At 37.6% G+C, this 57671-nt stretch carries 57 protein-coding genes and 1 pseudogene (1 of these 58 running past the window's edge); 39 read left to right on the top strand and 19 right to left on the bottom strand.

The window, feature by feature from the left end:
• The 5 genes in view from J4051_RS14865 to rodA are tightly spaced (at most 9 nt apart) and all read left to right on the top strand, a layout consistent with a single transcriptional unit that may run on beyond the window.
• A protein-coding gene (locus J4051_RS14865; protein WP_163517934.1) for a rod shape-determining protein crosses the window boundary here: on the top strand, nt 1-148 show its 3' end. Its footprint begins 881 nt before the window's first position; the window shows 148 of its 1029 coding nt (coding positions 882-1029); its start codon lies beyond the left edge, outside the window; its stop codon occupies nt 146-148.
• A gap of 9 nt (nt 149-157) precedes the next feature.
• Nucleotides 158-982 carry a rod shape-determining protein MreC gene (mreC, locus tag J4051_RS14860; protein WP_208234670.1) on the top strand — a complete coding sequence of 275 codons (825 nt, stop codon included), beginning with the start codon at nt 158-160 and terminating at the stop codon, nt 980-982.
• The gene (locus J4051_RS14855; protein ID WP_208234669.1) at nt 975-1481 is read left to right on the top strand and encodes a rod shape-determining protein MreD; all 507 of its coding nucleotides are present in this window, start codon (nt 975-977) and stop codon (nt 1479-1481) included. The genes mreC and J4051_RS14855 overlap by 8 nt, the downstream gene beginning before the upstream one ends.
• Nucleotides 1478-3424, top strand: a complete 1947-nt coding sequence (gene mrdA, locus J4051_RS14850) for a penicillin-binding protein 2 (protein ID WP_208234668.1) — start codon at nt 1478-1480, stop codon at nt 3422-3424. The genes J4051_RS14855 and mrdA overlap by 4 nt, the downstream gene beginning before the upstream one ends.
• Nucleotides 3425-4702, top strand: a complete 1278-nt coding sequence (rodA, locus tag J4051_RS14845) for a rod shape-determining protein RodA (protein ID WP_208234667.1) — start codon at nt 3425-3427, stop codon at nt 4700-4702.
• A 461-nt stretch (nt 4703-5163) separates the two neighbouring features.
• On the opposite strand, the gene J4051_RS14840 is transcribed toward rodA, so the two are convergent.
• Entirely contained in the window at nt 5164-7794 is a 2631-nt protein-coding gene (locus J4051_RS14840; RefSeq protein ID WP_208234703.1) for a valine--tRNA ligase, read from the bottom strand.
• Between the two features lie 190 nt (nt 7795-7984).
• On the opposite strand from J4051_RS14840, the gene J4051_RS14835 reads away from it, so the two are divergent.
• Nucleotides 7985-8410, top strand: coding sequence for a DUF1573 domain-containing protein (locus J4051_RS14835; protein WP_208234666.1), 426 nt, complete (start codon nt 7985-7987; stop codon nt 8408-8410).
• Between the two features lie 50 nt (nt 8411-8460).
• Here the strand turns inward: J4051_RS14835 and J4051_RS14830 are convergent, their stop codons facing one another.
• The gene (locus J4051_RS14830) at nt 8461-9753 is read right to left on the bottom strand and encodes a PDZ domain-containing protein (protein WP_236027485.1); all 1293 of its coding nucleotides are present in this window, start codon (nt 9751-9753) and stop codon (nt 8461-8463) included.
• Nucleotides 9754-9911: 158 nt separating this feature from the next.
• Between J4051_RS14830 and J4051_RS14825 the strand changes: the two genes are divergently transcribed.
• From J4051_RS14825 to J4051_RS14810, 4 genes are all read left to right on the top strand, one after another.
• Nucleotides 9912-11102 carry a pyridoxal phosphate-dependent aminotransferase gene (locus J4051_RS14825; RefSeq protein ID WP_208234664.1) on the top strand — a complete coding sequence of 397 codons (1191 nt, stop codon included), beginning with the start codon at nt 9912-9914 and terminating at the stop codon, nt 11100-11102.
• Nucleotides 11102-12115: a UDP-N-acetylmuramate dehydrogenase gene (gene murB, locus J4051_RS14820; protein ID WP_208234663.1), complete on the top strand. Its 1014-nt coding sequence runs from the start codon at nt 11102-11104 to the stop codon at nt 12113-12115. Before J4051_RS14825 ends, murB begins: the two co-directional genes overlap by 1 nt.
• Nucleotides 12116-12341: 226 nt before the next feature.
• The gene (locus tag J4051_RS14815) at nt 12342-12869 is read left to right on the top strand and encodes an RNA polymerase sigma factor (protein WP_208234662.1); all 528 of its coding nucleotides are present in this window, start codon (nt 12342-12344) and stop codon (nt 12867-12869) included.
• 24 nt (nt 12870-12893) lie between these two features.
• A complete protein-coding gene (locus J4051_RS14810) occupies nt 12894-13697 on the top strand; it encodes an anti-sigma factor (RefSeq protein WP_208234661.1) in 804 nt (267 codons plus the stop codon).
• A gap of 98 nt (nt 13698-13795) precedes the next feature.
• Here the strand turns inward: J4051_RS14810 and aqpZ are convergent.
• Nucleotides 13796-14476: pseudogene (aqpZ, locus tag J4051_RS19280) on the bottom strand (aquaporin Z).
• Between the two features lie 173 nt (nt 14477-14649).
• On the opposite strand from aqpZ, the gene J4051_RS14800 reads away from it, so the two are divergent.
• From J4051_RS14800 to J4051_RS14770, 7 genes are all read left to right on the top strand, one after another.
• Nucleotides 14650-14853, top strand: coding sequence for a membrane or secreted protein (locus J4051_RS14800; RefSeq protein ID WP_208234660.1), 204 nt, complete (start codon nt 14650-14652; stop codon nt 14851-14853).
• A gap of 6 nt (nt 14854-14859) precedes the next feature.
• Nucleotides 14860-15972 (top strand): glycosyltransferase, encoded by a 1113-nt coding sequence (locus J4051_RS14795; protein ID WP_208234659.1) that lies wholly within the window; start codon nt 14860-14862, stop codon nt 15970-15972.
• The gene (locus J4051_RS14790) at nt 15963-16508 is read left to right on the top strand and encodes an RNA polymerase sigma factor (protein ID WP_208234658.1); all 546 of its coding nucleotides are present in this window, start codon (nt 15963-15965) and stop codon (nt 16506-16508) included. The genes J4051_RS14795 and J4051_RS14790 overlap by 10 nt, the downstream gene beginning before the upstream one ends.
• Before the next feature lie 2 nt (nt 16509-16510).
• Nucleotides 16511-17725: an Nramp family divalent metal transporter gene (locus J4051_RS14785; protein ID WP_208234657.1), complete on the top strand. Its 1215-nt coding sequence runs from the start codon at nt 16511-16513 to the stop codon at nt 17723-17725.
• A gap of 52 nt (nt 17726-17777) precedes the next feature.
• Nucleotides 17778-18656, top strand: coding sequence for a lipoyl synthase (gene lipA, locus J4051_RS14780; protein ID WP_208234656.1), 879 nt, complete (start codon nt 17778-17780; stop codon nt 18654-18656).
• On the top strand, nt 18656-19651 hold the full coding sequence (gene gap, locus J4051_RS14775; protein WP_208234655.1) for a type I glyceraldehyde-3-phosphate dehydrogenase: 996 nt from the start codon (nt 18656-18658) through the stop codon (nt 19649-19651). The genes lipA and gap overlap by 1 nt, the downstream gene beginning before the upstream one ends.
• A 98-nt stretch (nt 19652-19749) precedes the next feature.
• Nucleotides 19750-21933 carry an ATP-binding protein gene (locus tag J4051_RS14770; RefSeq protein WP_236027484.1) on the top strand — a complete coding sequence of 728 codons (2184 nt, stop codon included), beginning with the start codon at nt 19750-19752 and terminating at the stop codon, nt 21931-21933.
• Here J4051_RS14770 and lpxK read toward each other — a convergent pair.
• Together lpxK and J4051_RS14760 are read right to left on the bottom strand one after the other, a co-directional pair.
• The gene (gene lpxK, locus J4051_RS14765) at nt 21926-22933 is read right to left on the bottom strand and encodes a tetraacyldisaccharide 4'-kinase (protein ID WP_317192721.1); all 1008 of its coding nucleotides are present in this window, start codon (nt 22931-22933) and stop codon (nt 21926-21928) included. The genes J4051_RS14770 and lpxK overlap by 8 nt on opposite strands.
• Nucleotides 22934-23001: 68 nt before the next feature.
• The gene (locus J4051_RS14760) at nt 23002-23523 is read right to left on the bottom strand and encodes a hypothetical protein (protein ID WP_208234653.1); all 522 of its coding nucleotides are present in this window, start codon (nt 23521-23523) and stop codon (nt 23002-23004) included.
• 74 nt (nt 23524-23597) lie between these two features.
• Here J4051_RS14760 and J4051_RS14755 point away from each other — a divergent pair, with 74 nt between their 5' ends.
• From J4051_RS14755 to msrA, 3 genes are all read left to right on the top strand, one after another.
• Nucleotides 23598-24692 carry a Nif3-like dinuclear metal center hexameric protein gene (locus J4051_RS14755; RefSeq protein ID WP_208234652.1) on the top strand — a complete coding sequence of 365 codons (1095 nt, stop codon included), beginning with the start codon at nt 23598-23600 and terminating at the stop codon, nt 24690-24692.
• Nucleotides 24693-24694: 2 nt separating this feature from the next.
• Nucleotides 24695-25477, top strand: coding sequence for a zinc ribbon domain-containing protein (locus tag J4051_RS14750; RefSeq protein WP_208234651.1), 783 nt, complete (start codon nt 24695-24697; stop codon nt 25475-25477).
• 126 nt (nt 25478-25603) lie between these two features.
• Nucleotides 25604-26254, top strand: coding sequence for a peptide-methionine (S)-S-oxide reductase MsrA (gene msrA, locus J4051_RS14745; protein ID WP_208234650.1), 651 nt, complete (start codon nt 25604-25606; stop codon nt 26252-26254).
• 46 nt (nt 26255-26300) lie between these two features.
• On the opposite strand, the gene J4051_RS14740 is transcribed toward msrA, so the two are convergent.
• The gene (locus J4051_RS14740; protein WP_208234649.1) at nt 26301-27104 is read right to left on the bottom strand and encodes a class I SAM-dependent methyltransferase; all 804 of its coding nucleotides are present in this window, start codon (nt 27102-27104) and stop codon (nt 26301-26303) included.
• Nucleotides 27105-27174: 70 nt separating this feature from the next.
• Here J4051_RS14740 and J4051_RS14735 point away from each other — a divergent pair, with 70 nt between their 5' ends.
• From J4051_RS14735 to J4051_RS14690, 10 genes are all read left to right on the top strand, one after another.
• Nucleotides 27175-27840 (top strand): hypothetical protein, encoded by a 666-nt coding sequence (locus J4051_RS14735; RefSeq protein WP_208234648.1) that lies wholly within the window; start codon nt 27175-27177, stop codon nt 27838-27840.
• A 275-nt stretch (nt 27841-28115) separates the two neighbouring features.
• Nucleotides 28116-29405 (top strand): kynureninase, encoded by a 1290-nt coding sequence (kynU, locus tag J4051_RS14730; RefSeq protein WP_208234647.1) that lies wholly within the window; start codon nt 28116-28118, stop codon nt 29403-29405.
• A 25-nt stretch (nt 29406-29430) separates the two neighbouring features.
• Nucleotides 29431-30879: an FAD-dependent oxidoreductase gene (locus J4051_RS14725; RefSeq protein ID WP_208234646.1), complete on the top strand. Its 1449-nt coding sequence runs from the start codon at nt 29431-29433 to the stop codon at nt 30877-30879.
• 55 nt (nt 30880-30934) lie between these two features.
• Nucleotides 30935-31384 (top strand): RidA family protein, encoded by a 450-nt coding sequence (locus tag J4051_RS14720; RefSeq protein ID WP_208234645.1) that lies wholly within the window; start codon nt 30935-30937, stop codon nt 31382-31384.
• Nucleotides 31385-31693: 309 nt separating this feature from the next.
• On the top strand, nt 31694-33127 hold the full coding sequence (locus J4051_RS14715) for an aldehyde dehydrogenase (protein WP_394368927.1): 1434 nt from the start codon (nt 31694-31696) through the stop codon (nt 33125-33127).
• Nucleotides 33128-33252: 125 nt separating this feature from the next.
• Nucleotides 33253-34035 carry an SDR family oxidoreductase gene (locus J4051_RS14710; protein WP_208234643.1) on the top strand — a complete coding sequence of 261 codons (783 nt, stop codon included), beginning with the start codon at nt 33253-33255 and terminating at the stop codon, nt 34033-34035.
• Nucleotides 34036-34206: 171 nt separating this feature from the next.
• Nucleotides 34207-34737, top strand: coding sequence for a 3-hydroxyanthranilate 3,4-dioxygenase (locus J4051_RS14705; RefSeq protein WP_208234642.1), 531 nt, complete (start codon nt 34207-34209; stop codon nt 34735-34737).
• Nucleotides 34738-34872: 135 nt separating this feature from the next.
• Nucleotides 34873-35958: an amidohydrolase family protein gene (locus tag J4051_RS14700; protein WP_208234641.1), complete on the top strand. Its 1086-nt coding sequence runs from the start codon at nt 34873-34875 to the stop codon at nt 35956-35958.
• A 196-nt stretch (nt 35959-36154) separates the two neighbouring features.
• On the top strand, nt 36155-36796 hold the full coding sequence (locus J4051_RS14695) for an O-methyltransferase (protein WP_208234640.1): 642 nt from the start codon (nt 36155-36157) through the stop codon (nt 36794-36796).
• 60 nt (nt 36797-36856) lie between these two features.
• Nucleotides 36857-37963 (top strand): transporter substrate-binding domain-containing protein, encoded by a 1107-nt coding sequence (locus J4051_RS14690; protein WP_208234639.1) that lies wholly within the window; start codon nt 36857-36859, stop codon nt 37961-37963.
• Nucleotides 37964-38273: 310 nt separating this feature from the next.
• Here J4051_RS14690 and J4051_RS14685 read toward each other — a convergent pair whose 3' ends face one another.
• From J4051_RS14685 to J4051_RS14655, 7 genes are all read right to left on the bottom strand, one after another.
• The gene (locus J4051_RS14685; protein ID WP_208234638.1) at nt 38274-38564 is read right to left on the bottom strand and encodes a Sec-independent protein translocase subunit TatA/TatB; all 291 of its coding nucleotides are present in this window, start codon (nt 38562-38564) and stop codon (nt 38274-38276) included.
• A 79-nt stretch (nt 38565-38643) separates the two neighbouring features.
• A complete protein-coding gene (locus J4051_RS14680) occupies nt 38644-40950 on the bottom strand; it encodes a M1 family metallopeptidase (RefSeq protein WP_208234637.1) in 2307 nt (768 codons plus the stop codon).
• Nucleotides 40951-41017: 67 nt separating this feature from the next.
• Nucleotides 41018-41518, bottom strand: coding sequence for a DUF6702 family protein (locus J4051_RS14675; RefSeq protein ID WP_208234636.1), 501 nt, complete (start codon nt 41516-41518; stop codon nt 41018-41020).
• A gap of 62 nt (nt 41519-41580) precedes the next feature.
• Nucleotides 41581-42351, bottom strand: coding sequence for a hypothetical protein (locus J4051_RS14670; protein WP_208234635.1), 771 nt, complete (start codon nt 42349-42351; stop codon nt 41581-41583).
• Nucleotides 42348-43154, bottom strand: coding sequence for a hypothetical protein (locus tag J4051_RS14665; protein ID WP_236027480.1), 807 nt, complete (start codon nt 43152-43154; stop codon nt 42348-42350). The genes J4051_RS14670 and J4051_RS14665 overlap by 4 nt, the downstream gene beginning before the upstream one ends.
• Complete coding sequence (locus J4051_RS14660) at nt 43151-43954, bottom strand: peptidase associated/transthyretin-like domain-containing protein (protein ID WP_208234634.1); 804 nt, start codon at nt 43952-43954, stop codon at nt 43151-43153. The genes J4051_RS14665 and J4051_RS14660 overlap by 4 nt, the downstream gene beginning before the upstream one ends.
• Entirely contained in the window at nt 43941-44753 is an 813-nt protein-coding gene (locus J4051_RS14655) for a carboxypeptidase-like regulatory domain-containing protein (protein ID WP_208234633.1), read from the bottom strand. Before J4051_RS14655 ends, J4051_RS14660 begins: the two co-directional genes overlap by 14 nt.
• Nucleotides 44754-44956: 203 nt before the next feature.
• Here J4051_RS14655 and pepE point away from each other — a divergent pair, with 203 nt between their 5' ends.
• Entirely contained in the window at nt 44957-45664 is a 708-nt protein-coding gene (pepE, locus tag J4051_RS14650) for a dipeptidase PepE (RefSeq protein WP_208234632.1), read from the top strand.
• A 457-nt stretch (nt 45665-46121) separates the two neighbouring features.
• Here the strand turns inward: pepE and J4051_RS14645 are convergent, their stop codons facing one another.
• On the bottom strand, nt 46122-46547 hold the full coding sequence (locus J4051_RS14645) for a GNAT family N-acetyltransferase (RefSeq protein WP_208234631.1): 426 nt from the start codon (nt 46545-46547) through the stop codon (nt 46122-46124).
• A gap of 77 nt (nt 46548-46624) precedes the next feature.
• Between J4051_RS14645 and J4051_RS14640 the strand changes: the two genes are divergently transcribed.
• Nucleotides 46625-47353, top strand: a complete 729-nt coding sequence (locus J4051_RS14640) for a M15 family metallopeptidase (RefSeq protein WP_208234630.1) — start codon at nt 46625-46627, stop codon at nt 47351-47353.
• A gap of 24 nt (nt 47354-47377) precedes the next feature.
• Nucleotides 47378-48154, top strand: coding sequence for a M48 family metalloprotease (locus J4051_RS14635; protein WP_208234629.1), 777 nt, complete (start codon nt 47378-47380; stop codon nt 48152-48154).
• A gap of 39 nt (nt 48155-48193) precedes the next feature.
• On the opposite strand, the gene J4051_RS14630 is transcribed toward J4051_RS14635, so the two are convergent.
• A complete protein-coding gene (locus tag J4051_RS14630) occupies nt 48194-48577 on the bottom strand; it encodes an ankyrin repeat domain-containing protein (RefSeq protein WP_208234628.1) in 384 nt (127 codons plus the stop codon).
• 301 nt (nt 48578-48878) lie between these two features.
• Between J4051_RS14630 and gpmI the strand changes: the two genes are divergently transcribed.
• Nucleotides 48879-50396 carry a 2,3-bisphosphoglycerate-independent phosphoglycerate mutase gene (gene gpmI / locus J4051_RS14625; RefSeq protein WP_208234627.1) on the top strand — a complete coding sequence of 506 codons (1518 nt, stop codon included), beginning with the start codon at nt 48879-48881 and terminating at the stop codon, nt 50394-50396.
• Nucleotides 50397-50452: 56 nt separating this feature from the next.
• Nucleotides 50453-50857 carry a BT0820 family HAD-type phosphatase gene (locus J4051_RS14620; RefSeq protein ID WP_208234626.1) on the top strand — a complete coding sequence of 135 codons (405 nt, stop codon included), beginning with the start codon at nt 50453-50455 and terminating at the stop codon, nt 50855-50857.
• 3 nt (nt 50858-50860) lie between these two features.
• Here J4051_RS14620 and J4051_RS14615 read toward each other — a convergent pair whose 3' ends face one another.
• Entirely contained in the window at nt 50861-52132 is a 1272-nt protein-coding gene (locus tag J4051_RS14615) for an acetyl-CoA hydrolase/transferase family protein (RefSeq protein WP_208234625.1), read from the bottom strand.
• A 122-nt stretch (nt 52133-52254) separates the two neighbouring features.
• Between J4051_RS14615 and map the strand changes: the two genes are divergently transcribed.
• The 3 genes from map to J4051_RS14600 are packed head-to-tail and all read left to right on the top strand — an operon-like array spanning nt 52255 to nt 54311.
• A complete protein-coding gene (map, locus tag J4051_RS14610) occupies nt 52255-53073 on the top strand; it encodes a type I methionyl aminopeptidase (protein ID WP_208234624.1) in 819 nt (272 codons plus the stop codon).
• Nucleotides 53074-53121: 48 nt separating this feature from the next.
• On the top strand, nt 53122-53499 hold the full coding sequence (locus J4051_RS14605; RefSeq protein WP_208234623.1) for a GxxExxY protein: 378 nt from the start codon (nt 53122-53124) through the stop codon (nt 53497-53499).
• Nucleotides 53500-53546: 47 nt separating this feature from the next.
• On the top strand, nt 53547-54311 hold the full coding sequence (locus J4051_RS14600; RefSeq protein WP_208234622.1) for a class I SAM-dependent methyltransferase: 765 nt from the start codon (nt 53547-53549) through the stop codon (nt 54309-54311).
• A gap of 231 nt (nt 54312-54542) precedes the next feature.
• Here J4051_RS14600 and J4051_RS14595 read toward each other — a convergent pair whose 3' ends face one another.
• The 3 genes from J4051_RS14595 to J4051_RS14585 are packed head-to-tail and all read right to left on the bottom strand — an operon-like array spanning nt 54543 to nt 56933.
• Complete coding sequence (locus tag J4051_RS14595; protein WP_208234621.1) at nt 54543-55604, bottom strand: FAD:protein FMN transferase; 1062 nt, start codon at nt 55602-55604, stop codon at nt 54543-54545.
• 9 nt (nt 55605-55613) lie between these two features.
• Nucleotides 55614-55991, bottom strand: a complete 378-nt coding sequence (locus J4051_RS14590; protein WP_208234620.1) for a Na(+)-translocating NADH-quinone reductase subunit F — start codon at nt 55989-55991, stop codon at nt 55614-55616.
• A 51-nt stretch (nt 55992-56042) separates the two neighbouring features.
• Entirely contained in the window at nt 56043-56933 is an 891-nt protein-coding gene (locus J4051_RS14585; RefSeq protein WP_208234619.1) for a DUF4846 domain-containing protein, read from the bottom strand.
• A gap of 136 nt (nt 56934-57069) precedes the next feature.
• Between J4051_RS14585 and J4051_RS14580 the strand changes: the two genes are divergently transcribed.
• A complete protein-coding gene (locus J4051_RS14580; protein WP_208234618.1) occupies nt 57070-57531 on the top strand; it encodes a Na(+)-translocating NADH-quinone reductase subunit F in 462 nt (153 codons plus the stop codon).
• Nucleotides 57532-57671: the final 140 nt, after the last annotated feature.

Here is a 57671-nt window from a genome sequence, read left to right as displayed (position 1 = left end):
CTCTATGCTCCGAGGCTTAGACAAACGTTTGTCCCAAAAGACAGATTTGCCTGTGTATATTGCTGAAGATCCTTTAAGAGCAGTGGTTAGAGGAACGGGAATTGTATTAAAAAACCTCCCTAAATTCAAAAGTATATTGATAAAATAGTAAGTCAGAATGCAACAAATCATAAACTTTGTACTTAGGAACAAAACTTTTCTTGTGTTTTTGTTGCTTTTTGGCTTGTCTTTGTTTTTCACAATCCAATCGCATTCCTATCACAAAAGTAAATTCATAAACTCTTCGAACGTAGTTACCGGTACTGTATACAAAACAGCAAACAGTGTTGGCCAATATTTCAATTTGGCCAAGGAAAACAAAGCCCTGTTGGAAGAAAACCGGATGTTAAAATCCATAGTTCACAATTTGGATGTAGATACTATGAAACCTGCCTTCAAAGACAGTCTTAAATTGGATACACATTATAAGTTCAGGACTGCAAGTGTTTATAAGAACAGTTACTCACAATCCACTAACTATTTGACCATAAACAAAGGAAAAAAAGATAGTATCAAAGTTGATTATGGCGTGATAACCTCTCAGGGTATTGTTGGTATTGTTGAAAACACCTCTCAAAATTTTTCTTCCGTATTATCAATTTTAAACACCCGAAGCCGAATCAATGCCCAACTTAAAAAGACCAATCATATTGGATCTTTAGTATGGAATACAGAATCCCCAGAATATGCACAACTCATTGATATTTCAAAATTCGCACCCGTAGCCATCGGTGACACGATTATTACGGGAGGCCAATCGACTATTTTTCCGAAAGGTATTTTAATTGGTACGGTTAACTCGTATAAAATTGACAGTGGTGGTGACTCGTATGTTGTAAATGTCAAATTGTTTAATGACATGACCAATATTGGACATGTTTTTGTGATTGAAAATCTGCAGGCTTCTGAAATAAAATCTCTACAAAAACCAAAAGATGACTAAGGTGACCTTAAATTTAGCCGTTAGGTTTATCGTATTGGTTTTGGTTCAAGTATTAATCTTTATCCATATCAATTTTCTGGGGTACATTAATCCGTATATTTATATCCTATTTATCATTTTATTTCCGGCAAACAATAACCGAACACTATTTGTATTCTTAGCATTTTTACTCGGTTTTAGTGTGGATATTTTTTCAGATTCAGGAGGCGTCCATGCTGCTGCCTGTGTGACTTTAGCTTATATAAGACCCATTTTCCTAAAGTTTTCCTTTGGAACGGTTTATGACTACCAATCCATAAAATTCAACCAAACAGATTTTAGCAGCAAATTTACCTATTTTTCAGCCTTGACATTTATCCATCACCTGATTATGTATTCATTAGAAATATTTAACATTTCTAAAATAATTTTAATACTTCAAAAAACGTTATTCTCAGGGATTTTCACTATAATACTTTGTTTGATTATCACAATACTTTTTAGCCAAAAACGTAAATGAGAAAACTGCTACTCCTTTCAATTATAACTGTTGTAGGTTTGGTTTTTATTGCACGCTTATTTTACCTACAAGTGTACAATGAAGATCCTTACAGTCTACTTGATGATAATGCCATCAGAAAGGTACGCGACTATCCAAAACGAGGATACATCTATGACAGAAATGGCAAATTACTGGTGGCCAACCAACCGTCCTATGATGTGATGTTCATTCCGCGGGAAGTGAAATCCTTAGACACATTAGAGTTTTGTAATCTTTTGAAGATTACCAAGGAAGATTTTATCAATTTTTATAATAAGGCATACCGCTATTCGCCTCGATTACCTTCTGTTTTTATTCCTCAACTTTCGAGAATGGAATATGCTGTTCTACAAGAAAAAATCAGGAAATACGAAGGGTTTTATATTCAAAAACGATCGTTAAGAGATTATCAAACAACTATTGGCGCTAACGTTTTGGGAGATATTGGAGAAGTCAACAATTATATTATTGAAAACGACCCTTACTACAAAAGTGGTGATTTAATTGGTAAACAAGGTGTCGAATTATCTTATGAGGAAGAGTTACGAGGTGTAAAAGGAATAAAATTTATCCAAAAAGACCGATTCAATAGAGATATTGGCGCCTATAAAGATGGTATTTATGATACTTTGCCCGAACCCGGAAAGGATATTACGATCACTATCGATTCTAAACTTCAGGAATATGGTGAGCTTTTAATGCGACATAAACATGGTGGCATCATTGCTATAGAACCGAGTTCAGGTGAAATCCTCGCTATGGTTTCTGCCCCTTCCTACAATCCAAATTTATTGGTTGGCAGACAGCGTTCTCGAAATTTCACTAAACTTTACAACGATACCATTGCAAAACCATTATTTGATAGAAGTCTAAAAGCACAATATCCTCCAGGGTCACCATTTAAGGTGATAAGCGCCTTGATAGGCCTCCAAGAGAAAGTTGTGACGACTCAGGATCAATTCTCATGTAGGCATGGCTATTATTTAGGTAGCCGACGATTGACAGGCTGCCATAGCCATGTTAGTCCACTTTCTATGAACCAAGGTATTGCACAGTCTTGTAATGCTTATTTTGTGAATGTCTACAGACGAATTATCGATAAGTATGATAAACCGGCTGAAGGGATGGATGTTTGGAGCAACCACGTCAAAAGTTTTGGACTTGGTGACTATTTAGGATATGATCTTAAGATTGGAAACAAAGGTCGTGTACCGGACGGCGCATTCTATGATAAATGGTATGGTAAAAACCGCTGGTCTTCTACCTATAATATTTCTAATTCCATTGGACAAGGTGAGGTGGAGACTACGCCTATCCAATTGGCTAATATGGTGGCCGCCATTAGCAATAGAGGTTTTTATTATACACCGCACATCATTAAAAACATTGAAGGAGCTGAAATAGACGAAAAATACACCACCCCCAATTATACCACCATTGATAAGGAGCATTTTGAACCCGTGGTGCAGGGCATGTTTGATGTTTATAACGGCGGAACGGCTTACAGCCTTCGCGTGCCTGGGATTGATATCTGTGGTAAAACAGGGACGGCCGAAAACTTTATGAGAATAGATGGTAAGCGTACACAATTGACAGATCACTCTATTTTTGTGGCTTTTGCTCCGAAGGACAACCCGAAAATTGCGATTGCTGTTTTTGTTGAAAATGGCTATTGGGGCAGTCGCTTTGCAGGTCGTATTGCAAGTTTAATGATTGAAAAATATATTAGAGGAGAAATCACAATGACCGCTATGGAAAATTGGATTCTCACACACAGCTTGGAGAACGAATATGCAAAACCATATTCAGGAAAAGAATTTGGCATCAACAGGCAATCTGCATTGCAAGTTATTGAAAAAATAACCAGAGACACCATTGTAAACCCTGAGAGCACACGGACATCATCGTTTAATTTACAATAAATGCAAAGAGATTTTAGAGGATTAAACTTTGACTGGATCACCATTGCATTATTCTTATTGCTGGTGGGTTTTGGGTGGCTTAACATTATGTCAGCCTCTCACACCGGGGAGATTGTGAGCTATTTTGACATGAACCATCCTTACGGAAAGCAATCCGTGTTTATTATTTTCACATTTGTATTAATCATTCTAATTCTCGCCTTAGACGCTAAGTTTTACGAACGTTTTACCAGTGTTATCTATTTTTTATCTATTGTCTCTTTATTGGGTTTGTTTCTTTTCGGGAAAAATGTCAATGGTGCCCTAGGTTGGTATGGTATAGGCGGAATGACATTACAACCGAGTGAATTCGCAAAATTTGCAACCTCGTTAGCCGTGGCAAAATATATCAGCGACCTTCAAACCAATATGAAAACGTTTAAAGATCAGGTTAAGGCGGCGGGTATCATTGTACTTCCTGCAATTATAATCGTGTTGCAAAACGATACAGGGAGCGCCCTCGTTTATGTTGCTTTCTTTTTTGTTTTTTATAGAGAGGGATTGCAGCAAATATACCTTGTCGTTGCCGTTTTTCTTGTTTTATTGGCCGTATTGGCACTTAAATTTAATGTCGTTGTTGCTGTACTTGTAGCTGGGCTATTAATTTTCGGACATCACTTTTTTGGACAGAAGAAAAGACCACAAATCATACAGCCTATCGCCATTCTTTTAGTCTGTATGGCCGTATCCTTTGGCATCAAATATTTTTATAATAATATCTTGCAGTTTCACCAAAAAGACAGAATTAGCTTATGGTTGCGCTTGGAAAACGACCCCCAAAAGCTTCATGAATTGAAACAAACTATTCTATATAATCTGCACGAATCTGAAAAAGCAATCAGTTCTGGAGGATTGACAGGAAAAGGCTTCATGCAAGGTACGAGAACTACTGGTAAGTTTGTACCTGAACAGCATACCGATTATATCTTTAGTACCGTTGGAGAAGAATGGGGATTTCTGGGAAGCGCTCTCGTTGTACTTCTTTTTGTGGCGCTGCTGCTTCGAATATTATATTTAGCCGAATTACAAAAATCCCAGTTCAGCAGAGTTTATGGGTATTGCGTAGCCTCTATCCTGTTTTTCCATTTCTTGATTAATATTGGCATGGTGATGGGCTTGATCCCAACCATAGGGATACCACTTCCGTTCTTCAGTTATGGTGGTTCTGCACTTTGGGCATTTACTATTTTACTGTTTATTTTTGTAAAATTAGACTCGAATAGGATTAATGAATGGTAGACTACTGCAATTCTAAGTTTTAAATTCAAAGTTCAAAACTACACAGCCCAAAATCAAAGTACCAAATTCCAAATCATAAAATCCACAAGTTATTACACGGAGATTCACAGAGATGAGAGTTTCACAGAGAGTTTTTGAAAACAATCTTAGATATTTCGTTTTAAAGAAACTTCAGGTATAGAAAACTAAATATCCATGACTACCCACTAATCTCTACCGACTAATCACTGATAAGCTGTTACAAAGAGTTTCACAAAAGAGCACAAAGTTTCGCAGAGCATTAGTTTATAGCTTTCAGATCTTATCTAATAAATAAGGTAGCGCAAGCTAACAGTCCAAATCATTATGATTATTACTAACTTAAAGCGTAAACTCTGAATGAACAATTCATGCTAATTAGTACAACCCGCCTGAAAGGACTGGCAGGTTCGTATCTAAAAGAAGGATCTGCCAATTCACATCTACTTCAAATTCGCCAAACTCGATTTAATCGTCTCTATTTTAGCCAAAGCGTCTCCTTCCTTATTGCGTTCGTTTTGCAAAACCTGTGCAGGTGCGTTGTTAACGAAACGCTCATTGGATAGTTTAGTTTGTACGGATTTTAGAAAACCCTCGGTATATTTTAATTCGTCATTTAATTTTTTAATTTCTTCTTCCACGTTAATGGCTCCGGAAATAGGAATAAAATACTCGTTGGAATGTACTCTAAAACTTAAGGCGCCATCAACGGCATCTGCAACTGATTCCATTTTAGAAATATTTCCCATCTTTTCAATAACGGAGTTATATCGTTCTGATAATTTCTCATTATTGATGACTGATAGCTCAATACTATCCTTAAACGAAATGTTTTTGTTTTTTCTAATGGTTCTAATTCCTGAAACCACCTCTTTGACCATTTCAAAATCTGAAATTAATTGAGTATCAAAAGATTCAAGTTTTGGGTATTCTGCAACGATCAGAGCTCCTTCAGCACTTCGCTCTGCAATGAAATGCCAGATTTCTTCGGTCAAAAATGGCATAAAAGGGTGTAATATCTTTAAATTCGATTCAAAGATGTCAATCACACTTTTAAATGTTTTCGAATCGATAGGCTGTTGATATTCTGGTTTGATCATTTCCAAGAGCCATGAGCAGAAATCATCCCAAATCAGCTTGTATATGCCCATTAAAGCATCAGACAGGCGATACTTGCTATAATGATCTTCTATTTCGACCAAGGCTTGTTGAAACTTCGATTGATACCACTCTATTGCAATTTTAGAGGCCTCGGGTTGTTCTATTTCGGCGACTTCCCAACCTGTGACCAACCTGAAGGCATTCCATATTTTATTGGCAAAACCTTTTCCTTGGTTGCACAATTCTTCATCAAACATCAAATCATTTCCAGCAGCGGAGCTCAACAACAATCCAACGCGCACGCCATCCGCACCATAATCGTCAATCAATTGTAGAGCATCGGGAGAGTTCCCTAAGGACTTACTCATTTTTCGACGTTGTTTATCCCGCACTAATCCTGTGAGATAGACATTTTCAAAAGGTTTTTGATCTCTGTATTCGTAGCCTGCAACAATCATACGTGCTACCCAAAAAAACAGGATATCCGGACCTGTCACCAAATCATTGGTTGGATAATAATATTCAATTTCAGGGTTATTCGGATTCCGAATTCCATCAAAAACACTTATAGGCCATAACCAAGATGAAAACCAAGTGTCTAAAGCGTCTTTATCTTGAGTTAAATCTGCTATTGTGAGTTGAGAATTATTCGATTTTTGTTGGGCCAACTTCAGGGCTTCCTCGCGACTTTCAGCCACTACAAAATCGTCTTTTCCGTCGCCATAGAAATAGGCAGGGATTTGTTGTCCCCAAAGTAACTGACGCGAAATATTCCAATCGCGGATATTTTCCATCCAATGGCGGTACGTATTATTAAAACGTTTTGGGAACAACTTCACTTCCTCATCTTCCAAGACCGCTTTAATAGCTGGTTTTGCAAGTTCTTCCATTTTCAAAAACCATTGATCAGAAAGTCTCGGTTCTATCACTGCTTTGGTGCGTTCACTTGTCCCAACCTTATGTGTAATATCTTCAGTTTTATCTAGAATTCCCAAATCCTTCAGTTCTTGGGTCACATCTTTTCTTGCTACTTCCCTATCTTTCCCTTGATGATGAAGACCAAAACTATTTAAAGTCGCATCATCATTAAGGATATCGACCACTTGTAATTGATGTCTGTCCCCAATTTCCTTATCATTGACATCATGTGCAGGAGTGATTTTCAAACAGCCCGTACCAAATTCCATATCAACATAATCATCAGCAATTATCGGTACGATTCTATTACATATTGGCACAATAACGTTTTTGCCGATAAGGTGCTGAAAGCGTTCATCCTTAGAATTTACGCAGACGGCAGTATCACCCAAAATAGTTTCAGGACGTGTGGTGGCAATGGTTACAAAATCATCTTGGTTTTCAATTTGATACTTTACATAGTACAATTTGTCAGTGCGTTCTACATGGATCACTTCTTCATCAGACAACGTAGTTTTAGCTTCTGGATCCCAATTGACCATCCGATAACCGCGATAAATTAAGCCTTTGTTGTAAAGATCCACAAAAACTTTAATGACGGACTCACTCATCTCATCATCCATGGTAAACTTCGTTCGATCCCAATCGCAGGAACAACCCAATTTCTTTAACTGCTCCAAGATGACCCCACCATATTCATGGGTCCAATCCCACGCGTGGCTTAAGAATTCTTCCCTGGTTAATTTATTCTTATCGATGCCTTGTTCTTTCAACTTAGCCACAACTTTAGCTTCAGTAGCAATTGACGCATGATCGGTACCCGGAACCCAACAGGCGTTTTTACCCTGTAAACGAGCGCGACGAATGAGCACATCTTGAATGGTATTGTTCAACATATGTCCCATGTGCAAAACCCCAGTAACGTTGGGAGGTGGAATGACAATGGTATAGGGCTCTCGCCCATCAGGAATGGACTTGAAATACTTGTGTTCCATCCAATAGGAATACCACTTATCTTCTACATTGTTAGCGGAATATTTTGCTGGGATCTGCATACTTTGGTACTGTTTTTGTATCATAACAGGCAAAGTTACTTATAATTCTGTTTTTGTGAAATTATAAAATCAAATATTAACCCAAATAAAGACTTCTATTTAAACAGTTTTTTACCGTTCAACTAATATATTTTGTGAAATGGTGGAAAGTAAGTAATTTTGACCCTATCAATTTTAAAAAATTAAAATGATGAAAAATTTAATAGCAATTTTATTTGTAGGAATGTTAAGCATTTCTGCTTTTGCGCAAGACAAAGTAGCCAAGATCGAATTTAAGACTGACGTCATTGATTACGGTACCATTGAGAAAGGCGCGGACGGCGTTCGTGTTTTTGAATTTACAAACACGGGTAATGCCCCATTAATTATTACTAGAGTAACCTCAACTTGTGGATGTACAGTACCAAAGCGACCTGAGGGACCAATCCTACCAGGACAAACAGGCGAAATACAAGTGAAATATGATACCCAACGTGTCAACCCTATTAGAAAGACCATTACGGTCTTATCAAATGCGGACACACCTACTGTTGCCCTTAAAATTAAAGGCGAGGTTGTTGACCCAAGTAAAACAAGTGTTTTAGATAAAAGAGAGAGAAGCATAATGGAACAATAGTTTCTCCGCTTTTTACAGTTTAAAAGCTCTCATTTTTTGAGGGCTTTTTTTTACAATAAACTTTTCAATTTAAATTGAAAACTCATAATCACACCATCCCTCTCAATTTTAAGCCTTATGAGTTTTCCATCTTGAGCCCTAAAAAACGTATTGACCTCTTGAAGTTTTAAGTTATGGACTTCCTTATTATTAATTTTAAGAATAATATCTCCGAACATCAAACCTGCTCTTTCTGCGGGTGAATCGAGTCTCAGTTCTACAATTCTAAAAGCCGGTTTTAGAGTATATTTATAAGCTTCGATAACTGAAAGCCTGGACAGCTCTTCATTTGACTGATCATTTTTATATGGAGAACCCTGATCTCTTTCCTTAACGATCCTAACGCCATCCTGTTCCAAGACGATGCCGCTTTTATTATATTCAAAGGAATCATTAAAATGTTTGTTCTTTTTAAAAGTAACTTTTGAACCCTCATAATCCATAATGATGTTAAAACGTTTCATTAATTCCCCACCCATACTACCGCTCCGGGCCTTAAACTTTCTAGCAAAACTAACTGCTGCAGAATCAGGATAGGCAACGTTCAAATCGTTGATATGGAAATCATTTATGGAAAACCGCTTTAATTTTGCTCGTTTTCCATGTACACTTCCACTTAATCCTTTACCTAAAAAATCGATAAAGAAGTTATCATCTTCCGGGACCAATCCCAATGAATCATTTTCAAACAACCACAAAGCATCACTTCCTCCCGAGTCCATCAATAATTTTACAGGAATACTTTCTCCTTTCACTTCAATTATGGCATCAATAAATGGCTTGTTGTTATACAAAGTCAGTTTTAAAGTTTCACAACTTCTACATGTCTTATATCTATAAGTTTGAGGATTATTCAACCGAATAAACTTTGAACCATAATTTATTTCCACAATAAAATCCTTAAATATGTCATAGCCAATAATTCCATGGACAGGAATGCCCAATCTAGGTGTGAAATTTATAGTCTCATCAGAAATTATAAACACATCCTGATTGACATTTATAGCGTCGCCAATTTTAAAAACATTTTTTCTTGATTTTAAAGCTTCAGTGGACTCTCCATCTCCCAAGCCCCTTAAATAAATACTTTCTATGTTCTTGAACTTCAACGAATCTGAAGAATTTATAATATTGAACAAAATTGGTTTACTAACTCCTGAATCTAAAATAAAAGAAAACTTCCCTCCGTTTATTTCCACAGGAATAATAATAAGATTGTCAATATGTTGAAATTTAATCTTTGTACGTTCCGTTTGAACCAAATGAAAACCACTCTGCGAAAACGACGGTCCGCAAATGAACATAATGCAAAAAAAAGTAAAAAATCTCCTAATCATCCTAAACGAAGCTAGAGTAATAACAATTTACAAATCTTTAAGTCTACTTTCCTTTTTTTTAGATGACGATTTTCAAAAATCTTTGAGATAATTTTCAGAACTTTACCCTCTTAAACATTAAGCTCATGCCAAAAATTTCAAAAAAGGGACAGATGATGCCATCATCTCCAATTAGAAAGTTAGTTCCGTACGCGGAACAAGCCTACAAAGAAGGAAAAACCGTCTATCATTTAAACATTGGACAACCTGACATCAAAACTCCAGAAATTGCTCTAGATGCCGTTAGAGTACATTCTTTGGATATTTTAGCATATACGCGATCTGAAGGTTCTGAAGGGTATAGAAAAAAAATAGCGCAATACTACGCCAAAAACAATATCAATGTTGACCATAGTGATATTATTGTCACCACGGGCGGCAGTGAAGCTTTATTGTTCGCATTTGGAAGTGTAATGGATTCTGATGATGAAATTATAATCCCGGAACCATTTTACGCGAATTATAACGGTTTTTCCACAGCTTCTGATATTAAAGTGGTTCCGGTCATTTCAAAAATTGACGATAATTTTGCTTTGCCGGCCATTGAAGAATTTGAAAAACTGATTACAGATAAAACGAAAGCGATTTTAATTTGTAACCCAGGAAATCCCACTGGATACCTTTATTCCAAGGAAGAAATCAGACAACTGGCTGCTGTTGTAAAGAAACACGACCTATTCTTGATAGCGGATGAAGTTTATAGAGAATTTGTATATGATGGCAATGAGTTTTATTCCATTATGCAAGAAGAAGGACTCGAAGACCATGCTATAATTATCGACTCAGTGTCAAAACGCTATAGTATGTGTGGTGCACGAATTGGTTATTTGGTCTCTAAAAACAAGGAAGTTATCTCAACCGCTTTAAAATTCGCACAGGCACGATTGAGTCCTCCTACATTGGCACAAATTGCTAGTGAGGCTGCATTGGATACGCCCCAAAGTTATTTTGATGACGTAATTAAAGAGTATGGAAAAAGGAGAAATATCCTCATCAGGGAATTGAAAAAAATTGATGGTCTGAAGATTGCTGAGCCAAAAGGTGCGTTCTATTGCATTGTGGAATTACCAGTTAAAAGTGCTGACCATTTTGCACAATGGTTATTGGAAAGCTACGACTACAATAAGGAAACAGTCATGGTAGCTCCGGCCGCAGGTTTTTATTCGACTCCAAATGTCGGATTAAATCAAATTAGAATAGCCTATGTACTTAATGAAGAAAGCTTGATCAGAGCCGTTTATATTTTAAAAGAAGCCTTAAAAGTTTACCCAAATTAGTGCATATTCAAGAAAATATATCATTAAAGCCTTATAATACTTTTGGGCTGGAGGCCCGTGCAAGATATTTTGTGAAGGTTGAAACTATCCAAGACTTAAAAGAGGCCTTAAGTTTGGATGCCTATCCCGAAAAATTTATTCTGGGTGGCGGCAGTAATATGCTGCTCACAAAAGATTTGGATTGTTTAGTAATTCATTTGGTTCTTAAAGGCATCGAAATTACTGACCAAGACGAAGACGTAGTCTTTGTCAAGGCCTATGCTGGTGAAAATTGGCATCAGTTTGTTTTATGGTGTTTGGAACATAACTTTGGAGGTATAGAAAATTTGTCGCTAATTCCAGGTAATGTTGGGACTGCTCCCATTCAAAATATTGGTGCTTATGGAGTAGAACTAAAAGATGTTTTCGAATCTTGTGATGCGCTGAATATAAAAACTAAAGTGATTGAAACGTTTACGAAAGACGCATGTCAATTTGGATATCGGGAATCCGTGTTTAAACAAGACAAAAAGCACCACTATGTTATCGTAAGCACCACTTTGAGATTGAGCAAGCATCAGCATCAATTGCATACAGAATACGGTGCTATAACTAAAGAATTAGAAACCATGGGCGTGATAGACCCGACGATTCAGGACATTTCGAAAGCGGTGATCTCAATCAGGGAAAGCAAACTTCCTAATCCTAAAGAGATTGGCAATAGTGGCAGTTTTTTTAAAAATCCCGTAATTTCTAACATTCTCTTCGAAGAACTTAAAATCAACTTTCCTGATATACCAAGTTATATTGTATCTCCAAATGAAGTGAAAGTACCCGCAGGCTGGCTGATTGAAAAATCAGGCTTCAAAGGCAAGACCTTTAACAATTACGGTGTACATAAAAAACAAGCCTTGGTATTGGTCAATTATGGAAATGCCAAAGGGTCGGATATACTTGGTTTAGCGAAACTAATTCAAAAAACTATAAAGCAGATTTTTGGAATTACCATAGAAACTGAAGTAAATATTATATAAAAAGGCTCCAACAAATATGAAGGAGCCTTGAAGTAATTACTGCAGTGTCAAATGAAAAAGCTATTAATCAATTTTCTTAAAAAGAAGAAATTTCGACACTACCGATATAAAAGCAATATTTTAATAATAAAGTAGTTTATTTGTAATTTCACTATCTTAATATGATATACGTCCAAAAAACATATTTGGACTTTTTAAACCTTACATTAAATTAAATTTTAACTTTTTGAGCTATTCATTAGAAGAACATATAGTCCAACTTCTTGAAAAAGGAGACAAAGCTGCCATAAATTTGCTTTATGAAAATTATTCTGATAGCCTCTATGGCGTTATTTTAAAAATAACCAGGAACGAAGAACTCGCGCAGGACGCCTTGCAGGAAAGTTTTGTGAAGATCTGGAAAAACTCGAAAAAATACGATTCAAAAAAAGCAAAACTTTTTACTTGGCTCTATAGAATTGCACGCAATACTGCCATTGATAAACTTAGAAGTTTCAATAATCGTTTTAATAAAGAAGTCCAAATTGACAAATCAGACGTATATATTCTACCAACCTCAAGTTTAAATCAAGATGTCATCGATTTAAAAGAGCACGTTGCCAAACTAGAAGAGAAGTATCAAATCGTTTTAAATGCCTTATTTTTTGAAGGCATGACACAACAAGAAGCTAGTGACGAATTAGACATTCCTTTAGGTACTATAAAATCTAGGTTGAAAATTGGTTTGAGAGATTTACGAAAACTCTTCAACTAAAGTATAGTATAAAGCATATAAAAAATGGAAAAAAATTTACAAATTTTTATGGATTCGGGCCTATTGGATAGCTATATCTTAGGCACCACAACTCCTAATGAAAATTTAGAAGTTGAAAGCTACATTGCTGAATTTCCTGAAGTAAAAGCTGAGTATGAGAGACTTCAAGATAATTTAGAAATTCTAGCGAAAGCTAATGCGGTAGAAGCTCCAAAATATATTTTGAATGCCGTTATTAAAGATATTACTGAGGATGCACCTGTCATACAAATGCACTCATCTCCTACTCATAGACGAACGCCATGGTTTAGCATTGCAGCAAGTATCGCTGCCTTTATTTTTGCTGGTACGGCATTTTTACTTTACGAACAAAATGTATCACTAAGTCATGAAAACCAAGTGGTTGTAGAAGAGATTTTTGATCTTAGAAGTGATATAGAGGACAACAATAAGAGACTTGAGAACGTAATGCTTCAGTTTATGAAATTAAACAACCCAGAAACTGAAAAGTATGTTTTAAGAGGAAATGCAAGAGCTAAAGACCTTAAGACAGTGGCATATATAAATGCAGTCGATAAAACATCTATGATTGATGTCGTCTCACTACCTAAACTTCCTGAAAATCAGACCTATCAAATTTGGGCCGAATTACAAGACAGGATGGTAAATCTTGGTATTTTAGATGAGTCAGAGCGCAATTTAAAGACCATACCTTATATGGAGGACGCACTTGGTTTGAGTATTACAATTGAACAAAAAGTAGGCTCTAAAATCAACAAGGCACATGCTGAGAACTCAGTAGCGGAAATCACACTGAAGAACAATTAACTTTATAGATAGGTTACAACGGAAATAACCTGATGTGTTAATCTATTATAAATTACAAAGAGGCTACCTGAAAAGGCAGCCTCTTTTTTTATCACGCTTTAATGTTTACTGAAAAATATTTTGTGCAGAACACCTGCAACTAATGCTCCAGCAATAGGTGCTAACCAAAAAAGCCAAAGTTGGGGCATTTAGTCTCCGCCAGCAAATAACGCCTGACTAGTTGATCTCGCAGGATTTACTGAGGTATTTAAAATTGGAATACTGATCAAATGTGTTAAAGTCAATGCGAGTCCAATTGCGAATCTTGCAAATTCGGCCGGTGCTTTGGGCTAGGTTCTTACTAAAATAACAAGTAAAAAAACATACTTAAAACAAACTCTGTTATCAGGACAGACAGAAACCATTCCGTAACCTCCTGGAGATAGTTCGCCATAGCCATTTGCCGCAAAACCACCAATATCCACAAAATCTGATTTCCCAGAAACAATAAGATACAGCACTCCTACAGCGGCAATAGCACCTACGAGCTGAGAAATAATATAACCCAGCAACTCCTTTGCAGGAATCATCCCTCCTGCCCATAAACCTATGGTTACGGTTGGATTGAAGTGCGCACCAAAAATATGGCCAACCGCGTAAGCCTTGGTAAGCTACAGCCAGACCAAATGCCGAAGCAAGGCATAAAAACCCCATTCCAAACTCACGATAACCTCCGCAAAGATTACAATCCCAAACCCGCCGAAAACGAGCCAAAAAGTTTTGCTAATAGTTTTTTTGATAATTTAACTTTGACTGGTTAGTATCCTATAAAATGAATGATGTTTTTATATTTTTTAGAGAGCATTATTTCCCCCAAACCAAAATAAGTGTCTTCTAAAGTTATAAAAGATGAAGTGATCAGATATCTGAAAATATTCCAAAAAACCTGTATCTTTGTATAAATTTATAATAGATGAAACTTTTATTCATAACACTCATCCTTTTAGGTCTTGGAGTTGCTGGTATTACTATAAAAATATGGGCTAAAAAAGACGGTAAATTTGCCGGTACTTGTGCAAGTCAGAATCCTATGCTTAATAAAGATGGCGACTCTTGCGGGTTCTGTGGAAAATCACCTGATCAATTTGAAAACTGTAACGAACCTCAACACTCTTAGCGGTTAATGATTATTTTACATGTGCTTTTCTACATCTTTATTGTAGTCATTATTGTTCAATTATTTTTTTACGCTTATGTCTTCTCTAAGGTCAAACAGAAAAGCCATAGTAATCTTACCTCCAACAAACCAAATATATCTGTAATTGTCTGCGCTAAAAATGAAGCCAACAATTTAGAAATGTTTTTGCCTTCAATTTTAAATCAAGATTATCCAAACTTCGAATTGGTATTGATCAACGACAGTTCTACCGACACCACATTGAAAGTCATGGAGCGTTTTAAGACGAGTCATAACAATATAAAAATTGTCAATGTAAAAAACATCGAAGCGTTCTGGGGTAACAAAAAATACGCACTTACCTTAGGTATTAAAGCGGCAACGCACAATCACCTTTTGTTTACTGATGCCGATTCCAAACCTGTTTCCAACCAGTGGATCAACGAGATGAGCAGTTGCTTTTCAAATGATCATCAGATTGTTTTAGGTTATGGTTCTTACGCAAAAGTCAAAAAATCGTTTCTGAATAAATTGATCCGCTTTGAAACTTTAATAACTGCTGTTCAATATTTCTCTTATTCCAAATTAGGACAACCCTATATGGGTGTTGGACGAAACCTGGCGTATACCAAAGATTTATTTTTTGAAGCACGTGGGTTTATGGACCACATGCACATCAAGTCAGGAGATGATGATCTTTTTGTAAATCAAATTGCCACCGCTGAGAACACAGTGATTTGTTTATCCAAAAACAGCTTTACGGAGTCTCTTCCTAAAAAATCTTATGGCGATTGGATCATTCAGAAACGTAGACATATTACCACCGCTAAGCACTACAAAACAAGACACAAGGCCATGTTGTCTTTGTTTTATATATCACAATTTTTATTTTTCATATTAAGCATCGTTCTGATTAGCACTCTTTTTTATTGGGAGATTGTAGTTGGATTAATAGGCTTGAGATATTTAGCATTGTTCATCAACTTAACCTTGGCCGCCAAAAAATTAGAAGAGAAGGATTTAATTCCCTTTTTTCCCATACTTGAAATATTTTTAATTGTGACCCAATTTTCTATCTTTATAAAAAATCTCATCTCAAAACCTAATCGTTGGAAATAAAGGAAATCATTAAAAAAGCAAAAACAAATGACCAATCAGCATTTAACGCCTTGTTGGATTTTTTTTGGAATGATGTCTACGGTTTTCAATTGAAGCGCACTGAAAATGAAAATGACGCTGAGGATATCGCAATCCAAACATTCTCAAAGGCCTTCGACAAAATTGGAACTTATAATGAGGATTATGAATTTAAAACATGGTTGATTACCATATCTAAAAACATTCATATTGATTTATTGAGAAAGAGAAAATCCTCTATCCAAAATAGAGCAAACCAGAGTGATAATGACCATTTTCATAATATTATTGACGAATCGCCTTCGCCTGAGGATAAACTTATTACTGAACAGAATTTAGCCAAATTACTTCGGGACATTAAGAAACTAAAACCACATTATCAGGAAGTTATCAATTTGAGATACTTTCAGGAATTAACCTATAAGGAAATATCTGAAGAACTTAATGAACCCATAAATAACGTTAAGGTCAAGCTTTTAAGAGCAAAAAAATTACTGGCAGAAATAATTATTAAATAGCAGTGAAAATCAGTTTCAAAAAATTAGGCCCCGGTTTATTGTTTGCCGGTGCTGCTATTGGTGTTTCCCATTTAGTGCAATCAACTCGGGCTGGTGCCGATTTTGGCTATGGTCTAATTTGGGCTTTGCTTTTGGTCCATATTTTTAAATATCCATTTTTCCAATTTGCACCGAGATATGCATTAGCAACAGGAGAAAGTCTTTTGGATGGCTATAAGAAAATGGGAAAGGGCGTTTTAATTGCTTATTTCATTCTCACATTCACTACAATGTTTACCATCCAAACAACGGTAACCATTGTTACCGCAGGCATTGCTTCTTCTCTTTTTGGAAATTTCCTTTCGCCAGAAATATGGGCCGTTATTATCCTCTCTATCTGTGCACTCATTTTGATCAAAGGCAAGTACAGCTTTCTTGATCGAATTATGAAAATCATTGTCATTACATTAACAATAAGCACCATAATTGCCGTTGTTCTCGCGTTAAACACAAGTCCGCAGCCACTTTCATTCGTTCAAAAATTACCAGAGAATACTTTAGAAATCGGATTTTTAATCGCATTTATGGGCTGGATGCCTGCACCTTTAGATATTTCAATATGGCAATCCCTTTGGGCTTTAGAAAAACGTAAAGTGATCAAAAATTATGATGTAAAATCATCGCTCTTCGATTTTAATGTGGGTTATTTGGCCACCATTATTATCGGACTCGGATTTATGGCACTTGGCGCATTGGTCATGTTTCAAAGCGGTTCCACTTTTAGTGATAAAGCCAGTGAGTTTTCTAATCAACTGATTTCAATGTACACCAAAAGCTTAGGCAACTGGTCCTACCTTATCATCGGTATTGCCGCGTTCACTACGATGTTCAGTACCACATTAACGACTTTGGACGCTTCACCAAGAACAATGGCCAGAACAACAGAGTTACTTTTTGGCCATTTTTCGAAACAGAATTATTTGTTATGGATTGGTATTTTGATTGCTGGAACCGTCTCTATTTTCTTCTTTTTGGGTTCAGGGATGGGCTTGCTCATAAAGGTGGCCACCATCATATCATTTTTGACCGCTCCATTCTATGCCATTATAAATTACAAACTCATCAGCAGTAAACACACCCCTGTTGAATGGCGACCATCTCTGAAAATGCACGTCCTAAGCTGGTTAGGAATTCTATTTTTAATTGGATTTAGCATTTGGTATCTGACCACGCTATAATATATATTTTCAAATTTACTTTGTACCTTTGTAGTTGTAAACTTCCTAACAAATGAGTGCAGAAACTATTTCAAAAATAATTCCAGAACGTCAACCAAAACCGAAATGGCTAAGAGTAAAACTCCCTACTGGTAAAAAATACACAGAACTTAGAAGCCTAGTTGACAAATATAATTTAAACACTATTTGTGCGTCAGGAAGTTGTCCAAACATGGGTGAATGCTGGGGAGAAGGAACAGCTACATTTATGATTTTAGGCAATATTTGTACACGTTCATGTGGGTTCTGCGGGGTGAAAACTGGACGTCCCGAAACCTTGGATTGGGATGAACCCGAAAAAGTAGCACGTTCCATAAAAATCATGAATATAAAGCATGCGGTTTTGACCAGTGTAGATAGAGATGATTTAAAAGATATGGGAAGTATCATGTGGTCAGAAACCGTGAAGGCTGTACGACGTATGAATCCTGAAATAACATTAGAAACCCTAATTCCGGATTTTCAAGGAATAGAAAAACATATTGATCGGATTGTCGAGGTGGCCCCAGAAGTGGTTTCCCATAACATTGAAACCGTCAAAAGATTGACACGAGAAGTAAGAATTCAAGCAAAATATGAGCGCAGTTTAGGAGTTCTCAAATACTTAAAAGCCCAGGGACAACGCCGGACAAAATCGGGCATCATGCTGGGTCTAGGCGAAACTCGTGAAGAAGTTATTGAAACCCTCCACGACTTAAGAGAAAATAATGTTGATGTGGTGACTATTGGACAATACTTACAACCAAGTAAGAAGCATTTGCCAGTAAAACAGTTCATTCTTCCTGACCAGTTTAAGGAGTACGAAACCATAGGATTGGATCTTGGCTTCCGACACGTAGAAAGTAGCGCCTTGGTAAGATCTTCTTACAAAGCTCAAAAACACATACACTAATGATCCGGGTCGCTATCAACGGCTTTGGACGAATTGGTCGACGGGTATTCAGACTTATTCACGAACGCGAGGGCATTCAGGTGGTCGCAATTAATGATTTGGCAGATCCCAGAACTTTAAGTCACTTGTTAAAATACGACAGTATTCATGGGGTTTTAAAAAACGAGATCACGTTTGAGGATACTACTATCGTTTTTGACGAGCAACAAATTCCTTTGCTTAATCACAAACAGATTGAAGATATTGATTGGACACCTTATAACGTCGATTTCGTGATTGAAGCCACAGGGAAATTTAAAACCTTAGAAGTTTTAGAGAACCATCTGAAAAACGGCGCAAAAAAGGTTATTCTATCCGTTCCTCCTCTAGATGATTCCATAAAAACCATCGTCTTGGGAGTCAATGATAACATCTTGACAGGAGCAGAAACCATCATCTCCAATGCCTCCTGTACCACGAACAATGCAGCGCCCATGCTTGCTGTCATTGACGATCTTTGCGGCATAAAACAGGCGTACATTACCACAGTACATTCGTATACCACAGATCAAAGCTTACATGACCAACCGCATAAAGATTTAAGACGTGCTCGAGCCGCCGGTCAATCTATTGTCCCAACTACAACTGGAGCAGCAAAAGCACTGACCAAAATTTTCCCTAAACTGAGTGATGTTATTGGGGGTTGTGGGATTCGCGTTCCTGTGCCCAATGGCTCCTTAACCGACATCACTTTAAACGTGATAAACACAGTGTCCATTGAAGATATCAACGAAGCCTTCAAAAAAGCTTCAGAAACGCATCTAAAAGGTATTTTAGAATATACAGAAGATCCTATTGTATCCATTGATATTGTCGGTAATCCGCACTCTTGTATTTTCGATTCCCAGATGACTTCAGTTATTGGCAACATGATCAAAATTGTGGGATGGTACGATAATGAAACTGGATATTCAAGTAGAATTATAGATTTAATTTGCAATTTGTCGAAGAAATAGTCGCTTTAGTCGAATAAATAATTATATTTGTTTCCATAAAGTGACCAAAAATGTCCCAACCTAAATACCATATAGTTGCTTTTCTTGTCCTAATATCCATGACATTATTTGCACAGAATAATGCTACTGAAGATATTGACATTCTTAAGATGCGCGTTGAAAACTACATTACCCAATCTGGTTTTGAAACGGAGCGTGGTGATTATTATAACGCTAAAGAAAATCTCGAAAAAGCTTTGGCTATTGCCAAACAAATTGGTGATAAAAAAAGTGAGGGCAGCATCCATACCAAAATTGCAAAAGTTCAATTCATTGTTGAAGAACCAGAAAATGCGCTTGTGTCATTAACAAAGGCCGCTGAGCTGCAGAGAGAGACCAACGACTATGCTAATTTGGCTATTACCTATAATATACGAGGCATTCTACATACGAGTAAAAAAGAATATCCAATCGCTTTGGATTACTTTAATTCTGCCAAAACCAAATTTGAAGAAGAAGGTTTAGAGCGACTCATTGCCGATGTCAACCTGAATGAAGCCAAGGTTTATATTGAATTGGGAGACTATAAAACCGCCAAGGCAAAGCTTGAAAAAACAATAATTTTAGCCAAAAAGCATGACCAGATAGGTGTTTTAAGCAGTGCCTACATTAACAGCGGAAAGGCACTTCATAAGCTGGACAATGAGGATTTAGCTCTTTCTATGGCTAAAAAAGGATTGGAACTTGCCATAACAAACAATATTCCCGAATACATCAATGATGGTTATTTGACATTGAGCGATATATATCAGGCAAATGAGGATTATAAACTCTCCAATGAGTATTTAAGAAAACACATCCAATTATCAGATTCACTATTAGACATTAAACGCGAAAATTTATCGCCAGAAAAAAAAGCACAATTCATAACAGAATATAAGGATTCTGAGCGTAAGCAAATGGAAGTAAAGCTTGAAGAAGCTGATGCCTCAAATAACTTGACCCGGATTACTACCATCTTGAGTATCGCCTTAATTACTATTCTATCCTTATTGACATTATCGCTATACAAAAACAACAACATAAGGCTTAAAACCAACAATATGCTCCATAAAAAAAATGACGAGCTCATTGTTGCAAAGGAAAAAGCTGAATTGGCATCCAAAACAAAAGCCAACTTTCTATCAACGGTCACACACGAATTAAGAACGCCACTTTACGCTGTTACAGGTTTGACCAATATGCTTTTGGATGAAGAGCCAAAACCAGATCAACTGCCCCATTTGAAATCTCTCAAATTTTCCGGAGATTATTTATTGACGTTTATCAATGATATTCTTCAGATCAATAAAATTGAAGCCAATAAAGTTGATTTAGATCCTGAAGTCTTCAATTTGCAGAAAAAGGTTGAAAACGTGGTTTCGGCCTTGAGCAATTCCGCAATGGACAACAATGTCCAACTCCACTACGAATACGACGACAGTTTGCCTTCAACGTTTATAGCAGACCAATTGAAGATTTCGCAAATACTGATCAACCTCATCGGTAATGCGATTAAATTTACCAAAGACGGCGATATTTGGGTCCGATTAAAGAAGCACTCACAAACAGAAGACAAGTATATCATAAGATTTGAAATAGAAGATAATGGCATCGGAATTACCAAAGAGAAACAAGAAAACATGTTTGAAAGCTTCTCCCAAGGTTCCATACAAATCAACAGAAAATATGGAGGTACAGGACTTGGTCTTTCCATTGTAAAAGGACTTATTGAAATTTTAAAAGGAAAAATTTATTTAAAAAGTGAACTCGGAAAAGGATCCACCTTCGTTTTTGAAATCCCTCTACTCTATGCACCTGAACCAGTAATAACTACAAAACCTAAAACCCTTAACGAATTTAATACATTGGACTTAACAAATATCAAAATTTTGGTTGTTGAAGACAACAAGATCAACCAAATGATAACCCGTAAGATTTTAAACAAGATGAACCTTTATTGTGATGTTGTCGATAATGGTGAAGATGCGGTGGATCGCGTCCAGCAAGAGCAATATGACGTTGTTTTGATGGACATCCACATGCCTGGGATAAGCGGAATTGAAGCTACAAAGATTATTAGAACCTTTGATAAGGAACTCACTATTTTTGCGCTTACAGCCGTAACTATAGAAGATAAAATGCAAGAATTTGACGAAGCCGGATTTGATGATATTATTTCAAAACCATTCAAGCAGGAAGATTTCGAAAAGAAACTTTACAACGAATTAAAATCAAACCAAAAATCAGCAACGTCTATTTAACAAAATTACTTATCAAAGTATCAAATTCTGGTTGTCTATCAATTCTTATTTCAATAGGCAAATAATATAACAATCCTCTTTCCTTAAAGTGGGGTTGCAAACGTACCATGTCTTTTTCGGTGGTGACGATTAACGGTTTTTGTTTTAACCCCGCGATATCATTTTCACTAAAATCATGATGGTCTTTAAATTTTAAATGATCAAAGTCCAATCCCAATGATTTTAAATGGGCCACTAAAGGCTTTGGATTGGCAATTCCAGTAACCAAGGTGAACGGTCGACTTTTAAGTGTTTCCAAGTCCAACTGATCTCCATTGTTTCTAACAGACTTAGAATAGACAATTCTCCCAAAAAACACTTCTTGACGCGCTAAAGGATTTATATCATTCTCGATTTGGCGTTTCCTTTCTTCCGATAAATTTTCCGGACACTTGGTCACCACAATTATGTCGGCACGTTTTGCACCTTGTCTTGGTTCTCTTAGGTTTCCTGTAGGTAATAATATATCATCTGTATAAAGATCATCAAAAGCGGTCAATAAGATATTAAATCCAGCCTTGACCTTTCGGTGTTGGAAAGCATCATCAAGCAAAATAATTTCCGGAGGCTTTCCTAAAGCGGTCAACTGGGAGATGCCGTGCACTCTATCTCCATCCACACTTACTATGATATCGTCAAATTTTTGATGAAACTGAAATGGTTCGTCACCAATAGAACTTGCTGTTGCGGTTTCATCGGCGATTACAAATCCTTCTGTTTGTCTTTTATAACCTCTACTAAGGGTCGCTAGATCGTGTTCAGATTTCAATAATCGGATTAAATATTCAATCATTGGTGACTTTCCCGTACCTCCTACACTCAAGTTTCCGACACAGATTACAGGAAAATTATAGGATGTGGATTTTTTAATTCCCCAATCATATAGTTTATTCCTGAGCCAAGTTACTATGTAGTAAATGGGGACAATCGGGAAAAGAAGATATCTTAATAATTTCATCATAAACTATATATAGCTGGTCGGAGAAAACACGGTTAATTATTTTCTACAAAAAAACCGCCTTCACAATTTTATCGTTCAACACGCTTATTTTTAGGCATATTCACAATTCCGCAGCCGTCCACTAATATATGACCATCTTCTTTGACCAATTGCATTGCCACTTTAAAGTCTTCCCAATCTATCCCTTTAACAATGACGTAGCCCGTTGGTGAATTAAACTCATGCAGCTCAAAGCCATTAGGTGGATAATCCTGTGCATCAAACAGAGGATCCGCCAACAACCCAATTTTAGGATTTTCTTCCCAAGCCAGAATAACGATATTCTCTAATTCTGATTTCAATCTGTCGGTAGCAAGAGGAGAATTTCTCACAAATTCAAGAATTTCAACTTGATCTTTACTTTCGATATATGAGTTGATAAAATCGATAGCAGCCTGATAATTTTCATCTTCGGAAGACGCTTCGCTTTCAAGCGGTTCGTATAAATCGGTGTTGGGAAGTTCCGGTTCTGAAGCCTCGGAAGGATTTTTCTTTACGGATTGACAGGCGAAAAAGCTAAGAGCAAAAACAAGGGTAAGCAAATGTTTCATAATTACGGAAAGACATGTTTACAACGAAAATATAATATTTTATCTTTGCAAGTAACCTAAAAGCTAAAAATAACATGATAATACAAGATGTCATCACTCATCTCGAAAAATTGGCACCTTTAGCTTATGCTGAGGATTTTGATAATGTTGGCCTGTTAGTTGGCAAGAAGCACCAGCCTCTTACAGGAGTTCTTGTAACCTTAGACACTTTAGAAAGTATTGTAGATGAAGCCATAGAGAACAACTGCAACTTGATTGTCAGTTTTCATCCCATCATTTTTAAAGGGTTAAAAAAACTCAATGGCTCTAATTATGTCGAGCGCGTCGTCTTAAAAGCCATCAAACATGATATTGCCATTTACGCCATTCATACGGCCTTGGACAACAGCTTACAAGGCGTCAATGACATTATTTGCAATACCTTAGGCATAGAAAATAAAAAAATACTGTTGCCACAGCAAGGCACCATTAAAAAGCTGACCACTTACGTGCCACACAAGGATGCCGATGCTTTACGTCTCGCGTTGTTCAATTCAGGAGCTGGCACCATCGGCAACTATGAAAATTGTAGTTTCAATACCGAAGGCACTGGTACTTTTAAGGGCAATGAGGCCTCCGATCCGAAAGTTGGGGAACGAGGAGAATATCGCCAAGAGCAGGAAACACAAATTTCAGTGACTTTTCAAAAGCATTTAGAACGTCAGATTCTCAATGCGCTCGTTGAAAGCCATCCGTATGAAGAAGTTGCATTTGAAATCACCACATTAGACAATTACAACCAGCATATTGGTATGGGAATGGTAGGTGAACTTCCAAATGAGATGAAAACTGAAGATTTTCTACAGTTTGTAAAGCAAAAAATGAATGTTTCTTGTATAAAACATTCGAACTTAATCAAGGATAAAGTGAAGCGAATTGCAGTACTTGGTGGTTCGGGTAGTTTTGCAATTGCCGCAGCAAAGTCCGCAAAAGCTGACATTTTCATAACGGCGGACTTGAAATATCACGATTTTTTCTCAGCGGAAGATCAAATAATTTTAGCAGATATTGGCCATTATGAAAGCGAACAGTTCACAAAAACGTTTTTAGCTAACTATCTCTCAAAAAAAATTACTAATTTTGCAGTCGTTTTATCGAAGATAAACACCAATCCTGTAAAGTATTTATAATTATGGCAAAAAAAGCTGAACTTTCTGTTGAAGACCGATTAAGAGCGTTGTATGATTTACAACTTATTGATTCAAGAGTTGACGAGATCAGAAATATTCGAGGTGAACTTCCTTTGGAAGTAAGAGATTTAGAAGATGAAGTTGAAGGACTTAATACGAGACTTGAAAAATTAAATGGCGGGCTTGCCCTGGTTGATGATGACATCAAATCTAAAAAGAATTTGATTGAAGAGGCTAAAGCCCTGATCAAAAAATACGCTGAACAGCAAAAGAATGTTAGAAATAACAGAGAGTTCAATTCAATTACCAAAGAAATCGAATATCAAGATTTAGAAATTGAATTGGCGGAAAAGCACATTAAAGAATTTAAAGCTCAGATTGAGCAGAAAAAAGAAGTAGTTGCTGAAACCAAAGAGCGTTTGAAAGAGCGTCAGGCACATTTAAAGCACAAAAAAAGTGAGTTAAATGCTATTTTGGCCGAAACTGAAAAAGAGGAAGCGGCACTGATTAAAAAATCGCAAGAATATCAAGAAACCATTGATAAACGCTTAGTGAGTGCTTACCAAAGAATTAGAGCAAACGTAAAAAACGGATTGGCTGTTGTTGCTATTGAAAGAGGCGCTTCAGGCGGGTCTTTCTTCACCATTCCACCGCAAGTGCAAGTAGAGATTGCTTCGCGTAAAAAAGTGATTACAGACGAGCATAGTGGACGTATTTTGGTTGATGCAGAATTAGCTGAAGAACAAAAAGCTAAAATGGAGAAAATGTTTGCGAAATTAAGCTAAACAGATCTTCAGATATATAGTTGGAAAGCCTTTACATTTAGTGAAGGCTTTTTATTTTAACACAACTTTCTAATTTTACTTTTTAAGGTTTAACACTACAGAACGACTACTTACAAAATCAAACTTATGAAATCTCTCGTTTTCTCATTATCACTTATAGTTTTATTTAGTTGCCAAAACAAGGCACAAACCAACCCCAATCAGGAAGCAATTAAAATAGCAGAACCCGTTGAAGTCCCTATAAAGGATGGAAAAGCAAAAGCTTATTTTGCCAGTGGTTGTTTCTGGTGTGTGGAAAATATTTATGAGCATGTTAAAGGTGTTGAAGAAGCCATCAGCGGTTATGCTGGCGGTCATACCAAAAACCCAACTTACGAATCCAGCAATACAGGTAAAACAGGCCATGCAGAAGCCGTGGAAGTCATTTACGACCCTAATGTTGTGAGTTTCGCAACTCTGGTAGATGTATATTTCGGTTCCCAGAACCCAACCCAAGTCAATGGTCAAGGTGGTGATAGAGGTTCACAATACCGCTCAATTATTTTTTATCAAAATGATGAGCAGAAAAAAATTATAGAAGAAAAAAAATCTGAGTTGGCTAAAAAACTAGATGCAACCATAGCTGCAGAAGTTTATCCCTTTCAGAAATTCTGGATTGCCGAAGACTACCATCAGGATTATGAGAAAAAAAATCCCCAAAACCCTTATATCCAAAACGTATCCATCCCGAGATATGAACGTTTTAAAGCGAAGTTTCCAGAGTTGATCAAAGATTAAAAATTGCAACCAAACCTGACAGGTTTTTGAAACCTTGCAGGTTTTATCAGTTGATTTTAGTCGCTTTCAGTGTAAAAATCAACGGATAAAGTCTGTCTTTAGTAACGTACATTCCCGAATCTGTTTGTAATAAATCTGGCAATACATTGTACGGACTTTCATCATTTTCTTTCAAATACTCAATATGCAATCCCGCTTTGGATAATGCGGAAACCACTTCGCCCAAACCATGGTTCCATCCATATTCTTTGCTTATCATTTTTGAATTGGTATCGGCATACGTTCCTTCATACTCTTCATAAATCGCCTCTTTCTGCATATATCCATATTTTAAATTTGGCTTGCCTTCCAAATAATCGAACATCCAAACGATAGGATGAAATTCGGCCATAAAAAAAGTACCCCCTTTTTTTAAGCGTTCCGCAATCATTTGTCCCCAAGGTTTTAAATCGGGCAACCAACCTATCACACCATAACTTGTAAATACGATATCAAAACTATCTTTAATATATCTTGAAGTATCAAGCACGTTGCAACAGAAAAAGTCAGCATCCAAGCCTAATTCCTCATTCAACTTCTGAGCTAACTTTATCCCTTCATCACTTATATCAACACCCACACATTTCGCTCCCATCCTACTCCAACTCAAGGTATCCTGACCAAAATGGCATTGCAAATGCAATAGGCTTTTCCCGTTCACATTACCAAGAGCCTCCAATTCATAAGGCATTAAAGATGATTTACCATTCTTAAAAGCTACCAAATCATACATTTCACTTACCGCATGAACTTCAACCTTGTTATTCCAAGTCGCTTTGTTTATTTCAAAATAACGGTCATTTGGATTCATAATTTCTGATTTAAAACCTAAAATTAAAACTTCTGAATCATTCTTCCGTATCTTTATAAAAAGATTTAAAATGAAAAAAACACTCATAGTATTCACGTTAATCGCTCTCATTTTTTCTTGTAAACAAAAAGAAGAAACAAAAACCGACGAAAAAGAATGGTCAACAGCCGAAAAAATAGCCATCACCAATGGTATAGAAAACTGGAAAGATGTATCGGAATTACAATTTACCTTCAACGTCGATAAGGATACGACGCATTTTGAGCGTTCTTGGACCTGGAATCCTATAACAGAAGATGTCATTATGGTTTCAGGAAAAGATACCGTAGCCTACAATCGGAAATCGGTGGATAGTACCTCAATGAATGCCGATAAAGGCTTTGTAAATGATAAATATTGGCTTTTGGCTCCTTTTCAATTGGTTTGGGACACTTCTGCCAGCATTTCTGAAGTTACAGTAGTCGAATCTCCAATCAGCAAAGTGCAACTAAATAAAATAACGATTACCTATCCTGATGACGGTGGATATACGCCTGGTGATGCCTATGATCTATTTTATGATGATGACTTTATGCTTAAAGAATGGATCTATAGAAAAGGGAATTCTAAAGAACCTTCCATGATGACCACTTGGGAAAATTACGAAGATTTCAACGGCATTAAAATTGCAAAAACCCATAAACGACCAAACGAGGACTGGACGCTTCATTTTACCGACATTAAAGTTCTGAAGTAATAATCCTGTTAAATAAATAGCCTAGGTATTAAAACGCACTGGTTGGAAAAAGCACTAAAATTTACGTTGTCGTAATCCAAACTATTGATATAGGACGTATATAAGATATATCGAAAAGAGTATTCCGCAGTATGCGCCTATATATATTCAAAGAGCTTCCACTATTAAAGTTGAAGCTCTTTTTTTTAGTGAAACTACAATTTCAAAAGTCTTTTCTCTAGTAAATCCTAAACTTATAATTCTTATTTTTGTGTGAAACCCAAAATCAATTCACCTTGTCAAACTATCAATTAGGATTAGAATACGCCAAACAACAAGACCAAAATGACGATTTAGCATCTTATAGAAATCGATTTCATATTCCAAAAGACGAACAAGGGAACGAGATGATTTATATGACTGGGAATTCACTTGGACTCCAACCAAAATCAGTAAAAGACTATATCCATCAGGAATTGGAAGACTGGGCCAATTTAGGTGTTGAAGGCCATACTGATGCCAAACATCCTTGGCTTCATTACCACGAATTCCTGACAGAGAACATGGCAAAAGTAGTTGGTGCCAAACCCATCGAAGTGGTGGTCATGAATACCTTGACGGCCAACCTCCATTTGATGATGGTCTCCTTTTATAAACCGACTTCAAAACGCTATAAAATTCTGATTGAGGCTGATGCGTTTCCATCAGACAAATACGCTGTGGAATCGCAATTGCGTCATCACGGAATCGATCCGAAAGATGGATTGGTGCTTTGGAAGGCCAGAAAAGGTGAAGAATTAGCCAATTATGACGATTTGGAAGCTATTTTGATAGCGCAGGGACATGAAATCGCTTTGGTGATGATTGGTGGCGTCAACTATTATACAGGACAGTTTTTCGATTTGAAACGCATAACCCAACTTGGACATAAATACGGATGCATGGTCGGCTTCGACTGTGCCCATGGGGCGGGAAATGTGGAATTAAATCTTCACGATTCAGGTGCCGATTTTGCGGTTTGGTGTACCTACAAATATTTAAATTCTGGACCAGGAAGTTTAGGTGGCTGTTTTGTGCATGAACGCCATGCACACAATAAAGACCTCAACCGGTTTGCAGGTTGGTGGAGCCATAATAAAGAAACACGTTTTAAAATGCGTGACGAATTTGACCAACTTCCAGGGGCAGAAGGTTGGCAATTGAGCAATCCACCAATCCTATCAATGGCAGCAATCAGAGCATCATTGGATATGTTTTCAGAAGTAGGCATGGAAAGGTTGACTGAAAAATCAAAACATCTTACAGGGTATTTTGAATTTTTAATCAATAACCTGAACAATAACAACATCAAAATCATCACCCCATCAAATCCAGAAGAACGCGGATGCCAACTCTCCATTCAGGTGAAAAATGCCGATAAAAATTTACACCATCAATTAACCGAAGCTGGCGTTATCAGTGATTGGCGCGAACCAGACGTCATACGATGTGCGCCAGTGCCGCTATATAATTCGTATCAGGATGTTTACGAATTAGTAAAACGCCTGAAGTCCATCCTAACTTTCTTAAAGGGAATGAACCGATAATTGAAAATATTACGAACTGTAAAGAATGAAAGAAGACACTAAAAAAGTCCTCTCCTTTGGAGAGGATTTAGGAGAGGCCAAACAAAACATACTCATCATCGGCGCAGGTCTTTGCGGAAGCTTGCTCGCTTTACGCCTGGGGCAACGTGGATTTAACGTCTCGCTATACGAAATGCGTCCAGATATACGGACGGCCAATATTAGCGCAGGACGTTCCATCAATTTAGCCCTTTCTGATCGGGGCATTAAAGCCATGAAACTAGCGGGCATTGAAGATAAAGTCCGAGAATTATGCATTCCCATGAATGGTCGTATGTTGCATGACATTGAAGGCAATATGGTCATGGCGCCTTACAGCGGAAGAGAACATGAATACATCAACTCCATCTCTCGAGGTCTTTTAAATGGTTTATTGTTGGATGAAGCTGAAAAGCACGACAACGTCAAAATTTATTTCAACAAAAGATGTAAATCTGTCGATTTCGAAAAAACCACGGCCTTATTTAAGGATTATGAGTCCAATACCGAATTTGTAGAAGATGCTGATGTCATAATCGCTACAGATGGTGCCGGCTCGGCGTTACGGAAAAGTTATTTTTTAGGCAAAAAGTTTTTGTTCAGCTTTTCGCAAGATTGGCTGTCTCATGGGTATAAGGAATTAAGTTTTCATCCTACAGAAGACGGTGGCTTTAAAACGTACAAAAATGCTTTACATATTTGGGGACGCGATAGTTTTATGCTGATTGCCTTACCGAACTTGGACGGCAGTTTTACGGTGACCTTGTTTTTAAGTTATGAAGATGGCGAATACAATTTCGGTAATTTGACTACAGAAGAAAAGGTGATTGAATTTTTTCAAAAATATTTTAAAGACGCTTTGGAATTAATGCCCAACCTGATCGAAGACTTCTTTACCAATCCAACCTCGCCGTTAGGAACCGTAAAGTGTTCACCTTGGCATTATAAAGGCAATACCCTATTGATGGGTGATGCCGCACACGCCATTGTGCCGTTTTACGGACAAGGAATGAACGCCTCCTTTGAAGATGTCACCGTATTTGATCAAGTTTTGGATGAAGGTCATAAAGACTGGGAGACCATATTCAAAACTTATGAGAAGAAACGAAAAAGGGATACCGATGCCATTGCAGATTTAGCCATCGATAATTTTCATGAAATGAAAGGCCATGTAAACAATGCCATTTTCAGAGAAAAGCGTAACTTAGAAATGGCATTGGAAAAGAATTTCCCGAATGACTATTCCTCAAAATATTCATTGGTCACCTTTAATGAGGAGATCAGTTATTATGAAGCCATGTTGAGAGGTAGAGCGCAAGACAAAGCGATTTTGAATATGTTGGCGGACAAAGAACTCGACCTCAACGACGATTTAAAAACGAATTTAGAAAAAGTTAAAGCTGCCACCGAAGAGATTTTGGAAGACGATCGGGTGGCGAAGGATTTTAAACATTAGATAGTAACCTGACAGGTTTTAAAAACCTGTCAGGTTTAAAAAGAAGAAAAAGATTATGAGTAAAGATAACAATGAGGTTCCTGCCTTCGCAGGAACGGGGGTGAAACCAAGAGGCAACTATCCACTCACCAGACGTGCTGGCGATTTTATTTATGTTTCAGGAACTAGCTCAAGACGCGCCGACAATACGATTGCTGGGGTTGACATTATTGATGAATTGGGCACTAAGCATTTAAATGCCGAAGTCCAAACCCGTGAGGTCATTAAAAACATTGAAAAAAATCTCGCTAAGGAAGGCGCCACGCTTAAAGACGTGGTAGACGTGACCTCATTTTTGGTAAATATGAATGATTTTGCTGGCTATAATAAAGCCTATGCTGAATTCTTTGATCAGGAAACCGGGCCGACAAGAACCACTGTAGCTGTGCATCAATTACCAAATCCTGATTTGGTGGTGGAAATTAAGGTCGTCGCATTCCTGCGGAAGCAGGAATCTCATGATTAAAGGTCGTATTTTGAGACAAAAGCCAAATCAAACCTCTCAGGTTATACTTGTCCGCCGAAGCGTCAATGTAGGCAGAAAACCTGAGAGGTTGCGGGAGCGGAAACACTCCTAAAATATTCGTGATCCCAATAATAATCGGGACGTGGCAAATAAAACAATACGGGAATCCAGTCTGACTATCTACTGTAATAGATGGCGCAAGATTTTCTAATCGAAGCTTTCAGTTTAAAAAACTTGAAAGAACTCAAAAAAATTCGTGAATTCGTGGTAAATAAGGCAATTCAAGATGAGATTCCTGCCTTCGCAGGAATTAGGAACTACATCAACGGAGAATATATCAATCCAATTCAAGACCAATGGATAGACAACTATTGTCCAGCCAATGGGGAAGTATACGGACAGATCCCAAACTCCACCAAGGAAGATGTAGAGAACGCCTATATTGCCGCAAAATCAGCATTTCCTATTTGGTCGCAGACCACATTGGAAGAACGCAGTAGGATTCTTATTAGAATATCGGAATTATTAGAGGATAATTTAAGTCGTTTTGCTGAAGCTGAAAGTAAGGACAATGGGAAACCAGTTTCATTGGCCACGCAAGTTGACATTCCAAGAGCAGCTAGTAATTTTCGCTTTTTCGGTAATGCTATCACGCAATTCGCCAGTGAAAGTCATGAAAGTGTTGGTCAAGATACCATTAACTTTACCTTACGTCAACCTATCGGTGTGGTGGGTTGTATCTCACCCTGGAACCTTCCGCTTTACCTCTTTACCTGGAAAATTGCTCCAGCCATTGCGGCCGGAAACTGTGTGGTGGCCAAACCAAGTGAAATCACACCGATGACCGCTTATTTACTTGGCGAAATCTGTAAAGAAGCCGGATTGCCTAATGGCGTTCTCAATATTGTACACGGATTGGGTACAACAGCAGGACAGGCCATTATCGATCATCCAGACATCAATGCGATCAGTTTTACGGGAGGTACTGCTACTGGCGCCCATATTGCAAGGGTGGCAGCTCCATTATTCAAAAAGCTATCTTTGGAATTGGGAGGAAAAAATCCAAACATCATTTTTGCCGATTGCGATTATGACAATATGCTTGATACTACGGTACGTTCTTCATTTTCCAATCAAGGGCAGATTTGTTTGTGTGGGAGCAGAATTTTTGTGGAAGCTTCTATTTATGAAAAGTTCAAAAAGGATTTCGTAACTAAAGTAAAAGCGCTTAAAGTTGGGCATCCATCTGACGCAGCAACCGATATCGGTGCTTTGGTATCAAAAACACATCTCGAAAAAGTGATGGCGTATATCGAAATCGCCAAAAAAGAAAAGGGAACCATACTTTGTGGCGGCAATAAAGTGGTGGTTGAAAATTTTGAAAACGGTTATTATCTCGAGCCAACCGTCATTGAAGTTGTATCGAATGACTGCCGAGTGAACCAAGAAGAAATTTTTGGACCTGTGGTAACTATCATGTCCTTTGAAAGTGAAGACGAAGTATTGGAAATGGCCAACAAAGTAAAATACGGTTTATCAGCAACACTTTGGACCAACGATTTAAAACGAACCATGCGAATGAGCAGTCAATTACAAGCCGGAATTGTTTGGGTGAACACTTGGATGATGCGCGATTTACGGACGCCATTTGGAGGCATAAAAGCTTCTGGCGTAGGTCGTGAGGGCGGATTTGAAGCGCTGCGATTTTTTACGGAGGCGAAGAATGTTTGTATAAAATATTGATCCCAGCCCTCCCGAAGGGAGGGAGTTAGATGGTGACTTAATTTAAAATTGTAGAATAAAATTATAAACTCATTATCCCGTTAAGAGTTCCTCCCCTTTGGGGAGGTTAGGAGGGGCTGATAATTATGGATTTAAAACTAAACAACAAATACGCATTAGTTTGCGGAAGTACAGCAGGAATAGGAAAGGCAACAGCCATATCCTTAGCTTCAGAAGACGCCAAGGTCACTTTGGTGGCGAGAAATGAGGAAAAATTGAAACAGGTAATGGCCGAACTCCCTAATTCAAAAAACCACAGTTATATTGTGGCGGATTTTTCAAACCCTGAAGAATTGCAACACAAGGTTTCTGAGTTTATCAAAAAGCATCATGGCTTCCATATTTTGGTCAACAATACAGGTGGCCCCGCGGCTGGACCCGTTTTTTCGGCAAAGCTTGAAGAATTTGATAAAGCTTTTACCCAACATTTAAAATGCAATCATATTTTGGCCCAAACTGTCGTTCCTTTTATGAAGGATGAAGGATATGGTCGTATCATTAACATTATTTCTACCTCAGTAAAACAACCTTTGGATGGATTGGGTGTGAGCAATACCATTCGTGGTGCCGTTGGCAATTGGAGTAAAACATTAGCAAATGAACTTGGACAATTTGGAATAACGGTCAACAATGTACTCCCAGGAGCAACGGCAACAGATCGACTGACGGAAATCATCAAAAACAAATCGGCTAAAACTGGTCACAGTGAAGAAGAATCTGCTAATGCCATGAAAAGTACAGTTCCTGCAAAACGTTTTGCCAGACCAGAGGAATTGGCTTATGCCGTGACTTTTTTGGCGAGTGAATGTGCCAGTTATATTAATGGCATCAATTTGCCTGTTGATGGTGGACGAACAAAATGCTTATAAAAAGTACGTATTTGTAAATAAGAACCGAGAGGAAGACTTTTTGTTCTGCAGTTTTATACTTAATTTTAAGAGCGAAATCTCGCGTTAAGGATGGAGGCTTTGTGGAGCTCCTCGAAGAGAGCGACTGCCGACAGCCTGACCTGAAAGGGAACGCCCAAAAAACTAAAAAAGATGAACTTAGTATCTCCCATAAATTTTAAGGAATGGATTGAAGAAAACCGTCATTTATTAAAACCTCCTGTAGGAAATAAAGTGGTTTGGAAGGACGGCGATTTCATCGTTATGGTGGTTGGTGGCCCTAATAATCGGAAAGATTATCATTACAATGAAACCCCTGAGTTTTTCTATCAGGTTGAAGGTGACATTGTCTTGAAAATCATTGATAATGGCACCCCAAAAGACGTGCATATCAGAGAAGGTGATATTTATTTATTACCTCCAAAAGTACCACATTCCCCGCAACGAGGCGCAAATACCGTAGGTTTGGTGATAGAGTATAAACGACCAGAAGGCATGCGTGACGCACTACTTTGGTTTTGTGAAAATTGTACCACAAAACTGTATGAAGAGGATTTTACGGTTGAAAATATTGAAACGGATATGCCTAAAATTTTCGATAAATATTACAACGATAAAGACAAACGCAAATGTCCTAATTGTGGTGAACTGATGGAACCACCAAAAAAGGTGAAAATAGATTAATACATCACCTTCCACCCGTTAGCCAAAGTGATTTAAGAAAAGTGGATTCATCCAGGTCATCTAGACAAAAGCGCAAGGATTATAAACCATATTATAAATTATTAAAAAGATTTCCATTTTAGATGGAACGCAAATATGACAAAACGTAAACTTCGTATCAACGGCCATTCGCATCTTCTTCCCTACCCGGAGGAAATCCCTCAATTCATGAAGGATAAAGAAATTTTTTGGGTGGATAAAGACCGAAAATTTATGCTTCAGAAGGATTGGAGCCGTCCGGTAACGGATTCGAGCTTCTTTTTGGATGACAAATTGCTGTGGATGGAACGTTTTAAAATTGACCATGCGGTTGTTTTAAATCTTTCACAATTGTACGGCAACGGACTGCGCGTTGAGGAAATGAAACAAGCCCTGCGTTTTCAGAATGACTTTAATGCGAAAGTCCAAAGGGAAAATCCGAGCAAGTTTACTTGCGGATTTGTGGTGCATCCTGGGTTTGTACGTGGCGCTTGTTGGGAAATACAACGCTGTGTTGAAGAATTGGGAATGCAATTGTTGTGCTTACCAACTCATTATATGGACACCATTGGTACTTGGCGATGTATTTTTGATGAAGAAAATGAGCCTATTTTTGAAATGGCAAACAAATACAATTTGGCCGTCGAAATCCATCCTTATGATGGTGAAAAGTTCATCAAATTAGAAAATACGTCATGGCGCTTCCACTTAATTTGGATGTTGGCACAATGTGCCGATGCCTATCACTTTTTGACTTTAAATGGCTACCAAGAAAAATATCCAAATATGCGCACCTGTTTTGCCCATGGCGGACAATTGGCACAAATCAACTTAGGACGACGCATCCAAGGTTTTGATGGCCGCCCAGATTTATTCGAAGGAAAAACCCATCCAAGAAGAGCTGTAGGTCATAAGAATATTTTCTTTGATACTTTGGTACATGATACCGGAGGTTTGCAATTACTGATCAAAAACCAAGGTTCAAAACAAGTGATTATGGGCTTGGATGATCCTTATCCTTTGGGAGAGATGGAAAGTGCACAACAATCGTCCTATCCTGGGAAAATCTTGGACTTGGCCATAAAGCGTGAAATTATTACCGAAGAAGAACGTGATGCTATTTGGGAAGATAATGTGATCAGGTGGCTGTGCGGTGATGATGAGAAAGCGAAGCAAAAATTAGTCAATAGGATATTAGGCTAAGTGGTGTTTTAAGAGTTCTTCGTTGCTTACAAATTTTACAAAAAATCGTTCATAAGATCTTTGCAATGGCTCGATGTGGAGGGAGTTACTGTACCAAATCAAACACCCCGAGGCATTAAAACTCATGGAAACAAACACGACATCAAAAAATTAAATTGGAATAACAAGTCGATCAAAATCGACCAAAAATAAAATCATGCATTTTATATCAGATCAATTAGAGAATTATATCGAAAATCATTCTGAAAACGAACCAGAATTATTACAACAACTTTCCAGGGAAACACATCAAAAGATATTACAACCACGCATGCTCAGCGGCCATTATCAAGGTCGTGTCTTGAGTATGATATCAAAATTAGTGAATCCACAATACATATTGGAGATTGGCACCTACACGGGGTATTCTGCATTATGTATGGCTGAAGGACTTCAAAAAGACGGTGAACTTCACACCATTGACACCAATGAAGAATTGGTCGATTTTCAGCGCAGATATTTTGATAAATCAGGGTTCGGAGATCAGATCCACCAGCATTTAGGGAATGCTTTAGATATCATTCCACGATTTAAAACCAATTTTGACATTGTCTTTATAGATGCAGATAAAGAAAATTACAGCAATTATTTTCATCTCATTATTGACAAACTCAATCCCGGAGGCATCATTCTTTCCGATAATGTACTGTGGAGTGGAAAAGTACTTGAACCACTAAGGAAAGATGATATTTCAACAGAAGCTATTGTGGCCTATAATAAACTGCTTAAAGACGATGATCGTGTTGAAACCGTTCTGCTTCCTATCCGTGATGGCTTGACAATCAGCAGAAAAAAGTAAAAGTAATCTTAACACACATTGCTAATCGATTAGCTAAATAAAGCTTCCAAAATACATTTTATGACATTTAAAAACATTGCGACATCATTCTTACTTTTATGTTTTACTTCCTTATTTTCCATAACCACACTTTATGCTCAAGAAGCAAAAGTGGCTCGTTCCAATACTGAAGAGTTATTCGTAGGAGTTGCCGGTAATGAACCGTTTGTGTTTGCACAAAATTCGTCAACCAAAGGGATTGCCATAGAAATATGGGAAGAACTGGCCAAAAAGAAATCTTGGGATTACACATACAAAACTTTCGACACTGTGGAAGATGCCTTATACGCATTGAATAAAGGCGAATTGGATGTCGTTGTTGGCCCCATAAGCATTACCTCGCAACGTCTCGAATACATGAACTTTTCACAACCCTTTTATAATTCAAGTTTGGCGATTGTCTCTCGGGTTGACGAACTTACACTTTGGCAAAAAGTCAAGCCACTTTTTAGCATCAAATTATTATTTGCGGTTGGAATCTTCTTAATTATTTTGGCTATTGTAGGCGCCTTGCTATGGTTGGCAGAGAGAAAAAGATCACCAGAACAGTTTCCTTCAAAAATTGCCGATGGTATTGGCACAGGCATGTGGCTTGCCATTGTAACCATGAGTACAACTGGCTATGGCGATAAAGCACCAATTACTTTATGGGGACGGATTATTGCAGGAAGCTGGATGATCATTTCTATTATTTTCGCAACGTCAATGGTGGCAGGTATTGCGAGCACACTCACTTTGTCATCATTGGGCACCTCTACATATTCCAATGTGGAACAATTGGCAGGGCGTAAAGTTGCGACTATTTCGGCTTCACCTTCAGAGGCTTTTCTAAAAGAATATAAAGCCAAAATCACAGGCGTTGACAACATCAACGAAGCCATGTCAAAATTGGTGAACAAAGAGGTAGATGCCGTGGTCTATGACCGACCTCAATTATTATACTATATGAAGAACCATAAGGATGAAGAATTGTTTATCGCCAAAGCTGAATATTATAAACAAGGTTACGGATTCGCTTTTCCCGTGGATTCAAAACTGATTTATGATGTCAACAGGACCTTATTGGAGCTTGCAGAACATCAAGAAGTTTTAAATATTGTCCATCATTATTTAGATAAAGACGAATAAGAAAAATTTCAGATATAAAGATGATTACCTGAACAACTTGATTAAATCTCATTCCACCAATAAATGAACCTAAGACCGCTTCGCTAAATGAATCATGACTAATGTGGTAAAATGCTTTATATATCGTCTTTAAAGCCAGACATAGGTTGCATAATAGGGATTCCTTCCTGTTTTAAAAGACAAAAAGTTCATCATTGACATCAATGGTTAAAGATCTTGCATCTTGTTTTTTTACGGAATGATTTAAGTTTTGGTGGAACAATAGTGGGACCGGAACTAAAATAAGAAATAAATTTTCAAGGAAATCGCATTATAATTTGCGCTTCACTGACCCGATGGTCTCTTCCAACTCATCTTTTACCTTTTGTACTTCATCGGTAAAAGCCTTAGTATGTTCTGTGGTATTGATGCCATTCTTTTCTGTAGTTTTTGAGATCTCAGATTTGAGGTCATTGGTAGCGTCCCTTAGTGTACGCATGCCTTTGCCCATACCTCGCGCAATGTCGGGTATTTTATCTGCACCAAAAACCATGACGACTATAAATAGTATGAACATGACCTCAGTGGTGCCTATGAATAAGAATGTAGATTGTAGTATCACAATGCAAATATAGTGAGATGTTTTGAATCCAATAAAAAAGCCGACTGTTAAATTAATCGGCTCGTTGTGTTAAAGTTGTTTAGTCTTGAACTTTACTCTTAAAACTGTCAAATTGGCTTTGCTCTATCTTTTTTGGCCAAGCATTGTTTGAAGTATCAACATCGGCGGTTTCATTATTGGGATCTACTACGATAGCGCTAATCTCCTTTTGGGAAGGAATAGCCTTGCTGACTTGACGGTCATTTAATCTCCAGATTTCTGCAGGATAGGTTTCTGTCTTAGATGTGCCATCCACATAATTATATTGCACAATAATAGGCATGACCAATCCTCCCGGTTTTTCAAAAGTCACATTATAAAAATATTTTGGCGTGATGACATTTTTACGCTCTTCTTCTGTGAAATTGTCCATCAGATATTCTTTAAGCGTTGGAATGTCTTCGGCTTGAATACCATTTTTCATTGTTTCAGTAAGCTCATCAGTACCATCTTCAACCATAAATACCATAGGTGAAAGATTATTGACATCCAAACCTCTCCGTGCTGCCACATCTTTCATGTATTGGTTTGGTTCTGAAGACACATAAAACTTGGTGACCTCCTTAATGCCAATATCTACCCAATCGGTAGTATAAAACCAACCTCTCCAGAACCAATCCAAGTCAAAGGCTGAGGCATCTTCCATAGTTCTGAAAAAATCCTCCGGAGTCGGGTGCTTAAACATCCAACGGCGTGCATATTCTTTAAAGGCATAATCAAACAATTCACGCCCCATAACGGTTTCTCTTAAAATATTAAGGGCCGTTGCAGGTTTGCCGTAGGCGTTATTCCCAAATTGATACGTATTCAAACCCTTGCTCATGATGGGCGCAATATAATCTTGATTGCCCTCCATATAGGGAATGATGTTCGCCGCAGGTCCGCGACGGGAAGGGAATTTTTTATCATCTGGCGATAGGGCTTCTGGATAGGCTTCACCAAAATCCTGTTCGGCAACATATTGCAGAAACGTATTTAGTCCTTCATCCATCCAGGTCCATTGACGCTCATCACTGTTAACGATCATCGGGAAAAAGTTATGTCCAACTTCATGAATAATAACCCCCATCATGCCATATTTGACCCGGTCACTGTAAGTCCCATCTTTTTCGGGTCGTCCGTAGTTCCAGCAAATCATCGGATATTCCATCCCTTGTCGCTCGGCATGTACAGAAATAGCCTTGTGATAAGGATAGTCAAAAGTCATCTTTGAATAGGATTTTAAGGTACTTGCCACAACTTTGGTAGACCATTCTTCCCAAAGCGGATTTCCTTCTTTAGGATATAAAGATACCGCCATCACCTCTTTGTCACCCACTTTTACGGCCATCATGTCCCAGATGAATTTACGAGAGGTTGCAAATGCAAAATCCCGTACATTCTCAGCGTATAATTTCCAAGTTTTCTTCGCCTTTGAAAAGCCATTTTCAGCCTTTTCTGCCTCTTCCTGGGTCACAATAAGCACAGGTTTATCAAAAGATTTCTTCGCTTTTTCATAGCGTTGCATCATGTCTTTGGAAAATACTTCTTTTCTGTTCATCAATTTTCCTGTGGCGTCCAAAATATGGTCCGCCGGGACAGTAATATTCACTTCAAAATTTCCAAATGGCAAGGCAAATTCATCTCGTCCCCAAAACTGGGAGTTCTGCCAGCCTTCAACATCACTATAAACCGCCATACGTGGATGGAATTGTGCAATGACATAAGCTCTGTTCCCATCTTCAGGAAAATATTCATATCCAGAGCGTCCACCATCTTTAATATGATTATTGATATTGTACCACCACTTGATCCCAAAAGAAAACTTCTCTCCTGATTTTAATGGTTGTGGGAGTTCCACGCGCATCATGGTTTGATTGATGGTATATGGCAATGGCTTTCCGTTGATATCCTTTACTTCCAAAATATTGAATCCGCCGTCAAAATCTTCAGTTAAATAATCAGATGCGAACTGTGAAGTTGAAGTTGCTTTTGCTACGCCTCTACTTTCAATTAATGGCGATTTAGAGTCCTTTGCACGCACATTTTGGTCGAGTTGCAACCAAAGATAAGTCAACACATCTGGGGAGTTGTTGGTATAGGTAATGACTTCATCACCAGTAATTTTCGCATTTACATCATCCAATTCGATGTTCATCTTATAATCTGCCTGCTGCTGATAATAAGCTACACCTGGAGCTCCAGAAGCCGATCGGTACATATTTGGCGTAGAAAACTCATTGTACAACTGCCTGAATTTATTGGTATTGACATGTCCAGGTTTACGGTCTTGCTTAATGTCATTTTGTGCGAAAGTACTCATAGATGTAGACAGAAGCGCGAGACATAATAATTTGAATATTTTCATTGGAAACAGTTAGTTATCATTTCAATAAGTTAGCACTAATTCAATCGGAAGTATCTTCTAAAGAAAATTAAAATTTCAATAGCGCTTTATCCGACTGATTGATCAAAATAAAACTTTTGTTTTGATCATTTATTTTGAGTTTTACAATATTTTGTTGGTCGTCAAAACTTTCAAACAACACTTTATTTGAGATTTGAAAACTGTTGATTTCCCTGACCTCAGCAATTTCTAAATAACAGAAAACAATATCATTGTCATATTCTTTTCCGATGAATTTATAATCAACGAACTTCCCATTGATTTGGATAGAAATTTTATCTTTTAGATAGCGCTGTAAATAGGTTTCCACTTCCTTTGCTTCATTTTCTGGAGCGAAAGTTAAGTGTTTGTCATAACGTTCACGAAGTGTGTTCTCCAAATCGTCAATAAAAATCCTGGTAATTATCTGGACGGACTTCTTATCATTTACATACGCAACTTCAGTAACGCTCACATAAAATTTATGCACATTTACCGAAAGTAATAGTGGAAAAATAAGCCCTAAAACAAAAATCTTAATGGTTTTCATAGTGAATTTGAACTACAAAAATACTGTTTTGAAGTTTGCAAAAAACAATTGAAAAGATATTTCTACTCTTTTTGTGTTTGAAGAATGGCATTAAAGGCTTTCAATTTAGTCTCCAAAAACTCGAAAACTGCCATATCATTTTTAATTTTGCATAGATTTTCAAACTCGGGATCATCTTGACAATAGTAGAAGAATTCTGCCTTTTCTCCGTCTTCAAAGTCATAATTACTAAATAAATCTTCGGAAAAATCAGATTTCATTTTTTCGAGGCAAGTATTTAATTTCTCAAATTTCACATATTCTTTCAATCGTTTTGTCCGTCCCGTAATCGCATTAATAATTGGAAAAATGGGGATTAGACCTCCTCCTGAAGTAGCTTCGCGCAAACGTCTTTCTGTTTGAGTCATCAATTTTCCGGTATATCCTGGAATGCCCAAATCGTAAAAATCGAGATCACGCTTTAAATCAGCATTGGTAATGTCCGAGAACAAATCTCCTGTTAGCACCTTCCCTAAGACGACCTCATCCAAAACATTGACCAACTCTTCCAAATACACTGTAAATTCTTTAGATGCGATGATTAATTTGGTAACGATAATCTCTTTAGGTTGATATGAAATCCCCGAAAACAGAATAGTATCATTCAATTTCCCCTGGATAACAAATTCGCCATTACTATTGGAAATCGTGAATCTGCTGGCAGTTTTATTGATAATATGAATACCATCTACTTCGTGTGGTGCACTAATTTTCCCGGTGATATAATTAGATTGTGCATGAGTGTCCACCACACAACATAACAGCATCAAAATAAAAATAAAGCTACTTCTCACTCTTCCGGTTTTGTTTGGATATTAGTTTTGAAACTTATCAGTTTTCCTTTTAGAAATTCGAGTGTTTTAAAATCGTCATTAAAAGCACAAAGCGTGGCAAATTTAGGATCATCGGCGCAGTAATAAAAAAATTCTACTCTGTAGTCTTTATCCAACCCATTAAATTTGAACAGAATGTCTGAAAGATCGGACTTTATTTTGGTTATACATTCATCCATTTTCTCCAGCCTCACCTGTTCCTTTAGCCGTTTTGTACGTCCTGAGATACCATTAATAATTGGATTTATTGACATCCCTACACCTCCTCCACCTGTTGAACCTCCTAATGTCAAATCTAATCCTGAAGCTTCTTTTAAACGTCTTTCACTTTGTGTTAAAGGCTTACCAGTAAATCCCGGAATGCCTAGGTCAAAAAAATTAATATCGCGCTCTACTCCGGAATTGGCTATGTCTGAACTCAAATCGCCCGTCAATATTTTGCCCACTAAAACCTCATCCAAAACATTGACCAACTCTTCCAAATACACTGTAAACTCTTTAGATGCGATGATTAATTTGGTAATGATAATCTCTTTAGGCTGATAGGAAATCCCTGAAAACAGAATGGTATCGTTCAATTTTGCCTGGATAACAAATTCGCCATGATTATTGGAAATCGTGAATCGGTTAGCTGTTTTATTGATAATATGAATGCCATCCACTTCGTGCGGTGCATTAATTTTCCCTTTGATATCCACAGATTGTGAATGCGCATTTATCACAAAAAAAAGTGATAGAATGATAAAAGTTGGATCTATTCTCACTCTTCAATTGTTAATTGTAGAATGGATTTGAAGCTCACCAGTTTTTCTTTCAGAAACTCGAGCGTTTTAAAATCGTCATTAATAATACATAGACTGTCAAATTGATCATCATCAGCACAGAAATAAAAGAACTCATTCCTATAGCGTTCCTTTAAAGGATGGGCCGTAAATAAGATTTGAGAAAGATTTGATTTGGTTCTATCAATGCATTTATCCTTATTTTCAAGATGGATCCTGTGCTTTAATAATTTAGTTCTTCCAGAAATGGCATTCAAGATAGGATCTACTTCAAGAGAACCAGCCAATAAGCCGAGCAAATGAATAGGTTTGAAGTCTCCTGCGGTATACAAGCGTCTCTCACTTTGCGTTTTGGGCTTCCCTGCATATCCAGGAATTCCCAAATCGAAGAAATTGATACTGCGTTCTACTCCTGAATTAGCTAAGTCTGAACTCAAATCGCCCGTCAATATTTTTCCCACAACAACTTCAGCCAAAGCAGTTACTTTTTCAGTAAGGTAAACAGTCAATGCTTTTGAATTGATCATATCTTTGCCCACTACAACTTTTTTCAATAGGTACGAAACTCCTAAAAATGCTAAGGTATCATTCAGTTTAACTGGGATGGAAAATTCGCCTTTGCTGTTAGAAATGGTAAAGGTGCTGGACGTATTATTAAGAATATGAATCCCTTCCACATCGTCATTAGCAATAATCCTGCCTTTGACATCAACGGTTTGTCCCATCATAAAGTGAATTCCAAAGACCATAAAAAAAGGAAGGACGTAATTACTTTTTTCCACTTTCTTTGGCTAAGAATTCTTTACTTTTAACGCTTATAAATTCTAAAAAGTGAAATTCATTTCCTGAATTCAAGAGGGAGAAATCAACGCCTTGATCTTCTACGTAATCTACAAAATCGTTCACCTTGTTTTCAGGAATATTAAAGTTTTCCACTAAAAACTTAGTACTGTATAGGTCAGTAAACGCCTTATAGGAGTCTTCAGGTCCCATGACTTCAATATCTTTATTCTTTTTAGATTTAAAAATAGGTCTTAGGAACAGGTCCACAATCCCGATAACATCTAAACCATAAGGAATATGATTTCCTGTTCCCGGCATGGCCACATTTACTACCTTGGATTTGTAATCATCTGGAAATTCGTACTCATTCATGTTTGCCAGACCAAAATAAATGGCATCTAAATCGGGATTAAAAGTTTTCACACTTTCAATATCTACAAGTAGATTCCCAGAAAGATCGTAAGGCAGGATGACCACTTCATCCAACCTATTGATTTTCTCCACCAAGAACACTGTCATTCTTTTAGTTTTAATGATATTATCGTCAATGGTCACTGTAAAATCTTGAAATTGTAAAGCTCTAAACTCAATAATATCATTTACGGCAACACTAATCTTAAACAAACCATTTTCGTCCGTGAGCACACCTTTCTTAGCGGAAGTATTATAAACCGTGATCCCTTCCAAATCATCACTGTCCACCACAATTTTTCCTGAAATTTCCACACGGTTGATATTTTGTGCAGTCAATAAGAAGAAAGGTGAAATGAGAAATAGATAAAGTAAAGCTGTTTTCATAAGATTAGATTTTTAGTTAGACCGATAAAGAAAGTACGAACTCTCTTAATTAAACTCTAAAGCCTGATTAAACTTTTGTTAAATTGGCAGATTACTTAAATTTACAACAAAATATTTGAGAATACAGCTATTGCGAACAAATTTCAGGATGTTTCCTACAGCGATCCATTCTGCAGTAAATACATAAGACAAAATATCTTTTTATGAAACAAATGATAATTGCCAGCACCTCAACTTTACACGGGAGTGGTTATCTAAACTATCTTTTAGAAGAATTGACGTTCTTTTTTAAAGATACCGATACTATTTTATTTATCCCTTACGCCCGTCCAGGTGGGATAAGCCATGATGAATACACCGAAAAAGCCCAAGAAGCATTTTCAGAAATCGGAAAAAAAGTAAAGGGCATTCACGAGTTTGATAATCCTAAAGAGGCCTTAAAGAATGCCAAAGGGATTTTTGTTGGCGGTGGCAATACGTTTGTATTGGTCAATCAGCTATATAAAAACGATTTGATCAGCACCATGCAAGACGTTATTCATGGTGGAACGCCTTATTTGGGTACAAGTGCAGGGAGTAATATCTGCGGACTTACTATCAACACAACCAATGACATGCCTATTGTCTATCCTTCAAGTTTTAAGACTTTGGCGATGGTACCATTTAATATCAATCCGCATTATTTAGATCCAGATAAGAAAAGTAAACACATGGGCGAAACCCGAGAAACCAGGATTCAAGAGTTTCATGCGTTCAACTCGCAACCTGTTGTCGGACTTAGAGAAGGCAGTTGGTTGGAGGTGAATGGTGATCATATTGTATTGGAAGGTGAATTGGATGCGCGTATTTTTGAATACAACAAAGCGCCTTATGAAGTGGAAACAGGAACGGATTTGAGTGGGTTGAAGTAGTTTTCAGTGGGCAGTTTTCAGTCAGCAGTCAGCAGTCAGCAGTCAGCAGTCAGCAGTCAGCAGTCGCAGAAGTTTAGAAAAAAGTTATTCTTTTAATCCTTGAGAAAAAAGAAAGATGTGATAATTCTTGATGCAATACCAACCACCTCGTCTTCAGCTTCTCCTTTGAAGCAGAAGCCACTCCTCCTTCAAAAGGAGGAGAATTTTAGTTTGCTGCTGACTTTTAAAATCCATCTAATAAATTCGTGTAATGTCATTGAATGTAAATCTCCTAAAAATAAATTACAGCCTATGTAACCATTCGAGACATTCGTGCAATTCGTGTCTAAAAAATAAAGCTGTATAGGTGACTAGTGGAATTATTGAATAGTAGTAATTCGTGTCATCCGTGTAATCCGTGTAATCCGTGTAATCCGTGTAATCCGTGTCTAAAAAACAAAAAATGCGTTAATCGCCCCTAAAGCTTCTTCAAAAAATGATAGCCCAAAATCTCAAACCCTTCATTCATATAGAACTTATGTGATGGATGATTTTGCACATAAGTATTGAGTTCTACCGCTTGGAAACCCTTTTGCGTTGCATAATCATAGATACATTTCATAAACTGTTTGCCCAAGCCTTTCTTTCTATAGCCGTCCTCAATAATCACATGATCCAATTCTACACTTCTCCCCGAATAATGACGGGTACAAAACCACATGCCTGCTATTCCGATGAGCTTATCTCGATCATAAAGCGCAGCGCATTCATAATTTTGGGTGACCATTTCAGCAAAGCGTTGTTTGAGCACCGCTTCAGAAATTTTATGATTGTTCAATTTTAGCATTAATGGAATGATCGAATTGATCTGGGTAGGTTCTAATATTTTAAAGGAAATGGGCATACTCTAAATTTTGAGTAAAAATAAATAAATTACTTCAAAAGTAAATTGGTTAATTTTGATAGATTTAGCAAAAAAACATGAATAGAAAAGATTTCATCAAAACCATAGCTCTTAGCAGTGTCGCCATGGGCATATTGCCACAATTATCATTTCAGCATTCTGATTTGAGTTATGAGGAACTAATAGGAAAAGGGAACCCAACACTATATGGCAACGGATTCCAAATAAGAAAAGAAGCTTTTGATGCGTTTACAAAAATGAGAAATGCCGCTTTAAAGGATAATATCTCGATTCAAGTCGTCTCGAGTTATCGGAATTTTGCCCATCAAAATCGGATTTGGGAACGCAAATACAAAAACAACACCCATCAAGGTTTATCTCCAGAGAAAGCAATTCAAAAAATCATAGAATATTCGACCATTCCGGGAACATCTCGGCATCATTGGGGTACTGATATGGACATTATTGATGCCAATGTTAGCCAACCCAAAAACGTATTGAGTCCGAGTCATTTTGAAGGCAACGGAAGTTATGTCAAACTTAAAAAATGGATGGACGCGAACTCTAAAGATTATGGCTTTTATTTGGTGTACACCGATAAGCCTGGACGGAAAGGTTTTAAATATGAACCTTGGCATTATAGTTACAAAGCATTGTCATGTGGCTATCTTGATGCCTACAGGAAATTAAATTTGAAGGACATTCTCAGTAAAGAATCGCTATTGGGACATGAACACCTCACCGATTCATTCTTGGATAGCTATTACACTGAAAACATTCTGGACATTAATCCTGAACTGTTGTAAATTTAGGTTTCAAACTCCTAACTCATGAGAAACCGTAGTTTTAAACTCAAACTGATTCTTGTAGCTGCCATTGTGCTGTTTGTGGTTTTCAAATACTGCTCTAATGGTGACACCAATCCTTATACCAATCAAAAACAACATATTGGACTTTCAGAAGCAGAAGAAATTGCCATCGGTTTGCAAAGCGTAGCCGCAATGACAGCACAATATGGCGGATTGCACCCTAATGCACAGTTTCAGACTAAAGTGGACGAAGTGGGATCCCGACTAGTCAATACCAGTATCGTCAAGAAATCCAATTACCAATATGACTTCCATTTGTTGGCAGACTCCAAATCCATTAATGCTCTTGCACTTCCAGGAGGTCAGATATTTATTACTTATGCACTTTTCGCACAATTGGAAAACGAAGACCAACTCGCTGCTATTTTAGGCCATGAAATAGGGCATGTTCTGGGTAGACACAGTGCTGAAAGACTTACAAAACAAGGACTTACTGAACGTATTTTAAAAGCTATTGCCGTAGATTCCGAAACAAACACTGCCCAAGGAACAGCTTTAATTGATAGTATCATAAATATAAAATACGAAGTGAAAGAGGAATTGCAAAGTGACGTTTTAGGTGTTCGTTTTATGATTGATGCTGGTTACGTGCCAGAAGAAATGATTAATGTAATGAAAATTCTAAAACTCACCGTGGAGCCAAATAAATCGTCCCAATTTCAAAGTACGCATCCAGTTCCTGAAAATAGGATTGACAATATTAAAGCGGCGATTGAGAACCATAAAAAAGCCTCTTAAAAATAAGAAGCTTTCTCAAACACTAACTCAACTTTCATTTTATGAAAGATTTTTCAAATACACTAAAGCATTTTCAGCGTGAGATCGTTTGGCATAGTCCATAGCGTTCAAGCCTTTTTCTGTTTTCTTTTTAAGTTCAGCGCCGTGTTTTACGAGCAATTTCAAAATTTCTACTCGGTTATATTTGGCAGCGTACATTGCAGGTGTCATGCCATTTGATGCTGCATTGACATCAGCACCCAATTCAATTAATTTTTTAACCGTTTCGAGATCGCCCTTTACAATGGACATGCAAAAAGGGCTGACAGAGACTTTTGTTTTCACAATACTTGAGGATTTTGAAGTTTCAATTGTTGTGTTTGCATTAGAGGTATAAAAAGCAAAACCTAATGCAATTGCGGAAATAATGATTGTTTTTTTCATGATGAATGATTTTTGATCCGCCTGAACCTACTTTTTCGGTACGGGCAGGTTAATGATTAATGAATATTTTGTGATTATATAAAAAAGACGACTTAAAACCATTACTGTTACAGTATTTACACAGAAACAGCTTAATTTTAACATTATTTAAACAAAACACCTTTATCGCTAAGAATATCATAACCATCGCTCAATGCCGATCTCACTTGACTTCTGTCCAATAAATTTATCAGTATTTTAAGACCTAATCATACGCTTTGATTCTTTAAACTTTTATCTTTGAAACTCAAAACTAATCACCATGAACAAAAAAGTCATCCTTATGATTCTTGACGGATGGGGAAAATCTCCAGACCCAAAAGTTTCAGCCATAGATAATGCCCATACGCCATTTATTGATTCGCTATACACCAAATACCCCAATGCTTCCCTAAGAACTGACGGTCTCCACGTAGGATTGCCAGAAGGTCAAATGGGCAATAGCGAAGTGGGGCACATGAATTTAGGTGCGGGCAGAATTGTATATCAAGATTTGGCAAAAATCAATTTGGCGGTTCAGAACAATACGCTTGCGCAAGAGCAAGTATTGGTGGATGCTTTTAAATATGCCAAAGAAAACTATAAACCAGTGCACTTTTTAGGGTTGTTGAGTGATGGTGGCGTACATTCGCATATCAATCATTTATTTGGATTGTTGGATGCTGCAAAAACCTATGATCTTGATGATGTTTTTGTCCATGCCTTTACAGATGGACGTGATGTCGATCCGAAATCGGGTTTAGGCTTCGTGGCCCAACTTCAAAACCATTTTAAAGATAGTTCTGCAGAATTGGCCACGGTAACAGGACGCTATTATGCCATGGATCGTGATAAACGTTGGGAGCGTGTCAAACTAGCTTATGATGCTATAGTGAATGGCATTGGAGAACCTTCTACAGATGCGATTCAGACCATACAAAACAGTTATAATCAGGATGTGACGGATGAATTCATAAAACCAATTGTGATGACCGACCATGATGGTCATCCTAAAGCTAAAATTAAAGATGGTGATGTGGTTATTTTCTTCAATTTCAGAACCGATAGAGGAAGACAATTAACGCAAGCCTTGTCACAATACGATTTTCATGAGCAGAACATGCACAAACTCGACTTGTACTATGTAACCTTGACCAATTATGATGATGTTTTCACAAGAATTAAAGTCGTTTTCGAGAAAGATAATTTGACCGAAACCTTAGGCGAAGTCTTAGAAAAGCATCATAAAAAACAAATCCGAATTGCGGAAACAGAAAAATATCCGCATGTCACGTTTTTCTTTTCAGGAGGACGAGAAGTTCCTTTTGATGGGGAGAAGCGTATTTTACGAAATTCACCCAAAGTAGCCACCTACGATCTAAAGCCAGAAATGAGTGCCTTTGAACTACGTGATGCTTTAATTCCCGAGTTGGAAAGTGAAGAGGTCGATTTTGTCTGCCTCAATTTTGCCAATGGTGATATGGTGGGCCATACTGGCGTCATGCAGGCGGCAATTGAAGCTTGTGAAGCGGTTGACATTGTGGTGAAAGATGTTGTGACTACCGCTCTACAGCACGGCTATACGACATTATTGATTGCCGATCATGGCAACTGCGAAACCATGATCAATCCGGACGGTTCTCCAAACACGGCACATACCACCAATCCAGTGCCTATCATTTTAATCGATAAGGATTTGAAACATATCAGCGATGGAATTTTGGGCGATTTGGCACCCACAATTTTGAAATTGATGGGCGTTCCACAACCCAAAATCATGACCCAACATCCGTTGATATAATGATTTTGGACAAGCAGCTTATTTATTTGTATTTTTGCTCCCCAAAGCATTAACACATGAATTTTCAGAACAGACTCATTATCGCTGTAGATTTTGACGGCACCATTGTAGAAGATCGATATCCAGGAATTGGAAAAGCACGTATTTTTGCCTTTGAAACCTTGAAACGTCTTCAGGAAGATGGCCATCGATTGATTTTATGGACTTACAGATATGGTAAGACCCTTGATGAGGCTGTCGCCTTTTGTGAAGAGAACGGAATTACTTTTTATGCCGTCAACAAAAGTTTTCCAGAAGAGCAATTTGATAATACTAAAAGCCGTAAAATAAATGCCGACCTATTTATTGATGACCGAAATATCGGTGGTGTTCTAGGTTGGGGTGAAGTTTATCAAATAATCACCAAGGAAGAGCCAAATATTCCTGAGAAAAAAAGAGGGTTCTTTTCGCTTTTTAGATAAGAGTTAGTTGGTCATCAAATCATAATATTGCCTATCAATAGCTTCTCTATGATTGGGATGCGCAATATTCACTAAGGCTTTGACACGGTTTTTGATTGTTTTACCATACAATTCGGCAATTCCATATTCGGTTACCACATAATTGACGTGCGCCCTTGTAGTCACCACTCCAGCACCCGGTTTCAGACTTGGCACAATCCGGCTGATGCCCGAATTTGTTTCAGAAGGCAAAGCAATAATGGCCTTCCCACCCTCACTTAATGAAGCACCTCTGATAAAATCCATTTGTCCGCCTACACCTGAGTATATTTTAGGCCCAATTGAATCCGCACAAACCTGTCCAGTAAGATCAACTTCTATTGCTGAGTTAATAGCTACCATGCGGGGGTTTTGTTTGATGATGGACACATCATTGGTATAGTTTGAAGCCCGCATTTCAATAAACGGATTGTCATCGACATAATCATACAAGCGTTTTGAACCCATTAAAAAAGTGGCCAATGCCCTACCTCTATTGATGCCTTTGTAATTGCCGTTGATCACATTGCTCAAAATAAGGTCAATCACACCATCACTGAACATTTCGGTGTGCAACCCGAGGTCTTTATGGTTGGCCAATCGGGTCAATACGGCGTTTGGAATGCTCCCAATCCCCATTTGCAAAGTACTTCGATCCTCAATTAAACCCGCAACAAAATCGCCAATCCTACCTTCTATAGCCGTTGGCTCTGCCATTTCATGAATAGGCAATGGTTCATCGCACTCTACAAAGGCATCGATTTCAGAGATATGAATAATCCCGGCACCGTGCGTTCTCGGCATTTGCTTGTTAACTTGTGCAATCACATAGTTAGCATTGTCAATGGCTGCCAAGGTCGCTTCTACAGAAACTCCCAAGGAACAATAACCATGTCTATCAGGAATCGAAACGTGAATTAAAGCAACATCTAATGGGATGATGCGGCGCTTAAACAGCAAAGGCAATTCACTTAAAAAAACCGGCGTATATGAACCATTTCCAGCTTTTATGGTATGCCTTACGTTTTCACCAACGAAAAAACAATTGACATGGAAACTGTCTTTTAACTCGGGATTCGCATAAGGTGCCACCCCTTCTGTATGTAATTGACAGATCTCGACGTTTCTCAGTTCTTCATGTCGGTTGGCCAAAGCTTTTATCAACACTTGTGGCGCGGCCGCGGCTGCTTGTAAGTAAACACGGTCATTTGACTTCACTGCCTTTACGGCATCTTCTGCGGAAATTGCTTTGTACATAGTTCTACTATTTTGATTACAAAACTATTCAACAAAATCCATTTAAAAACTGTTATATGTCATGTTCGGGAAGAATGTCATCCCCATTTATTTTAATTATCTTTGCGCCATATTTTTTTACGATGATTATACAAAAAACAAGAGAAGAGATTGAATTAATGCGCGAAAGTGCCTTAATAGTTTCCAAAACTTTGGGCATGTTGGCCAAAGAAATAAAACCAGGCGTGACCACCATGCAGTTGGATAAAATGGCGGAAGAATTTATCCGCGAACAAGGTGCCATTCCAGGGTTTTTAGGACTTTATGATTGTCCGTCCACCCTACTTTGCAGCACTAATGAAGCAGTCGTTCATGGTTTGCCAACAAACGTTCCATTAAAAGAAGGTGATGTGGTGGCTGTGGATTGTGGTGCCTTAAAGAATGAGTTTTACGGTGACCATGCCTACACTTTTGAAATTGGTGAAGTGGCTCCAGAGGTGAAAAAACTCCTTCAAATCACCAAGGAGTCATTATACGTTGGGATAAGAGAGTTTAAAATTGGCAATCGCGTGGGTGATGTAGGTTATGCCATCCAGAACTATTGCGAAGCCGAAGGCTATGGTGTTGTGCGCGAATTGGTTGGACATGGCTTAGGTAAAAAAATGCATGAAGATCCTGAAATGCCTAACTATGGCAAACGCGGACGCGGAAAGAAATTCATTGAAGGCATGGTCGTGGCCATCGAACCTATGATCAATTTAGGAACACACAGAATCAAACAACTTGACGATGGGTGGACTATTGTAACCTTAGATGGAAAACCGAGTGCACATTTTGAACATGACGTGGCTCTCGTGGATGGCAAACCTGAGATATTGTCAACCTTTGGGTATATTTATGAGGCTCTGGGGATTGTTTCTGATGAGGAGGATGAGTTTAGACAAAAAACTTTGGTGCTTTAACTATTTCACAGAGTTACACGGAGATTTCACAGAGACACACAGAGAAGTATGGATGATAAATTGACTGAACGAGTTATTGGAGCAGCGATTGAAGTTCACAAGGCCTTGGGACCAGGTTTATTGGAATCTGCTTATCAAAAGTGTTTATTTTATGAACTAGAATCTCAAGGTTTTGATGTGAAGCAAGAAATTCCTTTACCCATAACCTATAAAGATATCGTCTTAGACCATGGTTATCGGATTGATTTGCTGGTCGAAAACGAAGTCGTCATTGAAATAAAAACTGTAGAGAAATTTACAGATGTCCATACCGCCCAAATATTGACCTATTTAAAATTAGGTCAATTCCCGATAGGATTACTAATTAATTTTCACTCAAAACTACTAACATCAGGCATTAAACGCTTTATCAACACACCTCAATAAATCTCTGTGTAACTCTGCGTTTTCTCTGCGAATCTCTGTGATACAACTTGAAAAAACTCTTCAAATACATCCTCAACACCATCCCAAGGCCCATCCTTATCAGGCTGAGCTACGTAGCACGCCCGGTTTTGGCATTCTTCTTAAAAGGCGATCAATTCACCGATCCCATTGATGGTAGAAGTTTTAAATCGTTTTTACCTTACGGATATGGGAATCAGCGCAACAACGTTTTATCCCCTTCGACGCTGAGTTTAGAACGCCACAGATTGTTATGGTTGTATCTCAAAAATGAAACCGATTTCTTTACAGCTTCCAATAAGGTGTTGCATTTTGCGCCTGAACAGGCATTTTACAAACGTTTCCGGAAGATGAAGAATTTGGATTATGTCACTACCGACTTAAATTCGCCATTGGCAGATGTGAAAGCTGATATTTGTGATTTACCTTTTCAGGATAATGAATTTGATATCATATTATGTAATCACGTTTTAGAACATATTCCTGACGATACCAAAGCCATGCAGGAATTGTATCGAATTATGAAGCCTGGAGCTTATGGTATTTTTCAGATTCCGCAGGATCTATCAAGAGCCGAGACTTATGAAGATGATAGCATAACCGATAGAAAGGAACGCGCTCAAATATTTGGGCAATATGATCATGTTCGCATTTATGGGCGGGATTATTTTGATAAGCTTAGAAGTATTGGTTTTAAGGTTGAGGAAGTGGATTATACGACGAAATTATCTGACGTTGATGTCACTCGTTTCTGTTTGGCGAAGGGAGAGATTATTCCTTTGGTGAGGAAGTGAGCGGTTATTTAGCAGAGATGTTTTTTCACGGAAATACACAAAAAATCACGGAGGTTGCACGAAGTAAAAGAGGAAACACACAGAATATCTTTTGCAATCATGGATGCTAAAAATTTATTTCTGAATTTTTATTGATGATATCCACAATATAGAACCAGACCGAAAGGCTCCGTGAAACTCATTTAAAACTCCGCGTAACTAGGTGTAAAAAAACAACTCCTAATTAAAAACTCACTCTTCAGGGAAGCCATTCAAAGCAAGAGTCTCCAATTCTCTATCGTCATTTTCAAAAATCAAAAACACTTTTAATTCTGGGTGCGTAGCTAAAAAGGTCTTCACTTTCTCAAGTCCCATAGCTTTAAATGCCGTCGCATAAGCATCGGCAGTCATGCAATCCTTGGCAATAACTGAAATACTCAGCAAATTGGTTTTACTTGGGTAGCCTGTTTTAGGATCTAAGATATGCGAATAACGATTCCCTAAGCTATCAACTTTGAATTTCCGATACGTTCCTGATGTTGCCATGGCTTCATCATATAATGAAATGGTTTTTAAAAGGGATTGTTCTGCGTCAAAATGAGGCAGTTCAACCCCTACTTTCCATGGTTTTTGTTTTTCAAAATTCTGTCCCTTGCATCTGATTTCCCCACCAATTTCCACCAAATAATCGTTGATATTCTTGCTTTCCATGAAATCGGCAATGACATCCACTCCATAGCCCTTGGCAATAGCATTAAAATCAATGAACGTGTTTGGATTTTCTTTTTTAATCTTGCGGCCATCGAGTGTTACTTTATCCAATCCTACAGACAACATCAAACTATCAATTTTAAGACTATCTAAAGCCATGACTTTCCCCTCTGGCCCAAAATCCCATGCGTTGACTAAAACGCCTATGGTTGGATCAAAAACACCATCAGTGGCTTCATAAATCACTTTTGAAGCATGAAATACGTTTTTAAAATGCTCATCTACATTAAAAGCTTCGTTCCGATTTATTTTAGAAATGTCCGAGTCCTGTTGATAAGTAGACATAGAGGTGTTGATGATGTCAAATAAACTATCAAACTGTCGTTGGAAACTTTCATTTTGCTCTGAATAATATTGTACCCCATAGGAAGTTCCGAAAACTTCCCCAGACATTTTGGTGTTTGTAGGCTCTTGTTTGCATGAAAGTGTGCAAAAAATCAAGAGGATACCAACTACCGTTGCCTTGAATACATGAATGCTTTTGGAAAAAACACCAGTGAATTTCTGTGAACCTTTATGGTTCTCCTCGTAACTCTGTGTCATAGCGCTTTTCTAATTCAAATTGGTTTCTACCACCTGAATGCCGTTGTATTCAATCAAGTACTCTTCATTTAAATAGACTGGCAAATCCTCACCGTTGGGATTCCCTATGCCCACACCAGCATATAATACTTTCGCGTCATTTTCCCGGGCATGTTTTTTAAAGGTTTCCATCCAAATGACATCATAATTATTTGGGTTCTCAGGAAGAATCACGGTTCTGACGATGACAAAGAAATATTGTTTCGTTTGGTCCATACACACAAACTGTGGATGTCTTTTAAGCTTGCTGTTAATGGCGATAAATTCAAATCCACGAGCCTCCAAGTCCTTTCCGACGTGATTCATGCCGAGGTTGTGAATTTCTTGTTCTGTAAGTGCTTTGCTCATGTTGCAAAAATACAATATTACCTACGATCAGGCTCTTAAGAAAAATGAAAATTATTTGAATCTCACAAATTTAGAATCACCAAAAGTGTAATTTGACACTGGGATAACGGCATCCTTTTTTAATTGATACCAAGGTGAAATTCTATCATCTTCCAAATTTTTAACCAAATGAACGCTCTGGGCAGGGGTATTGCCCTGAAACAAAAGATAAAGTTTATCACCATTAGCATTGATCACCTCATCACAAATCATCGCAATATGACCTGGTGAACCTCCCTTGATCAGCATGTCTCCGATTTTCAAATCCTTTACATCATTTATTTTAGGTAACTCAGTGTATAATGACAAGGTTCCAGAATACGTGTAAATGAGGTTGAGATACTTATAGAAGTTTGTTTTTGAGTTGTCTTTCGAGACGGTTTTATGAAAACTTACACTGTTACCATTAATTTTAGGACGATAACCATCAGCATACGAATTCCATGAACAATAATCGCCACTGGTAAAGTTAAAGCCAATTTCATCCTTTCGATTGTTATTCCATAAATACTCACTTCTAATTCTTATCAACGCATCTGCACATTGTTGCAATCCGTTTTTTGGAACCGGAACCTCCAAAATACCAATATGCCCGTCTTGCCAAAAATAATCAGTCTCATCATAATTGATGATTTTTGAACCGTACGGTTTCAACCTATAGTTTCGTAAATACTGTTGAAAAGACCCCTCTGGATAACTCACCCGTTGGAAGCCTTCTGGCACAGTAACTCTCGATTTAATAGTCAAACTATCTTTATGAATGAGATCCGTCTTTTCAGCCGACGGCACCAGCATTTGTACGGTTTCTTTTATTGGTTCAAACTGTAATACCACCGGCTTAAATTGCAAAGCGACCAGCAAGATCATTACTACAATTAGAAGAAAGATTAAAATTCGTTTCATATCAAAGAAACGGGTGTTGAAGGTGTTTTCGTATAGAGGTTAAGACTTTATCTTTTGGAATGTTTATGTTAAAACCAGTGCTTTTTTTCATTCGAATTATCAATTTTAGTATCTTAATAGTCGTAAAACTCATGTTATGAAGACTTCACACCGATTAGATCAGGCCATTCAAAAATTATATTCAGCGTTTCATAATAATGAACTTCATCCTGAATGTTGTCAGCAATGTGCTGTCGGAAACATTTTAGACAACACCGATGCCTGGAAACATCTTTCCGATAGTCATGGCTCTTTACAGCTGAATTACGTTGGACTGGTCAATCAGAATTTGGGCCGAAAGTTCAACGGGTACTCACCTATAGAGCTATTGAGAATTGAAGCCAGTTTTCTTAAAGGATGTGGTTATTCCTTGCCTTTAAATCGCAAAGGAAAAAAACCTAAAAACCCTAAAGACAAGAACGTACTTTTCAATGGCCTGTGTGAAACGGTAGCATTTTTATGCGCTTTGGATGGTGTGGATAATGTGATGGATAATTCCAGACTTTTTGAAGTTGACAATGACCAACCGCGACACCAGCTGGATGAGATCTTAACTTAATCCAGTGTTAGGCAGGATATACGATTAAACCTTTCAGTCCCGATAGCTATCGCATAGGCGTCAACTTAAGAGATGTTAAAATAGATTGTTTCCATAGCATTTATGCGATCTTTCCTCGATTCATACATCGCATAATATTT

It is taken from the genome of Gelidibacter pelagius (genome assembly GCF_017581925.1).
GTDB classification, from domain to species: Bacteria; Bacteroidota; Bacteroidia; order Flavobacteriales; family Flavobacteriaceae; genus Gelidibacter; species Gelidibacter pelagius.
The sequence above is the reverse complement of the archived record's forward strand: the minus strand, read 5'-3'. Positions and strand labels throughout refer to the sequence as shown.

What these genes read in the sequence shown, in the direction of transcription:
- mreC (WP_208234670.1), top strand. Translation starts at nt 158, where the DNA reads ATGCAACAAATCATAAACTTTGTACTTAGGAACAAAACTTTTCTTGTG.
- J4051_RS14855 (WP_208234669.1), top strand. Translation starts at nt 975, where the DNA reads ATGACTAAGGTGACCTTAAATTTAGCCGTTAGGTTTATCGTATTGGTT.
- mrdA (WP_208234668.1), top strand. Translation starts at nt 1,478, where the DNA reads ATGAGAAAACTGCTACTCCTTTCAATTATAACTGTTGTAGGTTTGGTT.
- rodA (WP_208234667.1), top strand. Translation starts at nt 3,425, where the DNA reads ATGCAAAGAGATTTTAGAGGATTAAACTTTGACTGGATCACCATTGCA.
- J4051_RS14840 (WP_208234703.1), bottom strand. Translation starts at nt 7,794, where the DNA reads ATGCAGATCCCAGCAAAATATTCCGCTAACAATGTAGAAGATAAGTGG.
- J4051_RS14835 (WP_208234666.1), top strand. Translation starts at nt 7,985, where the DNA reads ATGAAAAATTTAATAGCAATTTTATTTGTAGGAATGTTAAGCATTTCT.
- J4051_RS14830 (WP_236027485.1), bottom strand. Translation starts at nt 9,753, where the DNA reads ATGTTCATTTGCGGACCGTCGTTTTCGCAGAGTGGTTTTCATTTGGTT.
- J4051_RS14825 (WP_208234664.1), top strand. Translation starts at nt 9,912, where the DNA reads ATGCCAAAAATTTCAAAAAAGGGACAGATGATGCCATCATCTCCAATT.
- J4051_RS14810 (WP_208234661.1), top strand. Translation starts at nt 12,894, where the DNA reads ATGGAAAAAAATTTACAAATTTTTATGGATTCGGGCCTATTGGATAGC.
- J4051_RS14800 (WP_208234660.1), top strand. Translation starts at nt 14,650, where the DNA reads ATGAAACTTTTATTCATAACACTCATCCTTTTAGGTCTTGGAGTTGCT.
- J4051_RS14795 (WP_208234659.1), top strand. Translation starts at nt 14,860, where the DNA reads ATGATTATTTTACATGTGCTTTTCTACATCTTTATTGTAGTCATTATT.
- lipA (WP_208234656.1), top strand. Translation starts at nt 17,778, where the DNA reads ATGAGTGCAGAAACTATTTCAAAAATAATTCCAGAACGTCAACCAAAA.
- gap (WP_208234655.1), top strand. Translation starts at nt 18,656, where the DNA reads ATGATCCGGGTCGCTATCAACGGCTTTGGACGAATTGGTCGACGGGTA.
- J4051_RS14770 (WP_236027484.1), top strand. Translation starts at nt 19,750, where the DNA reads ATGACATTATTTGCACAGAATAATGCTACTGAAGATATTGACATTCTT.
- lpxK (WP_317192721.1), bottom strand. Translation starts at nt 22,933, where the DNA reads ATGATGAAATTATTAAGATATCTTCTTTTCCCGATTGTCCCCATTTAC.
- J4051_RS14760 (WP_208234653.1), bottom strand. Translation starts at nt 23,523, where the DNA reads ATGAAACATTTGCTTACCCTTGTTTTTGCTCTTAGCTTTTTCGCCTGT.
- J4051_RS14755 (WP_208234652.1), top strand. Translation starts at nt 23,598, where the DNA reads ATGATAATACAAGATGTCATCACTCATCTCGAAAAATTGGCACCTTTA.
- J4051_RS14750 (WP_208234651.1), top strand. Translation starts at nt 24,695, where the DNA reads ATGGCAAAAAAAGCTGAACTTTCTGTTGAAGACCGATTAAGAGCGTTG.
- msrA (WP_208234650.1), top strand. Translation starts at nt 25,604, where the DNA reads ATGAAATCTCTCGTTTTCTCATTATCACTTATAGTTTTATTTAGTTGC.
- J4051_RS14740 (WP_208234649.1), bottom strand. Translation starts at nt 27,104, where the DNA reads ATGAATCCAAATGACCGTTATTTTGAAATAAACAAAGCGACTTGGAAT.
- J4051_RS14735 (WP_208234648.1), top strand. Translation starts at nt 27,175, where the DNA reads ATGAAAAAAACACTCATAGTATTCACGTTAATCGCTCTCATTTTTTCT.
- J4051_RS14725 (WP_208234646.1), top strand. Translation starts at nt 29,431, where the DNA reads ATGAAAGAAGACACTAAAAAAGTCCTCTCCTTTGGAGAGGATTTAGGA.
- J4051_RS14720 (WP_208234645.1), top strand. Translation starts at nt 30,935, where the DNA reads ATGAGTAAAGATAACAATGAGGTTCCTGCCTTCGCAGGAACGGGGGTG.
- J4051_RS14710 (WP_208234643.1), top strand. Translation starts at nt 33,253, where the DNA reads ATGGATTTAAAACTAAACAACAAATACGCATTAGTTTGCGGAAGTACA.
- J4051_RS14705 (WP_208234642.1), top strand. Translation starts at nt 34,207, where the DNA reads ATGAACTTAGTATCTCCCATAAATTTTAAGGAATGGATTGAAGAAAAC.
- J4051_RS14700 (WP_208234641.1), top strand. Translation starts at nt 34,873, where the DNA reads ATGACAAAACGTAAACTTCGTATCAACGGCCATTCGCATCTTCTTCCC.
- J4051_RS14695 (WP_208234640.1), top strand. Translation starts at nt 36,155, where the DNA reads ATGCATTTTATATCAGATCAATTAGAGAATTATATCGAAAATCATTCT.
- J4051_RS14690 (WP_208234639.1), top strand. Translation starts at nt 36,857, where the DNA reads ATGACATTTAAAAACATTGCGACATCATTCTTACTTTTATGTTTTACT.
- J4051_RS14680 (WP_208234637.1), bottom strand. Translation starts at nt 40,950, where the DNA reads ATGAAAATATTCAAATTATTATGTCTCGCGCTTCTGTCTACATCTATG.
- J4051_RS14675 (WP_208234636.1), bottom strand. Translation starts at nt 41,518, where the DNA reads ATGAAAACCATTAAGATTTTTGTTTTAGGGCTTATTTTTCCACTATTA.
- J4051_RS14655 (WP_208234633.1), bottom strand. Translation starts at nt 44,753, where the DNA reads ATGAAAACAGCTTTACTTTATCTATTTCTCATTTCACCTTTCTTCTTA.
- pepE (WP_208234632.1), top strand. Translation starts at nt 44,957, where the DNA reads ATGAAACAAATGATAATTGCCAGCACCTCAACTTTACACGGGAGTGGT.
- J4051_RS14645 (WP_208234631.1), bottom strand. Translation starts at nt 46,547, where the DNA reads ATGCCCATTTCCTTTAAAATATTAGAACCTACCCAGATCAATTCGATC.
- J4051_RS14640 (WP_208234630.1), top strand. Translation starts at nt 46,625, where the DNA reads ATGAATAGAAAAGATTTCATCAAAACCATAGCTCTTAGCAGTGTCGCC.
- J4051_RS14635 (WP_208234629.1), top strand. Translation starts at nt 47,378, where the DNA reads ATGAGAAACCGTAGTTTTAAACTCAAACTGATTCTTGTAGCTGCCATT.
- J4051_RS14630 (WP_208234628.1), bottom strand. Translation starts at nt 48,577, where the DNA reads ATGAAAAAAACAATCATTATTTCCGCAATTGCATTAGGTTTTGCTTTT.
- gpmI (WP_208234627.1), top strand. Translation starts at nt 48,879, where the DNA reads ATGAACAAAAAAGTCATCCTTATGATTCTTGACGGATGGGGAAAATCT.
- J4051_RS14620 (WP_208234626.1), top strand. Translation starts at nt 50,453, where the DNA reads ATGAATTTTCAGAACAGACTCATTATCGCTGTAGATTTTGACGGCACC.
- J4051_RS14615 (WP_208234625.1), bottom strand. Translation starts at nt 52,132, where the DNA reads ATGTACAAAGCAATTTCCGCAGAAGATGCCGTAAAGGCAGTGAAGTCA.
- map (WP_208234624.1), top strand. Translation starts at nt 52,255, where the DNA reads ATGATTATACAAAAAACAAGAGAAGAGATTGAATTAATGCGCGAAAGT.
- J4051_RS14605 (WP_208234623.1), top strand. Translation starts at nt 53,122, where the DNA reads ATGGATGATAAATTGACTGAACGAGTTATTGGAGCAGCGATTGAAGTT.
- J4051_RS14595 (WP_208234621.1), bottom strand. Translation starts at nt 55,604, where the DNA reads ATGACACAGAGTTACGAGGAGAACCATAAAGGTTCACAGAAATTCACT.
- J4051_RS14590 (WP_208234620.1), bottom strand. Translation starts at nt 55,991, where the DNA reads ATGAGCAAAGCACTTACAGAACAAGAAATTCACAACCTCGGCATGAAT.
- J4051_RS14585 (WP_208234619.1), bottom strand. Translation starts at nt 56,933, where the DNA reads ATGAAACGAATTTTAATCTTTCTTCTAATTGTAGTAATGATCTTGCTG.
- J4051_RS14580 (WP_208234618.1), top strand. Translation starts at nt 57,070, where the DNA reads ATGAAGACTTCACACCGATTAGATCAGGCCATTCAAAAATTATATTCA.